At 69.5% G+C, this 53,679-nt stretch carries 52 protein-coding genes and 1 pseudogene; 18 read left to right on the top strand and 35 right to left on the bottom strand.

Features of this window, described 5'->3' with window-relative positions; genetic code table 11:
- The 4 genes from ACWFRU_RS33770 to ACWFRU_RS33755 all read right to left on the bottom strand — a co-directional run.
- Positions 1 to 574, bottom strand: a 574-nt coding sequence (locus tag ACWFRU_RS33770) for an imidazolonepropionase-like domain-containing protein (RefSeq protein WP_453691938.1), incomplete at its 3' end; no start/stop codon positions are given.
- Positions 575 to 581: 7 nt separating this feature from the next.
- The gene (gene mqnC / locus ACWFRU_RS33765; RefSeq protein WP_453691937.1) at positions 582 to 1,781 is read right to left on the bottom strand and encodes a cyclic dehypoxanthinyl futalosine synthase; all 1,200 of its coding nucleotides are present in this window, start codon (positions 1,779 to 1,781) and stop codon (positions 582 to 584) included.
- Positions 1,782 to 1,852: 71 nt separating this feature from the next.
- On the bottom strand, positions 1,853 to 2,575 hold the full coding sequence (locus ACWFRU_RS33760; protein WP_453691936.1) for a prepilin peptidase: 723 nt from the start codon (positions 2,573 to 2,575) through the stop codon (positions 1,853 to 1,855).
- Positions 2,576 to 2,619: 44 nt separating this feature from the next.
- Complete coding sequence (locus ACWFRU_RS33755; protein WP_453691935.1) at positions 2,620 to 5,631, bottom strand: BTAD domain-containing putative transcriptional regulator; 3,012 nt, start codon at positions 5,629 to 5,631, stop codon at positions 2,620 to 2,622.
- A 476-nt stretch (positions 5,632 to 6,107) separates the two neighbouring features.
- Between ACWFRU_RS33755 and ACWFRU_RS33750 the strand changes: the two genes are divergently transcribed.
- Genes ACWFRU_RS33750 through ACWFRU_RS33735 form a run of 4 tightly spaced genes read left to right on the top strand, consistent with a single transcriptional unit; the run spans position 6,108 to position 8,661 of the window.
- Positions 6,108 to 6,752 (top strand): hypothetical protein, encoded by a 645-nt coding sequence (locus tag ACWFRU_RS33750; RefSeq protein WP_453691934.1) that lies wholly within the window; start codon positions 6,108 to 6,110, stop codon positions 6,750 to 6,752.
- Positions 6,752 to 7,837, top strand: a complete 1,086-nt coding sequence (locus tag ACWFRU_RS33745; protein ID WP_453692018.1) for a hypothetical protein — start codon at positions 6,752 to 6,754, stop codon at positions 7,835 to 7,837. Before ACWFRU_RS33750 ends, ACWFRU_RS33745 begins: the two co-directional genes overlap by 1 nt.
- A 20-nt stretch (positions 7,838 to 7,857) precedes the next feature.
- Positions 7,858 to 8,283, top strand: coding sequence for a barstar family protein (locus ACWFRU_RS33740; RefSeq protein WP_453691933.1), 426 nt, complete (start codon positions 7,858 to 7,860; stop codon positions 8,281 to 8,283).
- A 33-nt stretch (positions 8,284 to 8,316) separates the two neighbouring features.
- Positions 8,317 to 8,661 carry a hypothetical protein gene (locus ACWFRU_RS33735; protein ID WP_365823695.1) on the top strand — a complete coding sequence of 115 codons (345 nt, stop codon included), beginning with the start codon at positions 8,317 to 8,319 and terminating at the stop codon, positions 8,659 to 8,661.
- 28 nt (positions 8,662 to 8,689) lie between these two features.
- Here ACWFRU_RS33735 and ACWFRU_RS33730 read toward each other — a convergent pair whose 3' ends face one another.
- The 12 genes from ACWFRU_RS33730 to ACWFRU_RS33675 form a co-directional block, all read right to left on the bottom strand.
- Entirely contained in the window at positions 8,690 to 9,754 is a 1,065-nt protein-coding gene (locus ACWFRU_RS33730; RefSeq protein ID WP_453691932.1) for a hypothetical protein, read from the bottom strand.
- A complete protein-coding gene (locus ACWFRU_RS33725) occupies positions 9,739 to 10,347 on the bottom strand; it encodes a hypothetical protein (protein ID WP_453691931.1) in 609 nt (202 codons plus the stop codon). The genes ACWFRU_RS33730 and ACWFRU_RS33725 overlap by 16 nt, the downstream gene beginning before the upstream one ends.
- 251 nt (positions 10,348 to 10,598) lie before the next feature.
- Positions 10,599 to 11,060, bottom strand: a complete 462-nt coding sequence (locus ACWFRU_RS33720) for a TadE/TadG family type IV pilus assembly protein (RefSeq protein ID WP_453691930.1) — start codon at positions 11,058 to 11,060, stop codon at positions 10,599 to 10,601.
- Positions 11,057 to 11,527, bottom strand: a complete 471-nt coding sequence (locus tag ACWFRU_RS33715) for a TadE/TadG family type IV pilus assembly protein (protein ID WP_453691929.1) — start codon at positions 11,525 to 11,527, stop codon at positions 11,057 to 11,059. Before ACWFRU_RS33715 ends, ACWFRU_RS33720 begins: the two co-directional genes overlap by 4 nt.
- Positions 11,527 to 11,910: a TadE family protein gene (locus ACWFRU_RS33710; protein ID WP_451219878.1), complete on the bottom strand. Its 384-nt coding sequence runs from the start codon at positions 11,908 to 11,910 to the stop codon at positions 11,527 to 11,529. Before ACWFRU_RS33710 ends, ACWFRU_RS33715 begins: the two co-directional genes overlap by 1 nt.
- Positions 11,911 to 12,025: 115 nt before the next feature.
- Complete coding sequence (locus ACWFRU_RS33705; RefSeq protein WP_363212777.1) at positions 12,026 to 12,277, bottom strand: hypothetical protein; 252 nt, start codon at positions 12,275 to 12,277, stop codon at positions 12,026 to 12,028.
- Between the two features lie 79 nt (positions 12,278 to 12,356).
- On the bottom strand, positions 12,357 to 13,289 hold the full coding sequence (locus ACWFRU_RS33700) for a type II secretion system F family protein (RefSeq protein WP_453691928.1): 933 nt from the start codon (positions 13,287 to 13,289) through the stop codon (positions 12,357 to 12,359).
- Complete coding sequence (locus ACWFRU_RS33695) at positions 13,286 to 14,320, bottom strand: type II secretion system F family protein (protein WP_453691927.1); 1,035 nt, start codon at positions 14,318 to 14,320, stop codon at positions 13,286 to 13,288. Before ACWFRU_RS33695 ends, ACWFRU_RS33700 begins: the two co-directional genes overlap by 4 nt.
- Before the next feature lie 7 nt (positions 14,321 to 14,327).
- A complete protein-coding gene (locus ACWFRU_RS33690; protein WP_453691926.1) occupies positions 14,328 to 15,638 on the bottom strand; it encodes a CpaF family protein in 1,311 nt (436 codons plus the stop codon).
- Positions 15,635 to 16,498 (bottom strand): hypothetical protein, encoded by an 864-nt coding sequence (locus tag ACWFRU_RS33685; protein ID WP_453691925.1) that lies wholly within the window; start codon positions 16,496 to 16,498, stop codon positions 15,635 to 15,637. Before ACWFRU_RS33685 ends, ACWFRU_RS33690 begins: the two co-directional genes overlap by 4 nt.
- 17 nt (positions 16,499 to 16,515) lie before the next feature.
- Positions 16,516 to 17,256 (bottom strand): RcpC/CpaB family pilus assembly protein, encoded by a 741-nt coding sequence (locus ACWFRU_RS33680; RefSeq protein ID WP_453691924.1) that lies wholly within the window; start codon positions 17,254 to 17,256, stop codon positions 16,516 to 16,518.
- A 468-nt stretch (positions 17,257 to 17,724) separates the two neighbouring features.
- Positions 17,725 to 18,255, bottom strand: coding sequence for a hypothetical protein (locus ACWFRU_RS33675; protein ID WP_453691923.1), 531 nt, complete (start codon positions 18,253 to 18,255; stop codon positions 17,725 to 17,727).
- A gap of 309 nt (positions 18,256 to 18,564) precedes the next feature.
- On the opposite strand from ACWFRU_RS33675, the gene ACWFRU_RS33670 reads away from it, so the two are divergent.
- The 7 genes from ACWFRU_RS33670 (at position 18,565) to ACWFRU_RS33640 (ending at position 25,076) form a co-directional block, all read left to right on the top strand.
- Positions 18,565 to 19,392 (top strand): S1 family peptidase, encoded by an 828-nt coding sequence (locus ACWFRU_RS33670; protein WP_453691922.1) that lies wholly within the window; start codon positions 18,565 to 18,567, stop codon positions 19,390 to 19,392.
- Between the two features lie 356 nt (positions 19,393 to 19,748).
- Positions 19,749 to 20,408, top strand: a complete 660-nt coding sequence (locus ACWFRU_RS33665; RefSeq protein ID WP_453691921.1) for a hypothetical protein — start codon at positions 19,749 to 19,751, stop codon at positions 20,406 to 20,408.
- Complete coding sequence (locus tag ACWFRU_RS33660) at positions 20,396 to 21,427, top strand: hypothetical protein (RefSeq protein ID WP_453691920.1); 1,032 nt, start codon at positions 20,396 to 20,398, stop codon at positions 21,425 to 21,427. Before ACWFRU_RS33665 ends, ACWFRU_RS33660 begins: the two co-directional genes overlap by 13 nt.
- A 178-nt stretch (positions 21,428 to 21,605) precedes the next feature.
- A complete protein-coding gene (locus tag ACWFRU_RS33655; RefSeq protein WP_453691919.1) occupies positions 21,606 to 21,905 on the top strand; it encodes a hypothetical protein in 300 nt (99 codons plus the stop codon).
- On the top strand, positions 21,902 to 23,098 hold the full coding sequence (locus tag ACWFRU_RS33650) for a putative T7SS-secreted protein (protein WP_453691918.1): 1,197 nt from the start codon (positions 21,902 to 21,904) through the stop codon (positions 23,096 to 23,098). Before ACWFRU_RS33655 ends, ACWFRU_RS33650 begins: the two co-directional genes overlap by 4 nt.
- Positions 23,095 to 23,772, top strand: coding sequence for a hypothetical protein (locus tag ACWFRU_RS33645; RefSeq protein WP_453691917.1), 678 nt, complete (start codon positions 23,095 to 23,097; stop codon positions 23,770 to 23,772). Before ACWFRU_RS33650 ends, ACWFRU_RS33645 begins: the two co-directional genes overlap by 4 nt.
- A complete protein-coding gene (locus ACWFRU_RS33640; protein ID WP_453691916.1) occupies positions 23,769 to 25,076 on the top strand; it encodes a hypothetical protein in 1,308 nt (435 codons plus the stop codon). The genes ACWFRU_RS33645 and ACWFRU_RS33640 overlap by 4 nt, the downstream gene beginning before the upstream one ends.
- A gap of 17 nt (positions 25,077 to 25,093) precedes the next feature.
- Here the strand turns inward: ACWFRU_RS33640 and ACWFRU_RS33635 are convergent, their stop codons facing one another.
- From ACWFRU_RS33635 to ACWFRU_RS33625, 3 genes are all read right to left on the bottom strand, one after another.
- On the bottom strand, positions 25,094 to 25,714 hold the full coding sequence (locus ACWFRU_RS33635; RefSeq protein ID WP_453691915.1) for a hypothetical protein: 621 nt from the start codon (positions 25,712 to 25,714) through the stop codon (positions 25,094 to 25,096).
- A 36-nt stretch (positions 25,715 to 25,750) separates the two neighbouring features.
- A complete protein-coding gene (locus tag ACWFRU_RS33630; RefSeq protein ID WP_453691914.1) occupies positions 25,751 to 26,392 on the bottom strand; it encodes a hypothetical protein in 642 nt (213 codons plus the stop codon).
- A 148-nt stretch (positions 26,393 to 26,540) separates the two neighbouring features.
- Positions 26,541 to 27,098: a hypothetical protein gene (locus ACWFRU_RS33625; protein WP_453691913.1), complete on the bottom strand. Its 558-nt coding sequence runs from the start codon at positions 27,096 to 27,098 to the stop codon at positions 26,541 to 26,543.
- Between the two features lie 169 nt (positions 27,099 to 27,267).
- On the opposite strand from ACWFRU_RS33625, the gene ACWFRU_RS33620 reads away from it, so the two are divergent.
- From ACWFRU_RS33620 to ACWFRU_RS33610, 3 genes are read left to right on the top strand one after another with little or no spacing between them, the layout of a single operon-like run.
- Positions 27,268 to 28,032 carry a hypothetical protein gene (locus ACWFRU_RS33620; RefSeq protein WP_453691912.1) on the top strand — a complete coding sequence of 255 codons (765 nt, stop codon included), beginning with the start codon at positions 27,268 to 27,270 and terminating at the stop codon, positions 28,030 to 28,032.
- 10 nt (positions 28,033 to 28,042) lie between these two features.
- Entirely contained in the window at positions 28,043 to 30,343 is a 2,301-nt protein-coding gene (locus ACWFRU_RS33615; RefSeq protein WP_453691911.1) for a hypothetical protein, read from the top strand.
- Positions 30,333 to 31,760: a hypothetical protein gene (locus ACWFRU_RS33610; protein ID WP_453691910.1), complete on the top strand. Its 1,428-nt coding sequence runs from the start codon at positions 30,333 to 30,335 to the stop codon at positions 31,758 to 31,760. Before ACWFRU_RS33615 ends, ACWFRU_RS33610 begins: the two co-directional genes overlap by 11 nt.
- A gap of 73 nt (positions 31,761 to 31,833) precedes the next feature.
- On the opposite strand, the gene ACWFRU_RS33605 is transcribed toward ACWFRU_RS33610, so the two are convergent.
- The 7 genes from ACWFRU_RS33605 to ACWFRU_RS33575 all read right to left on the bottom strand — a co-directional run bounded on the left by ACWFRU_RS33605 (position 31,834) and on the right by ACWFRU_RS33575 (position 36,548).
- Positions 31,834 to 32,355, bottom strand: a complete 522-nt coding sequence (locus tag ACWFRU_RS33605) for a hypothetical protein (RefSeq protein WP_453691909.1) — start codon at positions 32,353 to 32,355, stop codon at positions 31,834 to 31,836.
- A gap of 44 nt (positions 32,356 to 32,399) precedes the next feature.
- Entirely contained in the window at positions 32,400 to 33,005 is a 606-nt protein-coding gene (locus tag ACWFRU_RS33600) for a hypothetical protein (protein ID WP_453691908.1), read from the bottom strand.
- 2 nt (positions 33,006 to 33,007) lie between these two features.
- Positions 33,008 to 33,634, bottom strand: coding sequence for a hypothetical protein (locus tag ACWFRU_RS33595; protein ID WP_453691907.1), 627 nt, complete (start codon positions 33,632 to 33,634; stop codon positions 33,008 to 33,010).
- Between the two features lie 23 nt (positions 33,635 to 33,657).
- Positions 33,658 to 34,329, bottom strand: coding sequence for a hypothetical protein (locus tag ACWFRU_RS33590; RefSeq protein ID WP_453691906.1), 672 nt, complete (start codon positions 34,327 to 34,329; stop codon positions 33,658 to 33,660).
- A gap of 56 nt (positions 34,330 to 34,385) precedes the next feature.
- On the bottom strand, positions 34,386 to 35,774 hold the full coding sequence (locus ACWFRU_RS33585) for a hypothetical protein (protein ID WP_453691905.1): 1,389 nt from the start codon (positions 35,772 to 35,774) through the stop codon (positions 34,386 to 34,388).
- 3 nt (positions 35,775 to 35,777) lie between these two features.
- On the bottom strand, positions 35,778 to 36,101 hold the full coding sequence (locus ACWFRU_RS33580; protein ID WP_451219820.1) for a hypothetical protein: 324 nt from the start codon (positions 36,099 to 36,101) through the stop codon (positions 35,778 to 35,780).
- Between the two features lie 144 nt (positions 36,102 to 36,245).
- The gene (locus ACWFRU_RS33575) at positions 36,246 to 36,548 is read right to left on the bottom strand and encodes a WXG100 family type VII secretion target (protein ID WP_190085684.1); all 303 of its coding nucleotides are present in this window, start codon (positions 36,546 to 36,548) and stop codon (positions 36,246 to 36,248) included.
- Between the two features lie 333 nt (positions 36,549 to 36,881).
- Here ACWFRU_RS33575 and ACWFRU_RS33570 point away from each other — a divergent pair, with 333 nt between their 5' ends.
- The gene (locus tag ACWFRU_RS33570; RefSeq protein ID WP_453691904.1) at positions 36,882 to 41,591 is read left to right on the top strand and encodes an FtsK/SpoIIIE domain-containing protein; all 4,710 of its coding nucleotides are present in this window, start codon (positions 36,882 to 36,884) and stop codon (positions 41,589 to 41,591) included.
- A 45-nt stretch (positions 41,592 to 41,636) separates the two neighbouring features.
- On the opposite strand, the gene ACWFRU_RS33565 is transcribed toward ACWFRU_RS33570, so the two are convergent.
- Positions 41,637 to 43,325 (bottom strand): serine/threonine-protein kinase, encoded by a 1,689-nt coding sequence (locus tag ACWFRU_RS33565; protein ID WP_453691903.1) that lies wholly within the window; start codon positions 43,323 to 43,325, stop codon positions 41,637 to 41,639.
- 103 nt (positions 43,326 to 43,428) lie between these two features.
- The gene (locus ACWFRU_RS33560) at positions 43,429 to 44,313 is read right to left on the bottom strand and encodes a menaquinone biosynthetic enzyme MqnA/MqnD family protein (RefSeq protein ID WP_453692017.1); all 885 of its coding nucleotides are present in this window, start codon (positions 44,311 to 44,313) and stop codon (positions 43,429 to 43,431) included.
- Positions 44,314 to 44,648: 335 nt separating this feature from the next.
- On the opposite strand from ACWFRU_RS33560, the gene ACWFRU_RS33555 reads away from it, so the two are divergent.
- Entirely contained in the window at positions 44,649 to 44,852 is a 204-nt protein-coding gene (locus ACWFRU_RS33555) for a cold-shock protein (protein WP_006138897.1), read from the top strand.
- Positions 44,853 to 45,076: 224 nt separating this feature from the next.
- Here ACWFRU_RS33555 and ACWFRU_RS33550 read toward each other — a convergent pair whose 3' ends face one another.
- From ACWFRU_RS33550 to ACWFRU_RS33525, 6 genes are read right to left on the bottom strand one after another with little or no spacing between them, the layout of a single operon-like run.
- Complete coding sequence (locus ACWFRU_RS33550) at positions 45,077 to 45,874, bottom strand: ABC transporter ATP-binding protein (RefSeq protein WP_453691902.1); 798 nt, start codon at positions 45,872 to 45,874, stop codon at positions 45,077 to 45,079.
- Positions 45,874 to 46,866 (bottom strand): ABC transporter ATP-binding protein, encoded by a 993-nt coding sequence (locus tag ACWFRU_RS33545; protein WP_453691901.1) that lies wholly within the window; start codon positions 46,864 to 46,866, stop codon positions 45,874 to 45,876. Before ACWFRU_RS33545 ends, ACWFRU_RS33550 begins: the two co-directional genes overlap by 1 nt.
- A 2-nt stretch (positions 46,867 to 46,868) precedes the next feature.
- Positions 46,869 to 47,714, bottom strand: a complete 846-nt coding sequence (locus ACWFRU_RS33540) for an ABC transporter permease (RefSeq protein WP_453691900.1) — start codon at positions 47,712 to 47,714, stop codon at positions 46,869 to 46,871.
- Positions 47,714 to 48,661 carry an ABC transporter permease gene (locus ACWFRU_RS33535; RefSeq protein WP_453692016.1) on the bottom strand — a complete coding sequence of 316 codons (948 nt, stop codon included), beginning with the start codon at positions 48,659 to 48,661 and terminating at the stop codon, positions 47,714 to 47,716. The genes ACWFRU_RS33540 and ACWFRU_RS33535 overlap by 1 nt, the downstream gene beginning before the upstream one ends.
- 9 nt (positions 48,662 to 48,670) lie before the next feature.
- On the bottom strand, positions 48,671 to 50,371 hold the full coding sequence (locus tag ACWFRU_RS33530; RefSeq protein WP_453691899.1) for an ABC transporter substrate-binding protein: 1,701 nt from the start codon (positions 50,369 to 50,371) through the stop codon (positions 48,671 to 48,673).
- A complete protein-coding gene (locus tag ACWFRU_RS33525; RefSeq protein ID WP_453691898.1) occupies positions 50,368 to 51,519 on the bottom strand; it encodes a C45 family autoproteolytic acyltransferase/hydolase in 1,152 nt (383 codons plus the stop codon). Before ACWFRU_RS33525 ends, ACWFRU_RS33530 begins: the two co-directional genes overlap by 4 nt.
- Before the next feature lie 109 nt (positions 51,520 to 51,628).
- Between ACWFRU_RS33525 and ACWFRU_RS33520 the strand changes: the two genes are divergently transcribed.
- Positions 51,629 to 52,537 carry a MurR/RpiR family transcriptional regulator gene (locus tag ACWFRU_RS33520; RefSeq protein WP_453691897.1) on the top strand — a complete coding sequence of 303 codons (909 nt, stop codon included), beginning with the start codon at positions 51,629 to 51,631 and terminating at the stop codon, positions 52,535 to 52,537.
- Positions 52,538 to 52,626: 89 nt separating this feature from the next.
- Here ACWFRU_RS33520 and ACWFRU_RS33515 read toward each other — a convergent pair whose 3' ends face one another.
- Positions 52,627 to 53,208 (bottom strand): helix-turn-helix domain-containing protein, encoded by a 582-nt coding sequence (locus ACWFRU_RS33515; RefSeq protein ID WP_453691896.1) that lies wholly within the window; start codon positions 53,206 to 53,208, stop codon positions 52,627 to 52,629.
- A 114-nt stretch (positions 53,209 to 53,322) separates the two neighbouring features.
- Here ACWFRU_RS33515 and ACWFRU_RS33510 point away from each other — a divergent pair.
- A pseudogene (locus ACWFRU_RS33510) lies at positions 53,323 to 53,568 on the top strand (AzlC family ABC transporter permease); the annotation flags it as partial.
- Between the last annotated feature and the right edge of the window lie 111 nt (positions 53,569 to 53,679).

Below are 53,679 nucleotides of genomic sequence, written 5' to 3'. Positions count from 1 at the left end.
CCTCCACCACCGTCGCCACGCACGTCCCCGCGCCCCGTCGCACCAGTTCCGCGCGGTCCGCCACGTCGAAGACCGCGAAGCGGGCCGGGCCGCCCTGTGTCAAGGGCGGCAGGAGGACGAGTGGGGTAGGCGACAGGGACACCGGGCCCTGCATCCGCTCCGGACGGCGGCCGATCGCCAGGCCCGCCCTGCGGACGGTGTCGATCACGGGCCGGGCCCGCAGCTCGCCCGCGACGGCCACCGTGCCGTGCGCGAAGAGCCGCTGGACGCCCCGGCGCGCGCTGGCACCCAGACGGGACGGGTCCGTGCGGAAGACGGCCCGCGCCCGCTCCCCGCCGATGGGCTCGGTGCCGAGGCGGTCGGCCTCGCGCGGGTCGGGGTGGTAGGTGGCCTCGAGGAGTTCGGGGCCGTACACGTTGAGCAGGCCCGGCGTCATGATGCCCGGCCAGCGCCGGACGCGGGCCTCCGGATGCGCGGCGGCCAGTTCCTCGTAGGGGCCGACGGCGGCGACGCTCGCCCCCTCGACCAGGACCGCCGCCTCCGGTGTCCCCTCGGCGACGTGAAGTGTGCGCACAGCGGCCTCAGTTGCTGGCGAGGAGCTTCAGCTCGGGGTGCGCCGTGCCGCCCTCGATCGCCGTGGACGAGATGTGCGAGGCGACGCGGTCGTCCGTCGGGTCGTTCGCCGGGTCGTCGTGCACGACGAGGTGCTCGTACGTCGTGGCGCGCTGGGCCGGGACGCGGTCCGCGGTGCGGATCATGTCGATCATGTCGCGCAGGTTGTTGCGGTGCTTGGCGCCCGCGGAGGAGACGACGTTCTCCTCCAGCATCACCGAGCCGAGGTCGTCGGCGCCGTAGTGCAGGGTGAGCTGACCCGCCTCCTTGCCGGTGGTCAGCCAGGAACCCTGGATGTGGGCCACGTTGTCGAGGAAGATCCGCGAGATCGCGATCATGCGGATGTACTCGAAGATGCTGGCCTGCGTACGGCCCTTGAGGTGGTTGTTCTCGGGCTGGTACGTGTACGGGATGAAGGCCCGGAAGCCTCCGGTCCGGTCCTGCAGGTCGCGGATCATCCGCAGGTGCTCGATGCGCTCGGCGTTGGTCTCGCCCGTGCCCATGAGCATCGTCGACGTCGACTCGACGCCGAGGTTGTGGGCGATCTCCATGATCTCCAGCCAGCGCTCGCCGCTCTCCTTGAGCGGGGCGATGGCCTTGCGCGGGCGGGCCGGAAGCAGCTCGGCGCCGGCACCGGCGAAGGAGTCGAGCCCGGCGGCGTGGATGCGCTTGATGGCCTCCTCGGCGGAGACCTTCGAGATGCGGGCCATGTGCTCGACCTCGGAGGCGCCGAGGGAGTGGATGACCAGCTGCGGGAAGTTCTTCTTGATCGCCGAGAAGTGCTCTTCGTAGTACTCGACGCCGAAGTCCGGGTGGTGCCCGCCCTGGAACATGACCTGCGTGCCGCCGAGCTCGACGGTCTCGGCGCAGCGCCGCAGGATGTCGTCGAGGTCGCGCGTCCAGCCCTTCTTGGTGTCCTTCGGGGCGGCGTAGAAGGCGCAGAACTTGCACGCCGTCACGCAGACGTTCGTGTAATTGATGTTCCGCTCGATGATGTACGTCGCGATGTGCTCGGTCCCGGCGTACCGGCGGCGGCGGATCGCGTCGGCGGCGGCGCCGAGCGCGTGCAGCGGGGCATCACGGTAGAGGTCGAGCGCCTCTTCGGCGCTGATCCGCCCGCCTTCGGCGGCACGGTCGAGGACGGACTGAAGGTCGGCCTTCTCGGTCACCGGGGCGTCCCTTTCGTAAGGGTTCTGGACGGACTGATTCAGCGTACGCCAGCCCGTCGGGTGGCCCGACGTCAGGCGGCGTACGCCCCGGCGAGCAGCCCCAGGAGCGCCCCGCCGATCAGGAACGGCCCGAACGGAATCGCCGTCCGGCGCCCGGCGCGGCGGACGACGACGAGCCACCCCCCGTACAGCGCGGCCAGCGCGAACCCGGCGAAGGCACCGAGCAGCACGACGCCCCACCCGTACCAGCCGAGGACGGCCCCCAGGCTGAGCGCCAGCTTCACGTCGCCGAAGCCCATGCCGTTCGGGCTGATGAGGAAGAGCACGAAGTACGCGCCGCCGAGCGCGAGCGCCCCGTACAGCGCGTGCGGCCAGGAGCCGCCGTGCTCGGGCAGCAGCGCGGCGCCCCCGAGGAGCACCAGCGCGGCCACGGCGAGCGGCAGGGTCAGCACGTCGGGCAGCCGGTGCACCCCGAAGTCCACGACGGCGAGCAGCACCCCGAAGGGCGCGAGCAGCAGCCAGACGGCCAGCTCGGGCCGCGGGCCCGTGGCGGCGGCGAGGGCGGCGCAGACGAGGGCGGTGGAGAGGGCGAGGGCCGTGGCCCGGCGCCCGTAGCGGGTCCCGTCGTGCCCGCACCGCGCGAGTCCGACCCAGCCGCCGAGGGGATGTCCGTCGGGGCATTCGGCGCGCCAGGCCTCCTCGGGAGCCACGGACAGCCGGTAGGCGGCGCGGGGCACGAAGAGCCCGGCGGCGGCACCCCAGAGGGCGCCGCCGACGACGAGGATCAGCAACAAGAGGTCGACTTCCCGTTCCGGTTCAGCTGGCGTGGGCCGGGGCGTCAGCTCACCGCGGTGAGGCCACTGCGCCAGGCCGGCAGCAGCTCGTCCAGCAGGGCCTCGGTCCGCGGCGGCACGCCCCGCGCCCCGCTCCGGGCGACGAGATCGGCGGCGACGGCCTGAAGCCGCGCGGGGTCGCCCACCGCATGGGTGGCCCGCAGCAGCTCGTTCCAGAGCCGCTCGTCGCCCGGCGCGGAGTTCAGCGAGGCGTTCAGCGCCTCGATGGCCTTCTCCGCGCGCCCCTTCTCCAGGTGGAACTCGGAGAGGGCGAGCCCGATGTCGGCCACGAGCAGCGGCAGCTGCGCGTCGATGATCTCGTGCGTGAGCCACCCGTACCGCCCCTGCGGCCGGTCCGAGAGCAGCGGTCCGCGGACGAGCACCAGCGCGTCGGTGAGCATCCGCCCGCGCACGGCCCGGCTGTTGGCCCCGCGCCCCTGGGTCGCCTCGTGGTACAGCGACCGCAGCACATCCAGGTCGGACACCACGGACTTGGCGAGCGTGAGCCGCCCGCTCCGGTCCGCCTTCAGCCGCGGCGTCCCGTCCGGCTCGGTGCCGAGCCACTCCCGCAGCCGCTCGATGAGCGCGTCCCGTACGTCCTCGGTGGCGCCGCGCGGCCACAGCGCGGAGGAGAGCACGCGCGGGTGCACGCCCTCGCGGTGCAGCAGGAGCAGCGCGAGCGCCTCGTGCATCAGCGGGCTGCGCTCGCCGTCCGGCGTGTCGAGGCCGATGATCTCGTACGTGCCGACGAGGCGCGCGTAGACCGCGGGCCGCCCCTGCTCGGTGACGTCGACGAGGAACGGCGGGGTGGCCGCCGTACGACCGGAGCCGGCACCTGAGGTACCTGAAGTGCCGTCCTCGCCGGGGTCGGCGTCGACGAACAGTTCCACGACGGCGCGCTGCTGGGCCTCGGGGAGCGCCTGCGCCTCCAGCTCAAGGCCGAGCAGCGGGGCGAGGAGCTTGCCCTCGGGGGTGATCTCCATCTCCCAGGCGGCGCCCGGCAGGTCACCGGACTCGGTGCCGACGAGGTAACCGATGCCCAACCGGCTTGCGTCCGCGGCCAGTTCGGCGAGCTTCACCGCGTCGTCCCCTTCGGGCTCGGCGGCGAGCAGCACCAGGTGCGGCGCCCAGCGGGTGTGCTGGGCGGGCCCCGTACGCCCGGTGAGGACCGAGTCGTGACCGGCGGCACCGAGCGCGCCGCGCCGCTGCCGCGTCTCGGCCTCCATCGTCTCGATGAGCGCCTCGATGTCGTCGAGGTGGCGCAGGCGGTTGGGCGCGAGCGGCGTCAGGTCCTGCCCGAAGCCGACGAGGGTGATGGTCATGCGGTCGGACCAGCCGTTGGTGGCGAGCTCGGCGGCCACGGAGGCGAAGACGGCGGCACGGTCGGCCTCGCGTCCGCTCAGCGAGACGACACCGGGCACCGCTTCGAGGTTGAGCAGAAGCCGCGAGTCGTCGAGCGTGCCGAGGCTGACGAGGCCCGGGTAGGGAGCGGCGGTGTCCACGTCCTCGTACCGCTCGGCGTCGGTGCGCGCCAGCATCCAGAACGTCTGGTCCTGCCCCAACTGCCAAGGGGCGGGCGGCCGTCCGGCGGGCTGGGCGAGCTGGAGGTGCAGGTCGCCGTTGCTGAGCCAGGCCGCGTACACGGTGGGCAGTGCCCTGGACTCCTCGGCGAGGGACGCGGCAAGGCCGCGGAGCGACAGATCGAGCAGCCGTACGCCCTCGGGGTCGGCGCCCACGAGCAGCGCGTCCTGCACATCGGCGGCGCCCCCGGTCGGCGTCGGCGGCTCCATGCCGCGCCGCCCGCCGACGGCACCCATGGCCGACTGCCACAGCGCGTGACGGCGACGGCGCCCGAGCGCGCCGAGCAGCCCGGCGGCGAGAAGGGGCGCACCGATGAGGGCCTCGGGCAGCCCGAAGGAGAACCCTTCGGACTCACTCCCGCGGCTGGCGACGGGGACTTCCTGCTTGCCCTTGCCGCTGTCGGAGGGCCGCTGCTCGGGGATGGTGATGTGCGCGGTGTCGCGGTCGCCCTGCTGACCGCCGCCCTGCTGACCGCCGCCTTGCTCCTTGGCGCCGCCACCCTGCTGGCCGCCACCCTGCTGGTGATCCCCGGACTTGGCGTAGTCGGAGATCTGCTCCTTCACGTCCTGCGAGACCTTGGGCGCCTCGTCGGGCATCTCGACGAGCTCGCCGCCGTGCGCGTCCGCGGGCATCTCCATGATCCAGCCGGGCCGGATGAGGCTGGCCTCGGACAGGCGGGACCCGTCGGGCTGCTCACGGTCCTTGTTGAGCTGGTAGATCTCCTTGTAGCGCCGCCCGTCCCCGAGGTGCCGCTCGGCGATCTCCCACATGGAGTCGTGGTGACGGCCCTCGGGCGGCTGGATCCGGTAGTACTTCGTGTCCCCGTCCTTGGCGCTGCTCCCCGCCCGCTCGGCGGCCTGCTCGGCCTGCTCGGCGACGGCACTGGCGGCGCTCCCGGCCTGCTCCTGCCCGAAGAGACCACCTGGGGTCTGCTGGGCGGAGGCGGCGGACGCGGGCTTCTGATTCCCCTCAAGCGACTGCCCGAACTGCGAGAGCCCCGGCGCGAAGCTGGCCGCGGTGGCGCCCACAAGAAGCAGCGCGGCGACGAGCTGACGCGCGAGCAGCTGACTGCCACCGGCACCGGGAACGCGGCCCGGCATCCCCACGCCGGAGAGCGCGGCCTTGACCTCCACCAGGACGCAGGCGGTGAACTGGGCCCAGGCGAGCCAGACGACGACGGTCAGTACGTTGACGAACGTCCCGACCGTGATCTCCTGCTGCAACCAGTCCAGCGAGGGCATACCGCCCGGAAGCGGCCACCCCACGGCGATCGCGAGGGCGCCAGGCACGCCGAAGACGAGCGCGGCCAACGCGACGAAGGCGAGGAACGCCTTGACGAAGTCCCCGAACGTACGACGACGCCGGGGCAGCGGCTGCGGCGTCCGGTTCCGTGGAGCCGACGGGCCGCCTGTCGAACTTGAAGTGGTGCGCGCCATGGCGGGTGTCCTGTTGTCCTCTGAGAGGGAGCGGGTGAAGGTCTGGGATCAGCGGTACGTCTGTGCGCTGAGCGTACTGAGGCGATGGTACGGAAGGGGCCGGAGGTCAGACAGGGGCAACGGCTCTCGCGAGCGCCCCGAGGGGCGACAGCGCCGCCCGTTTGCGCCCGAGTTGAGCAGAAGACCCACCTTCGATTCGCCTCCCCCGCCACCCGCTCAAGGCAGGCGGCACCAGGCATTCACCCCCGGGCGTCACAGTTCCGGCACGGGTTCGCTGCGCCCGCGTAGCACTTGCGGACCCTTCACTTCCGTCACCGCACGGAACGCGAGAGCCTTCACAGGTCCCACCAGTACTGGTAACCCACGCCTGATAACTTCGTCCGGCTCCATTTTCGCCTGCACACATGCCGAACTCCACTTTTCCTGCACATCTGTCGCACTCCGCCGACACAGCCGACCCCTGGGGGACTGCAATCGTGGCCCGTCGCTCTATGCCCGCCCTCGCCGCCCTGGCAGCGACCACGACCTTGCTACTGACTGCTTGCGGGGGCGGCGGGAGCGAGGGCTCGTCGGACGAGATCGAGGGGGCGGGGAAGGGGTCGAGCAAGCCGTCGGCGTCGGCGCCGACCGATGCCCCTGACGTCAGCGTCCCGAAGGACCTGAAGCTCGTCTTCGACTTCTCCAGGCCCTCGGACCCGAAGCAGGCGAAGGCCGTCGACAACGCGGAGAACTACATCCGCGCCCTGAAGCACGGCATCGTCCAGCAGGACGTGAACGACCCGGCCTATCGGTACTACTCGGCCGCGCAGGCGGCTCGGTACGCGAAGACGCAGATCAAGGCATGGGTCGACGGCGGGTGGGTGCCCACGGGGACGGACCGCTACTTCAAGTCCGAGGCCACCGAGCTCGGCGGCGGCAAGGCCGTCCTCGTCACCTTCTGCCGCAACCAGGCGAAGTCCTTCAGCAAGGACATCAAGGGCGGCAAGATCCACTACGGCAAGGAATCGCTCGACAGCTACCAGAAGTTCAGCGTGCTGATGAGCCCGCCGAGCGGCTCGGACAAGATCTGGAAGGCCCAGAAAACCGAGGTCCAGGGGAGGGTGAAGGAATGCCGCGGATGATCAGGGGTCTTGGCGGGGGGCGTTGGCTCGCGGCCGGCGCGGCCGTGCTGGTCGTGGGAGCGACGGGAACGGCGTACGCAGACGACCTCCCCGGCGGCACCACGCAGCCGCCGGCCACCGAGAAGCCGAGCGGCAACGCCGACAACGGCACCCTCTCGGCAGGGGTCTCCTCCATCCAGCTCAGCTACCCCAAGGGCGGTGGCAGTGGTGGCGAGAAGGGGAACCTCGCTCCGATCGACCCCAACTGGGAACCCCCGGCCTGCTGGTACGAGCCCGCGTTCACGTCCGCCGAGCTCAAGAAGTTCGTGGACACGGACGGCGGCGGGGACGTCGGCATCCACGAGTCCTGGTGGGGCAAGGGGCTCTGGACCGACCACTACCGCGACGGCAAACCCGCCGACAACTTCGACATGAACGAGCCGAAGAACAGCGTGGCCGACGGCTATGAGGACTACAACGAGGGCAAGAAGGGCCGCTTCTGGCGAGGCGTGGCACCTGACGACACCGACCCCAAGTCCTGGGACTGCGGCCGCATAATGTTCTGGGTGGACGCCGGGGAGATCCCGGACGACCCGCACGCCCCGACCCCGAAGATGCTCGCCGAGTACGCCTACGACAAGGTGAAGGTCCCCGACACCGAGGTCGAGCTGAAGCCCGAGGCCAAGTCGACCGTAAATCTGCCCACTTGGGTGTGGCTGGACAAGGGCACGTTCAAGGAGGTCTCGGTCCGCGCGGAGCTCCCGAACACCCCACTGTGGGCGGAGACGACGGCGACACCGAAGAGCCTCCACCTGGAGCCGGGCACAGCCGACGCCGAAACCTTCCCGGCATCGGGCGAATGCGAGATCAACGAGGACGGCAGCATCGGCACGCCCTACACCAAGGGCAAGTCGAAGCAGGACCCGCCCTGCGGCATCAACTACCTCCGCGCCACGGACGGAAAGCCGTACGAACTGAAGGCGTCGATCACCTGGGAGATCAGCTGGGAGGGCTCGGACAACGACGGCAAGCACATGCTGCCGGAGGGCACCTTCGAGACGACCCAGGACATGGACGTCCAGGAAATCCAGTCGATCAACCGCTGACCGCCCAGGACCCCCACGCCATGGAAACCGGCGCCACCCTCACCCGGCGACGCGCACCATGGGTCGTCTTCACGCGCCACGACGACCCATGGCTGAGCACGGAGACCGCCGAGCTGCAGAAGCTGGGCGGCCAAGTGATCCACGTGGACGGCAGAGAGCTGCGGGACCCGCCCACCCTGTTCGCCACCTTCGCCCGGGAACTCCGCTTCCCTGCCTACTTCGGCCACAACTGGGACGCGCTCGTGGACTGCCTCCACGACTGGCACGGCCACTGCGGCGAGACCAGGGACGTCGCGGTCCTGATCGACCACGCCGACGACCTGCTGACCGCCGACTTCCTGGGGCTGTTCATCTCAGTCCTCTGCCAGGCGGCCCCCCACCCGCCGCATTCCAGACGTTGCCCCAGACGTATAACCCCGCCCCCGGAACCACGGAACAGGTCATAATCGTCTCCGGAGCCAGACTGAGGGGGACACGGGATGGCAGGCAAAGGGAAGAGCGACCTCGCGCTTCCGCTCAGTGATCTGGAGGACTACGGAAGCCGGTTGCGGTCCGTGAAGGACCGTATGAACCGGACGAAGAAGACCTTCGAGTCCTACAAGGACGACATCGGCGACGGCGGTGTGTACGACGCTCTCGAAGACTTCGAGTCCAACTGGGAAGACGGTCGCGAGGACATCACCCAGCAACTGACCGCGCTGGCCGACATGTCCGACGCCGTCGTCCGCGAATTCAAGAAGCTTGACGACAAGTTGGCGAAGGACGTCTCGGAGGGCGTGAAGGAGAAGGGCGGCAAGGGGAAGGGCAAGGGAGAGGGCGACTAGCAGGTCGCCGCCTCCTCCGCACCCGCCGTCAGCGGTTCACTGACTGGATCTCCTGTACGGGGATCTGTTGCGTCGTGCCGAACGAGCCGGACGGCAGCGTGCCGCCCTCGCCCGTCGTGCTGGACCAGCGGATCTTCCAGGTGAGCGTGGCCCGCAGGGCGTACGTGGTGTGCGGGCCCGGAGAGCGCAAGTACGTGACACCGCACGGCGGTAGCTTGCTCGCCTTGCCTCGCGCGTACGGCTCACCGATGCCGCCTCCTCGCTTGGTGAGGGGGCAGTTCCCCGTTGCCGGTGCGACCTCGGCATCAGCCGTGCCCGGCTCGATGCGCAAGGACTCCGGCTCGGCGGTCGTCGTCGCCGCGAGGCCCGTTCCGGGCAGGCTCGCTGTGACGCTGATCTTCTTGAACCTGGCCTTGTCCAGCCAGACCCAGGTGGGCAGATTCACCGTGGCCCGGCCCCTCGGAGCCGTCTTGATCTCGGTGCCGGGGACAGGGAGTTCGTCGTACGCGTACTGGGCGAGGATCTTCGGTGAGGCCGCCATGGGTTCCGTCGGGGTCCGGCCCTTGGCCACCCAGAAGGGCTGTCGGTCGCAGGACGTCGCCTCGGGGTCGTCCTCGCGGTTGGGGTTGATCACCGACGCCCAGAACATTCCCTTGCCCTGCTGGGAGAGGTTGTAGTTCTTGTACGGGTGGCCGTCCTTGTAGCGGTGCTCGATCGCTTCGCTGATGGCGTGGCCGATGCCCCCTACGAGGGGAGCACTCGCCCCGAAGGCCCGCCACGCCTTGACGATGCGCTGGATCTCTTTCGGCGAGAAGGCGGGCTCGTACCAGCAGGCCGGGGGTTGCCAGTTTCCCTGCGTGGCCGGGGTCAGTGTGCGTGTTCCCGATGCGGCAACGCTGCGGCTGCCACCACTGACTGCCGTGCGGATCCTGGTCTGAGCGTGGATGTTTCCGTCACTCGCGCCTCCCGTGGCGGCGACCTCCTCCTTGCCGGCCCCGCCCGCGCCGACGCCATGGGCGGGCGACGTCCACGCGGTCACCACCAAGACTCCGGCGGTCATCGCGACGTACCGGCGCTTCACCGCGGAAGGCACGTGGCGGCCCCTCGCTTCGAGAAGCCCTCGGTGGTCTGCCAGACGCCCTGCGGGCTCAGTGTCAGCCTCGTGTTGTAGAGCACGTAGTTGTCCTCGCGCTTCGTCTGGCCGGACTTCTTGGTCTTGCCGGTCCGGCGGTCGACGTTGACCGCGTCGCTTTCGTCGGCGCAGTACACGAGCGTCGCCGTGTCCTCGTCGACGAGGGTCACCCGGCGGTCGAAGTAGCGGATCGTGCCCTTGTAGCTGATGCCCGCGTCCACAAAGCTCTGCACGTACTTGACCTCCGACAGCAAGGTGTCGTCCTTGTTGTAGAAGCGCAGAGCGGCGGAAGCCGGTTTGCCCCTGACGATGGCGTCGCTTTCGGCGTCCGTCCCCCGCTCGCTGTCCGCGAGCGCCGCGTCCTTCGCGGCGTCCCCGGTCCGCCGCCCCTCGAAGACGTTCCTCACGTCTTTCGGCAGCGTGACCACCGGTCGGTCGACGGCGACTTCGGACGGGGACGACGAAGGCGCCACCGGCGCCCCGCCGGACGTGTCCGCGCCCGCGATCCTGTCCGGACCGCCCGGCTCGCCCCCACCACACCCCACCACAGCCATCACCACAAAACCCGCCCCCACCCAAGGCAACCCCGCCCACGCACGCACCGAGCCCTACCTCCCGTATCTCCCCGAAGGGGAACAGGCGGTAAAACCCCGCGCAGCTGGTGAAAGTCACCGCAAGAGGAACGGTCGGCGGAGTGAAAGTCGGATGAGTCCGATGACCCTCTGGGTGGACGGTGGACGGTGGACGCTGGGCGAGGCCGGCGTCAGCCAGGCCCCCCGCCCACCTCAGCCCACCTCAGCCCACCTCAGCCCACTTCATTCTCCGCGATCGCACTGCCCCGCACCGTCACGTCACCGCCGTAGAACAGGCCGGTGAAGACGGGGCTGTAGGTCAGTTGGACCTCCACCTCTACCTGGTTCGCGTTGGCCGTCACGCAGTGCGTCGCCGCGATGTCCGCTGCCGTCATGTCCGTCGAGCGGGCGTACTCCTGGGCTCGGGCGCCGCAGTTCTCGTAGTTGATGGGGGCGCCCTTGGCGCCTTCGTAGATGCCCTCGCGGTCGACGTCCTGCGCCGCGTACCGCGCCGCCTGTTCCGCGATGTCCGCGGCTCTCTCCCGCTTGGAGATGGACAGGCCGCCGTCGATGACGAAGGCCGAGAGCGAGAGGAAGACGATCGCGAAGATGATGACCGCGCCCGCGCCCGAGCCACGGTCGTCGAGGCGTTCCCGGCGGGACGAGACCCACGCACGCACGCGAGGGGTACTCACACCGACCTCCGGTACGGGTCCAGCGAGGAGCTGAAGCTGGCCGTCAGCGTCGTCGGCACGTCGAGGCCGATCATGTCCAAGCCCCGCACCTTGCAGCTCACTTCCACCGTGAAGAAGGGGTCGACATCGGCCTGGAAGCCGTCGCTGGTCTTTCTGACGCTGACCGGGCCCGAGCAGATGTCCGCGAGGTCCGCCTCCGCGGCGGCCCTCGCCTCCGCCATCGCCGTGCCCAGATCCTTCTGGATCGATCCGGCGCGCGCCGCGTCCCGCGCCGCTCCGTCGATGGCTCCCCGGCCGTCGACGAGCTGGCCGAAGGCCACCAGGACCAGGATGAAGAGGATCATCACCGGGGCGAGGATGACCACCTCGATCGTGGAGAGGCCCCGGTCCGTCCCGAAGCCCCTGTCCGTCCCGCGGACGATCGCGTCGCGTCGGCGACGAAGGACACCTGCCCATACGTTCCTCATCAGCCGCCCTCCCCCTCCTCCACGAACCGCTCCACCGGCCCCGCCGACTGCGCGTGCACCGTCAGGTCGAGGCCGGGGAAGACCGACGGAACGCTCGCGGTGATCTCCACCCCGACCGTGTTCGCCTTCGGCTCCATCGTCTTCACGTCGGGGCTGATCACCAACTGCGGGCCCAGTTGCTGGATGTAGGCGTCGACGACGTCGCGCGCGTCGCCGCGCCAGCCGCCCGGGTTCTCGTCCGCCGTCGCACGGGCCTTGCGCGCGCCCGCCTGGGCCGCGGCCTGGGCGACATGATCCGCGAAGAAGTACAGCGCGAACTGCACCGTCGCGAAGATCATGAAGAAGAGCACCGGAGTGAGCAGCACGAACTCGATCGCGGTCATGCCGGATTCACCGCGGGTGGAGGCTGCCTCCACCCTGCGGCGTACCCATCGCTTCACGCACCCGCGCACTCGTCCCCGCCCTCGCTCCCCGTCGGCCGATCGATCAGCAGGTCGATCAGCAGGTCTTGCCGGCGTCCGCGCCCTCGATGCAGTCCCCGACCTTGTCGGCCCCGCCCTTGAGCGCGGTGTTGATGATCGCGGCCACCACGCCGACGATCGCCACGACGACCGCAGAGATGATGACCCACTCGACCGCGGACGCACCGCGGTCGAGCTCGCCGGAGCGGGCGCGCTCGACGCGGCCCCGCAGGAAGGTGACCAGGAAGTCGACAGCCGGGATGCCGGTACTGAAGTTCCGTCCGTTCATGGTGAGTTGTCCTCTCAGGAGTGGGGGGAGACTGTCGGGCCGTCCCCGTCGGCCGGCCCGTCCTTCGCCGTAAAGATCGCTAGACCTGGAACACGCGCATCGCCGCCGGGAAGATGAGGAAGACCAGGAAGCCCGCACACAGGAGAAGCTGGGCGACGAGCATCGACTGGGACTTCTCGCCCGCACTGCCCTCGATCTCGGCCATTTCGCGGTGCCGCATCGTCTCCGCGCGGGAGGCGAGCGACTCGCGCACCTTCGCGCCGTCGTCCGCCACGAGCGCGAGCGAGGCCGACAGGTCCTTGAGCTCCTCGATGCCCAGTTCCTCGCCGAGGGCACCGAGTGCCTGCCACTGGCTGATGCCGGTGATCCGGGCATCGGCCAGCGCGTTGCGGATGCGTTGCGTCGCCCATCCCTCCGAGATCTCCGCCGCCGCCATCAGGGCTTCGGGAAGGCCTCGGCCGCCCGCCAGGCTCATCGACACCAGGTCGAGATAGGCGCCGATGACGCGGCGCAGGTCGCGCCGCTTGTCGGCGGCGTCCCTGCGCACCTCGAGGTCGGGCAGGAAGAAGAACAGTGCGCCGAACATCAGGGCCAGCCAGACCGGGATGATCGGGCTGTCGCCGACACCCAGCGTCCAGATGACCGCGAAAAGGAAGGGCCCGAAGAAGACACCCGCGGCCGCGAGCAGCGTCTTCGTCGCCAGGAACTTCTCCCAGCTTCGGTCGAGCACCGCCAGGTCGGCCCGCAGCGAGCGCTGTTCCCAGCCCTGCTGGAGGTAGAAGTCGGCGACCCTCGCACCCACCCGGGCCCGGGCCGAACCCAGTCGGCCCGAGTCGTCCTTGCTGTCGGCGGACGCGCGGTGCGATTCGTACGCCGCGCCCCTGGCCCGCATGGCGTCGATCCGCGCGACCGTGGCGACCGCGCTCCGCTTGGAGGGCATCAGGGCACGTACGAGGGCGTAGATGCCCAGGCCCATGATGGCGCCGATCACTATCGGCATCGTCAGGCTCATCGACGTACCCCCTCGGGATTCGCATGGCCGGTGGCGCCGGGCTGACCCGGCTGCCCGTACGGGCCGGCGTGCCCCGGCAGGGGCGCCTGCTCACCGGCGCCGGGGACCGCGCCCGCACCCCGCGGCCGAACGAACTGCACGCCGGGCTCGTCCCGGACCAGGAAGCGGTCCGGCGTCTCCACCGTCGAGAGCTTGCGCAGCCACCAGAAGCCGAGCGCGAACAGGCCGCAGACACAGGCGAGTACGAGCTGTCCGACCGCGGTGCCGTACGGCGCGACGAAGTCGCGGTTGAAGATCGAGAGGCCGAGCACGAACGCGATCGACACCGCGACCACGATCTGCACCGAGCGCCGCGTCGACGCACGCTGCGACATCACGCGCTGGCGCATGTCGACCTCTTCGCGAGCCGACTTGGCGAGCGCGCCGAGCACCTGGCGCAGGCCCGGACCGCGCAGCTTCGCGTTCAGGATCAGCGCCGCCACGATGATGTCGGCCGAGGCGTCGTCGATCTCGTCGGCCAGGATCTGCAGGGCCTCGGGGAGCGGCGTACGCGCACGCAGCCGGTCCACCAGGGCGTCCAGGTGCGGCCGGAGGACGGGGGCCGCCGCTCGTGCCGATGCCGGGATCGCCTGCTCCAGGCCGACCGCGCCCGCGATGGTGTCGCGCAGGGACTCCGTCCAAGCGGCGAGCGCCTCGACGCGGCGCATCTGCGACCGCTCCTCCGCCGCGCCGCCGAACAGCTTGTCCCAGAAGAAGACGAGGATGCCGGAGGCGATGCCCGCGACCGCCCACCGGGTGAGGAGCAACACCGCGAGGCCCACGCCGATGGCAAGCGAGCCGCGCTGGCCCGCGAACCGGATGAGTTCGCTCATCCGCCTGCTGGCCTTCTGCTTCTCGTGCTCCGGTTTCACCGGCAGACCGCGCAGCGCCATCGCGAGGACCGCGATGCCACCGCCGACGGCGATGCCGCAGCCCAGTGCGTACAGGACGGGCAGCGAGAAAAGGCCGCCCATCGAGCCGAGTGAGTTCATGTCGTGCTCACCCCCATTGCCCGGCGGGGCGGTAGCCGAACGCGGCCAGGTCGTCCATGCAGGCGATCGGCGCGTGCGCGACGACCTGCCCGTTCGCGGCCTCCGCGAAGACCTCGCTGGACAGGACACGGCCGTCGACGCCGTTGACCTCGCGGACCGAGGTCACCATGCGCTGGAGCTTGCCGCCGGTCTGGTAGTTGTTGCGCCGCTGGATGAAGACGACGAAGTTGACGGCTCCGGCCACGAGCATCTGGCTGGCCTCGATGGGCAGCCGCTCGCTGGCCTGGAGGGCGTACGTCGAGATGCGGTTGAAGACCTCACTCGAACTGTTGGCGTGGATCGTGGAGAGCGAGCCGTCGTTACCCTGCGACATCGCGTTCAGCATCGTCACGATCTCGTCGCCGAGGACCTCACCGACGATGACGCGGGAGGGGTTCATACGGAGCGAGCGGCGCACCAGCTCGGCCATCGAAATCATGCCCTGACCCTCGGAGTTGGGCAGGCGCTCCTCGAAGGCGACGACGTTCGGGTGCAGGTCGGCGAACTGGTCGAGGCCGAGCTCCAGGGCGCGTTCCACGGTCACCAGGCGCTCGTGCGGCGGGATCTCGTTGGCGAGGGCCCTCAGCAGCGTGGTCTTTCCGGCGTTCGTCGCGCCCGCGATCATGATGTTCTTGCGGGCCCGCACCGCGCACGCCAGGAAGTGCGCGACCTCGGGCGTCAGCGTGCCGTTGCCCACCAGGTCCGACATGAAGACCTTGCCCATGCGGGCACGTCGGATGGAGAGCGCGGGCCGCCGCGTGACGTCCATGACGGCCGACAGACGTGAGCCGTCGGGCAGCCGGAGGTCGAGCTGCGGGTTGGCGGAGTCGAAGGGGCGCGAGGAGAGACCGGAGTACGCGCCGAGGATCTGGATGAGCTCGATGAGCTCCTCGTCGGTCTCGGCGACCGGATCGGCCTTGGTCTCACGGCCGTTGGCGTATCCGACGAAGACCTGGTCGCACCCGTTGATGTCGATGTTCTCGACCTCGGGGTCGTCGAGCAGCGGCTGGAGCCGTCCGACGCCGAAGAGCGCCGCGTGCACCGCGGCCGCGTACTTCTCCTCGGTCTCGGCGTCCAGCGGGGTCCGCCCGGCGTTGATCTCTATCCGGGCGTACTCCTCCAGGATCTGGGCGATGACGGCGCGGGCGTACTGCCGCTCGTCCTCGCCCGACATGGGGGTGACGCCGGAGACCTGGTCCAGGCGGCGCTGCTCGGCGATGCGGTCACCGGCGTCCTGCCGGAACCGCTTCACCAGCTGGTGATCGACGGGAACGCTCATCGGCCGGCCCCGCGCGTGCCCTGCATGCCCGCGGTGCCGTGCGTGCCCGCGTTCGGGTTGGCCCACGCGGCGCCGTACTGCTGGTAGAGGTCGACGGTCACCTTGCGGGCCGAGCGGATGAGCATGGACTTGTCGAGACGCCCGCGCTTGCGCCCCGCCAACTGCTCGGCGCCCGCCGGGTCTTCGGCGAGGGTGCCGACGACGCGGGCGCCGGTCTGCGCGGCCATCAGCATGTCGTTGACCTGGTGGACGAGCTTGCCGGACGTCGAGGGGTCGGCGATCAGGAGTACGCCGATGAGCGGGGTCGCGAGCGACGCGGCCCCACGCGATCCGCCGTGCAGCTTGGTGGCGAGCGCTGCGGCACGGTCCCGTACACGCGCGATGGCCTCGGGCTCGGTCCGCGAGACGAGCAGCACAAGGGCAGCCTGCGGGAAGAGCTCGACGGCAGGGGAATCCCCACTGATGCGACCGCAATCAGCGATGACATCGGCGGGCGCGTTCGGCGAATCGGCGAGCTGCGAGAAGGCACGGCCGAGGGTCGGCCAGAGTCCGGCGAGCCCGGCGGCCTGCTCGGCGATGCCGAGCCCGACGAGCACCTCGAGACCACCGCTCAACGGCTGCGTGTGATCCCAGAGTTGATCAGGAACAAGCCCACGACGGGCGGTGGCCGCGATGCTGAGCATCCCGGTGTTGGGGTTGAGCGGTCCGCCGTGCGCGGCGGCACTGCGGTAGACGAGGTCGCCGCCCGCGGGGTCGGTCTCCGCGACGAGGACGCGGCGCGGCCAGACGGCCGCGAGCGCGACGGCCGCGGTGGTGACTCCGGGAGATCCCTTGTCCGCGGCGAGAGCAATGAGCGCCATGTCTCTTCTACTCGCCTCTAGTTGCCGTTGGGAGACACTTGGACGAGCGAGACGGCACCGGCGGACGCGGCCCTGGTGACGGCGGCGGCGTCGGCGCTGTCCACCAGGAGCGTGATGCCGAGGGCACCGGTGCTCACGGTGGCGTCGCTCTTGTCCGCGACGGAGCTGACGCGGGCGGCCGAGACGATGGGCGAGTCGCTCGCGCCCGTCCCGGCGGAACCGCCGGTCCCCTTGTCGCCGGAGCTTCCTCCGGAAGCGTCGTCGCCGACCTGGTAGACGTCCACGCTGTCGCCGGCCTTCAGGCCGTCCGCGGGGTACTGCCCCTCCTTGAGGGAGACACCGACGGCCGACTTGCCCGCGGGCAGCCCGCTCTTGCCGGAGAACATCTCGCCGACGGCGACGGCGCCCTTGGGGATGGTGTTGGTGGCCTTGAGCTTCGACAGTTGGCCGAGCTGGGACCACTTGACGTAGTTGACCCCGGAGTCGGCGGAGACCATCACGGACGTGACGTTCTTGTCGCGGACGACGGACTCCCCGGCGGGGATCTCCTCCGTCACCTTCACGACCTCGATCCGGTCCCCGGCGCGCAGCACGAGGACGGTGGCGCCGAGGGCGCCGATGAGGATGAGCAGAACGGCCAGGGCGGCGAGTGCCGGTTTGCGCTCGCGAGGCGGCGCGGGAAGGCGCTCACCGACCGCTGGCTGAACCGGCGCGGCGGAACGGCTGTTGCCCGCCCCCGTACGCTCTTGGATCTTCACGCAACTGCTCCCCGCACGCCCAAGAAGATTCGGTCATTTTCAGACACTCGCGACTCTCTTCGCCCGCCTCGGGCGGGCTATTCAGCCCCAGGCACAGTGTCAAGTCATCGCACCGTATCAGCAGCACATAAGCCCCTCAAGGCGCGTTAAGACTGCCGCGGCCCGCACTCCTCATCGTTATCCACGCGCAATCCGTACTCCATGGTTCCCACGCATTCCGGGATCTCAAGCGGAGAGAGGGATGTGCATACGCGAATATTCATTGTTTGCGCAACGGGCCTCGGTGGGCGCGGTGATGAGGAACACCACGGGCTGCTGGGCGGCTGACGGGGTGCTGGTGGGGCTGATCCATCAGCCGCACGGATGACGCGGGGAGAGGTGGGAGTGGTTCCCGGGGGGATTGGTTGGTCGTGCTTCGGCCATGTGTGGGGCCGTCGGGGGCTGGCCCCAGGGGGGGTGCTGTGGGGCTCAGGCCTGTTGCCGCAGCTGGCCTTCGACGTACGTGAGGAAGGCCTGGAGGTTCGGGGCCAGGACTTCGGTCGGCGTGGAGGTGGAGGGAGCCGGCCGGTAGGTCTGACCGTCAACTCGGCCTACTGGCAGGCGATACACGGTCGCGCCGTCAGCCCGACTGAGCGCGAAGAGCGCGCCGCCGCCGTCGGACCCGAAGACGACGACGGGGGTGCCGAGGGCGTGGCCGACCGCACCTTCGATCCGGGTGGGCAGGTCCCCGCGCAGCCCGGCCACTGTCTGCTGGGCGGAGTGCACGAAGAGCCCGGGGCCTACGTCGGGGAGGCTGAGGTGGCTCAGATGGCAGTAGAGGAGAGCGAGTTCACCGGAGGCCGCCGCGATCTCAAGGCGCTCGGAATCCTCCGACTCAAGGCGCTCGGAATCCTCCGGCTCAAGGCGCTCGGGCTCCTCCAACTTGCGCGCGGGGGCGACCGAGTTGCAGTCGGGCGGATACCCAACCCGGACCTCGAACCCCCGGAGATGAGAATCCACCCCCTCCCGTACGCGGGAAACCCACGCGTCGATCCAAGCCCCGGTCAGAGAGACCCCCGCCTCAGCCGGCTCCGACACACCCACCCCACGCCTCCACTCCTCTCGACCTCAACATGCCCGTCCATGACCCGATGAACCCCCACCCCCGTTCACCCGTCTCACGTGCAGAACAAGCAAGAACTCCTGCTTTGCGCAACACGGAAGAGAAATTCACCCCCCATGAGACTTTCCTTTCACTCAACTCACTCAAGTCACTCGACTCACTCGACGCGCCGGACGAAGTCCGCGCCCAGAACCATTCCTGCGGCCGTGGCAACGGCGGCCGCATCCCTGACCCTGATCGCCACGGCAACGCCGGCGCACGCGATCATCGGCGGCACCGAGGTGTCGAACGACGCCTACCCCTTCATGGCGGCCGTCATGGACAAGGGCTCCGGCAGCGCGCTGGACCGCCAGTTCTGCGGCGGCAGCCTGGTGACGGCGGACACGGTCATGACGGCGGCACACTGCCTGGTGGACGACGCGGGCAAGCCCCTCAAGCCGAAGAAGCTCCAGGTGGCGGTGGGCCGCACGGTGCTCTCCAAGTCCGGCCAGGGCCAGATACGCAACGTGGCCAAGGGAGGCGTGGTGGTACACCCGCGCTACCTCAAGGGCCAGGAGGCGTACGACGTGGCGTTCATCCAGCTCAGCAAGCCGGTGCGGGGCATCTCCCCGATCGCGCTCCCCACCCAGGGCACGGACGCCCTGATCCGCCCGGGTCAGAAGGCGACGGTCGCGGGCTGGGGCAACACGGACACGGAACTCCCCAACACCCCGGACCGCCTCCGCGAGGTAAAGGTCCCGATCCTCTCCCACGCGGAATGCGGCACGAGCTACGCCGAGTACAACTCAAAGGTCAACTTCTGCGCGGGAGTCGAGACGAAGGACTCCTGCCAGGGCGACAGCGGCGGCCCCATCTTCCGTAACGTGCCCGGCCGCAGGGCCCCGATCCAGATAGGCGTCGTCTCCTACGGTGACGGCTGCGGCGCCCAGGGCGCCCCGGGCGTCTACACATCGGTGAGCTCATCAAAGCTGTGGAAAACGCTGGATGAGTCGCCTGCAGGCAAGAAGGTAAAGCGAGCGATGAACCGCCGCTGAGCCACCAGTTGCGCTCGGCCCGGCGGGCCCCCGCCCCGCCGGGCCGAGCCGTGCCCCGCGCCCCAGCTTCAACCACGCATCGGTGGCTGGGGCTTCAGCGTCAGGCCTGCCAGCTCGCAACAGCTGACTTGCATGGCACTGACCCCTGGTAACAGCGGCAAACAGTTCACTTCGCGCCACGATCCCAGCAGCATCGAGACAGCCGAGGCTTTCCGCTGCTGCACTCTTCGCATCACGACACGATGACATTCAGTTGAGATGCCACGACTTGCCCCACTATCCACCCTGGCGGAACCAGCAACCTCACGGATAACGTCGGCCCGTTGCAGACACCCTCGCCCCACCGGGAGCCGACTGTGAACCGCCGCACCATGCCCATCACCGCCGCGCTCGCCGCGACCGCAGCCCTGCTGTTGACGGCCTGCGGGGGTGGTGACGGCGACAACGACAGCAACAAGGACAAGATCGCGGGCGCCGATCAGGGCGGTGCCAAGAAGTCCGCATCACCCAGCGCCTCGCCCGACGCCGACGTAGCCCGTCCGAAGATCACGCTGCCGAAGGACGACATCCTCAAATTCGAGGACGCCAAGACGGGTGACGCGAAGAAGGACGCCGTGCTCGCGGACAACGCGGAGCGCCACCGCGCGATTGACGCCGCCATCATCAAGGGCGATCCGAGCTCCGAAGCGGTCCAGTTCTACTCGGAGGGCGATGCCGCGGCCAGCGCCGTCCAATGGATCAAGACCACGGTGGACGACGGCTACTCCGTCACCGGCACAGTCCGGTTCTACGACCGCAATGTGCAATTCCGGTCCGATGGGTCCGCCCGCCTGACGTACTGCGGTGACGAGAGCAAGTGGTTCGGCAAGGACCGCAAGACGAACAAGGCCGAGAAGACTCCGGTGACGAGCAAGTCCTACGTCTTCTACGACGCGAGCCTCAAGAAGAGCAGTGAGGGCGTGTGGAAGACCACTGCCGTTTCGTCGGAAAGGGGAGCAACTCAGTGCCAGCCGTGAGGACCACCCTGCGGAACTCTGCCCTGCTTCTCGCAGCCGCAGGCATCTCTATTGTGCCCGGCACCGCCTTCGCGGACGGGCCCGGCGGCGGGTCGGAGGGCAACGTCGAGCAGTCCGGCGACCGGAACGCCGAAGAGATCGAGTCCGTGATCCGCTTCGATGTCTCCCGCAACGGCAGTGGCCCGTCCAGCGGTCCGATGACGGTGCAGTCGTCCGACTGGACCCCTCCCCCCTGCTGGTACGAGCCCAAGTACACGCCGGAGCAGCTCAAAGCGGACCACATGAAGACCAAGAACCTCCCTCACGCCAGTGGGCTCGGTGAGGCGGTCGCCGCTTTCGAGAAGCACTACGTCGATGGCCACCCCTACAAGAACTACAACATGGCCAAAAAGGGCAAAGGCATGTTCTGGGACCGTGCCGCCTTGCCTTACGAAGAGGGTGGCGACATCTTCGCCTGTAAGGAGCCCCCTTTCTGGGTGGACAACGGGGAGCCCCCAGAGGTCGAGAACGCGGTGACGCCCGAGATACTCGCCGAACTCGCCTACGCGAAGATCAAGATTCCCGGAACCAAGGTCACGCTCGCCCCCGAGAACGTCACGAAGGTGAATCTCCACACCTGGGCCTGGCTCGACAAGGCAAAGTTCAAGCCCGTGTCCGTGACCGCGTCCCTCAACGCGGGCGGCCAGAACATAGAGGCCACGACCACCGCCGAGCCGCAGTCGCTCAAGATCGAGCCCGGCACGAAGGACGCGCAGAGCCACCCCACGTCCGGCGAGTGCGCCATCAACAAGGACGGAAGCATCGGCGCCCCTTACGCCCGGGGGAAAGCCGACAAGATCCCTCCGTGCGGCGTCACCTACCACCGGTCGTCCGGTGATGGAACATACGAGCTCAAGGCAACCGTCACCTGGAAGGTCAGCTGGACAGGGACGGGCGTTCCGGGTGGAGACCTGCCCGCCGGTACCTTCGGCACCACGCAGGACGTCAAGGTCGAGGAAATCCAGTCCATCAACCGCTGAGAAGCGAGTGCTAGCGAGGCCTGGTGCGGCCCGACCTCCGCGCCAGGCCTCCTTTTCTCCGCGCGACGAGGCGACCGCTGCAGCTTGCGTGCCCGCCTTCGCCACTTGGCCCGCCGAGAGATGTCATCAAGGCAGGGGACGAGACTCGCGCGTCAGTTGAGGCAACAAAGGGGACCCAGTGAGTGACCTGTACATCGACGGGGAAATGTTGGAGCGTGTGCGCGAGAATCTAAAGCATATCGGCGGCCTGTTGGAGAAGCCGGCCAAGGCAATGGACCAGGTCGATGCAAAAGCCATGGGCGTCCCCGAGCTCGAAAAGCGTATGGACACTTTCGGCGACGAATGGACCTACGGCGTCGGCCAGTTGAAGAAGTTCTCGACGAATGCCTCCAAGGCTCTTGGGAAGATCGAGAAGGCTTTCGACGGCTTGGATGACGAGTTGGCCAAGGCCCTTCGCGAGGCGGCGGAGAAGAAGTGAAGACTCCCACCCTCGATGACTTCCCGACCATCGGCTTCATCCCATGCCCCGGAGACCACACCGCACTGACCGATGTCGTCGACCTCGTGAAGCACACGACGGATTCTCTCGCCGAGATCAAGTTGGTGCTCGAAGGCGCCGCAAAAGGTGATTGGCGCGGCAAGGCTGCCACGGGGTTTCGCGAGCTACTCGCCGATGACTTCCGTCCCAAGGTCGTCAAAGCACACGAGTCGTTCGACCTCGCCAGGAGGGCCCTCGACGACTGGGCCGACTACATGAAGGTGCACCAGAGGACCGCCGAGAAGCTGGAGACGGAGGCTCTCGAGGCCGAGCAAACGGCCAAGAAGCAGAAGGACTCCAAGAAGGAGGGCGCCCAGGAGAAGGCCGAGAAGAAGGCAGAGGGCGACGCCGGGGACCCGGTTGAGGCGGTACGCACGCGTGCGCGGACCCTGCATTCCCAGTACAACGAAAAGGGCGGCGAGATTGCGGACCGCCTGAAGCGTGCGGGTGAGATCGCCCCCAACGAACCCGGAATGTGGGACAAGTTCACCGACGCGATCGGCGATGCCCTGAAGACCATCGCGTGGGCGGTCACCAACCCCATGGATGCGTTGAAGGCTCTCGCGCCGCTCCTGAAGGTCATCGGCGACATCGCAGGATTTCTCAGCCCGATCCTCGGACTGCTCGCGATGGTTCCCGGACTGCAGATCCTCGGCGGGATCTCTCTTGCCCTGGCGGGCGTAGCCCTCGTCGCCCACTACCTGTCCGCGGCAGGCAAGAGCGGCAGCTTCGTCAAAGCTCTCACCGACCAGGACGTCATTCTCGACGCAGCCGGGCTCGCCGTAGGTGTCGGCGCCCTCAAGGTGGGCGCGAAGGTCCTCGGCAACGCCCGGGCCGGAAACGGCGTGCGGGAGGTGCCCCAGGCACTCGCCAGGGTTCCAGGGCTTTCTCGAGTCGTACCGGCGACGGAAACACTTCCCAATGGCCTCTTTCAGCTCGGCAAAGCCGGGTCCCCAGCCCATGCCATGTCTGCGACGGAGATGGGGTGGCGCGGAGGGCAGTTCTTCACGACGTGGACCGGTCACGCTCTGACTTCAATGGGCACCGATGGACTGATCGAAGCCGGCAACAACCTCTTCACCGGGGCTTCTTTCGGTCAGCTCATTGACCGCTCAGCGCTGGAGGACAAGTGACCGCTGCACCCCCGCTGGGGACCGTACAACTCTTCGTTCCACAAGACTGGTTCGACCTGCTCGAAGACGGGGCCGATCGTGACGCGACTCGAAAGCGCTGTACAGAGATCGTCCAGAAGACGTACCCGACTGTTCCACGAGAACGTCAGGCGCAGTTCGTGGATGCCCTCATGGCCTGGTACGGGCACCTGCTGAGCAGTGGGACAGTGCTCTACGGCATCGCTTCCGGTCCGCTTCCGGGTGAGGCCAAGACCATCGCCAACTGGCAGGTCATGGCTGGAGTGATCGACGTACCGGCTGTTTCCGAAGAGCTCGACATCGGCGCTCTCCTCGCCACTGTGGCCGAGCCCCAGACCGAAGAACCGAGTTATCAGGAATCCTTCACCACGGACTTGGGCATCGGCTTCGGGTTGATCACACAGTCGACGATCCAGACCCCGCAGGAGGACGGTGACGATGAATCCCTGTCCGCCCAGATTGGCGTTGTGCGCGCCCTCACCTGCCCGCCAGGGGGTGGAAGGGGCATTCTCTTCATCGGGGTGAGCCTCGACCCCAGCCACGTGGGGGAACTGGCGGGCCTCCTTGCCGTGATGGCCCACCGGTCCACCTTCGGGGACCCCGCCCAACCGCTCGAAGCCAAATCTCCCCCCTCTCCTCAGGAAACCGCCCCATGACGACTGCCCCCCACCTCACCGGCCCCCCGCTCATCGATGCGTACCCCGACCGGGACACGCTGCTCCGCGCACGCGCCTCAGCCCTCGACGAGTTGATCAAAGCCGACCGATCGCTGCCCCGGGCGCTGCTGTCCCTCATCTGCGCCCTCATGCTCTCACTGGGCGTGCTGGTGATCACCAGCCTCCTCGTCGGCGCCATCGCTGGGGAGAAGGGTGCACCGAGCGTCGGTTTCGCTCTGCTGATCTCTTTTGGTGCGCTACTCGTGCTGGTAGGGCTGCCCGCGTTCGCTCTCCAGCGACATCACGCACGTGGCGTGCGACTCTGGGCTGCGATCAAGCAGTGGATCGTCCTTGACCGTCACGCGGACGCCTTGGCCCTGGCAGGTGCGGACGGTTCGGACGCTTCGGGTGGTTCGTCGGTCGCGCTGGGTGAGGCGCCGGCGAACTACGGATCCGGTGCGCTCCCGCGCCTCCGCTGGATTCTCGGGCTCACCGGCTGCCTGTCGGCCGCCATCGTGGCTCTCGCCATCGCGGCAACCTCCGGTCTGTCGGACCGTGAGTCAGTCGGTTGGGTATGTGCTTTGCTCACGTTCGCCGTGTACGCCGGTGCGGCGGTACGACGAGCCTCCTCGCGCAGCAACTGGGTGAACGGGGAGAACCGGGTTCGCGGGCTGGGCCGGGCCCGTGCGGAACGGCGCACGCAGCTGGCCGGTGCCACTCCCGGTGGCTCTGCCTCCGAGGGCCGGGTTCCGCCCAGGCGATTCCCTCTCGCGGTCCTCTGGTACGCGCTCCCCCTGGTGGTCACGGTCGTCCTGTACTTCGGCAATGCGCCGGAGTCCGCGACCGGCTATGTGATCGCCGGCGCCGTCTGCGCCATCGTGCTCGTCACCGCGATCGTCTTGGTGGCCCGGTCGTTCGCCCAGGAGCGGAAGGAAGACGCGGCCGTATCCGCCGCCCTCGCCGCGCGGTTTCCCGGCAAGCGGATCCACCCGGTGCGGCACGGTCTCCAGCCGGAGAGCCTCCTCCCGGTCGAGGGCCTGGCGGCATGGGACTTCGGGCCTCAACGCGTCTCTGGGCTGACCATCGACGAGCGTTCCCTGACACTTCTGGGAACAGGCGAGCAGATGCTCGAGGTACCTGTCGCGGAAGTACTCGGAGCCGCGGTGATCAAGCTCCCTCACCACGACATCGAACTGCACCTCGTGGACGGCCAGTGTCTGTTGATGCGTTCCTTCGAGCCTCAGTCCCTGATCGACGCATTTCACTCAGCAGGCCTGAGGGTGACCCGGGTGACGGGGCCGTAGGGCTTGGGCCGTCCCACTCAGAGTTCCCGCAACACCCTGACGCCTGAGCGCGACATGTCCGCCCCAAGTGCAGGCGCTCTCATCGAGCTCACTTCGATGGCCTCACCCGAACGAAGGTGGATGTCGAATCGGTCCGGGGCGAGCCGCCGCCCGGGAGTCAGAACGACTCCCAGTACATCGGTGAAAGGCAGAACGGTCGAGCCCACAGGACTGAGCAGGTGCAGCCCGTGAGGCGTCACAGCGATGGCGCCCTCCTTCTCTGGAGCTGCGTCCCACAGTGACGCATCAGGGGTGTCGTGCGCATGCAGGCCGAAGCGCACAGCATGTGCCCGCTCCGGAAGAGCCCCACCCAATGCCTTGCGTACGCGGCTCATCAGGGACTTGTCACTGACGGCGGCCGCGACGATCACGATCACGGGGCGGACAGCGACAACAGCCGCCAGCGCCGCGATCAGGGCTACGGGCAGCAGTTGCTGCGAACCGAGAAGCAAGCAGACGATCGCCACCACCGCAGGAACTGCGAAGCACACGCTGTAGAAGATCACGATGTTGGTGCTGGGCTGGACTGAGATGCCTGGTTCATCCGAGGCCAGCCGGTCACTCCTGATTCGCCTGGCCTCTTCGATGGTCCGCTCCACGGGCACTTTCCCCTTTCAGGTCTGCTCGATCGTCGCCTATTCCGCGAAGCGGAACGTTGACGTCACCGCGTCGAAGATGTCGAAGAAGGACTCCGCCAGGTCCAGGACCTGGCTGCTGCCCGCCACCAGTGCGACCTTGCCCTCCTGTCCCGGCACCGGAATGAACGTCTGCATCAACACGACGCGGATCGTGCGGTCGTCGCCGGGGACGGAGACGTCCTCGATGCCGTACGTGCGGGCCGCCGGCCCCACGCCCGGTATCTCGACCGTCGTGACCTTGCGATACGTGTCGCCCTCGCGCTTGGCCTCCCGTACGCCGAGTTGCGCCACGATCGCCGCGGGGTCGGTCGGCATCACATCGCCGTTCGACGTACGGGCGCCGACCAGGGAGACCGTCACCGAGCCGGTGACCGGCACGTCCCCGCCGAAGCTTCCCGCCATGCAGCCGCAGTACAGGGCGCCGGACTGCCAGGCCTCCTTGGATGCCTTGCGCAGGAAGCCCTCGAAGGTGCCCCGGTGCGGTTCCAGCTCGGGACGTTCGCGTATGCGGTCGTTGATCATCTGCCGGATGCTGGCGTCACGCGACTCCGGGCGGACGTCGAACTCCCACCAGGTCTCCGGCACCTTGATGCTGAATCCGCCGCGGGCGATGGTCTGCGCTTCGGTGTAGCGGGCCATGCTGTTGTCCCCGTCCCCTGTGTGTTCTCTGTCGACTTCGGCTTGTCAGCGTACGAGGCGGAATGGCGCTCCTGGGTGGGGGTCCCTCTGCCCGTGGGAGGCGGCAGCTTGGTGTGCGATTGCAGGGACATCCCATCAGCGTCGCGCCCTACCCGTATGTGGGCGGGATTTCTGTGCATCCGACCCCCCGGTCCGCCTTCCCGTCACCCGCCCACGTCGCCGTCAGGTCCGCGCAGTGCACCTTGATCGTCGCGTCGGTGAGCTCTATCTCGTGGGTGATGCCGCCGACGGCGCCGTCACCGTCGCCGGACACAGCCCCGTCCTCGGCCTCCTGCGGCAGGATTTCGTCCAGCAGCACGGTGATCGACTCCATCCAGTCGATCGACCTCGCGTAGTCGATGGAGAAGCGCGTGACGCCCGCGTACTCAATACGTAGGCCGGCGGCGTGCTTCCACGGGTTTGGTGCGAATGTGAGTGATGCCGTACCCGGTCCGTCAGCGGTTTTTGTGGGCAGGGCAATGCTCGTGAGCTCTAGGTCCTTTACGCAGCGATCGTTCGCGAAGGCGTAATGCCCGGCGTCGGACGCAAAGGCCCATGACCCGCCAGGCAGGGCGCCTCTAAGCGTGGGGAGAACTGCCAGGTATTCCCGCGCGTCGACCCGGAAACCGTGGTGCTCCGGGTCCCAGTCGGCCTTCACGTATCGCATCTGCTGAAGCATTCCATTCTGGTGTCCGGGGGTCGCGGGGGGGGAGAGATCCAGTCCAACCACCGGTGGCCGCCAGGCGGCGCGACCAGGCGAGTAGCTCGGTGGGCGACGAGGAACGGCATGAGATCAGGGCGAGTTGGAGGGGTTGCCCGGCGGTCCTGTCTACGCCGTGCGGTCACAGGCCTCCCGTGTCGCCCGTACCGGGCTCAAGGCCGGGCTCGCCGTCGCTCTCATCGCTGTCGTCGGAGCCCTCGGGGGTACCGGTGTCGGGGACATCAGCACGCTCGGGCGCTCCGACGATCCGGCGGACGAGGTCGAGGACTTCCCCGTGCTGTGGGCCGCTCCCGGCACCCTTGCGCGCTCCCTGCCCTGGCAGCTCGATCCCGCGCGTCGGCCCGCCACCGACCGCACTCACGCGATCATCACCGATCGGCGTCTCCTCGTCGTGGGACTGCTCGATGACAGCGAGATCATCTGGGACGACGTCCTCTTCGAAGTGCCGCGCTCCGCCGTCGACCGGGTGGAAGCGCGCGACTTCGGCTCCGGCGCGGGCGACGCCAAGGTCGTCTTCACCGATGGTTCGTGGTGCAGGCTGAGCGTCCGCGGGCGAGATGAGTTCGTGCGCTACCTCGATGAAGCCCCCGATGTCGTCGCGCTCGAGTCATTGACCACCGCCCAGCGCGTGACGGTCATGACCTTCGCCGCCGCACATTCCGCTGCCGGTACACCCCTCGTCACGCGCCGCCCCGACGGCGACTTCATCGTCACCATTCGGTCCTCGGACGACGTCAGCCCCTCCCACGGGCTCTGCGAGGGCTTGCGGAGCATGGTCATGGGGGCGGACGGCGAAGAGATCAAGGACCCGCACATGGCCAGCTCCCTGATCCCCTCCCGTCACAGAACCCCCATGGAAACACCCCCGTCGCGACAGTAAAGTGCGGCCAATGAGCAACGGGGTGGGGCGGGTGCGGGCTGGACACGTGGCAGTGGGCGGGGGCGGGGGCGGTGGCGGCTGGGTCGGCGACCGCTGGGCCGCTGACGTTGTTGCCGGTGTGGATGTGGGTGCGGGGACGAGGTGGCGGCCGCGACTCTTCGCCTTGCTCGCCGCTCTCTCCCTGCTCCTCCTTCTCGGCAGGGCCGCACCCGCGCTCGCCGCACCCCCCACCTCCCAGGACGACCCCGCCCCCACCCAAGCCGCCGCCCTCGCCGACCTCCTCCGTTCCGACCCCGTCCACGTCACCGACCAGCTCCCCCGGGACCTTCCCCGTTCCACAGCCCCCGAGTTCAAGAAGCTGGCCAAGCGGACCAAGGTGCCCACCTACGTCCTCGTGCTGCCGAGCCAGAACAGTGGCGGTGACCGGCTGCTCGCGGCCGTGCATGATCGGCTGGGGCGGGACGGGCTCTATGTGCTCGTCGACGACATGGGCGTCGCCGACGCCGCCGCCTTCGGGGTGCGGGCGCCCGCCGATGACGCGTCCACCGTGGCGCTCTATGAACTCCCGTACGACGCCGGGCCCTTGCTCAGCTTCGAGCGGTTCACCGACGTCATCGCGCAGGGCAGCAAGAAGGCCGCCGAGCGCGCGGAGGCCGCCCGCAAGAAGTACGGCGGCGACACCGGTGAAGAAGTCGACAAGATGCACATCGATCCCGTCGACCGCGACAACCAGTCCTTCGCCACGGGCATCGCCCTCACCGGCGTACCGCTGTTGATCCTCACAGTCAGTCCGTATGTACGGCGATACGTACGGCGGTACGTACGTCGACCTCTGCGGCGGCAGCAGCGGCAGAACCCGGCCCCCGGGGGCGACAGCAAGAGCGGGAGCGGGAGCGGGAGCGGAACCGGCAGCGGCAGCGAGCAATCCGCCTCCCCCCGGCCACCCTTCAGCCACCTCACCCCCTTCCGTATCGAAGCCGGCGTAGCCCTCCTCGTCGCCGTGGCCATCGCCCTCACCGCGTTTCTCGTCTTTCGCCAGGACACGGCCGGCTCCTCGCCGACGCCCACCGCATCCGACCTGTCGAGCCGCGTCGAGCGGGTCGCCGCCGGGCTGAGGCAGGGGATGCAGGGCGGCGGGTCCATCTACAGCGATCCCGAGAGCCCGCAGGTGCTCGACGCCCAGCAGCGGCGTGAACTCCGTGACCGTATCGGTGAGTTCGACCGAGGACCCGTGCACGTCGTCCTCGTGCCGCAGCTCAGCGAGGACGAGTCCGGGGGCGAGACCGAGATCTTCGTGGAGGCCGTGCGGCAGAAGATGGGGGCCAAGGGCGACCACGGCGTGTACGTCGTCGCGGATCCCCTCGGCGGGTCCATCGACGTCGTCACCTACGACGTACGCATCGACGCGAATCTTGTCGCCTTCGACATCCCCGACTCCATCCGTTACGGCGACGACGACGACCGTTCCACCGATCACCGTCTCGGCGAGCGGCTCGACGACCTGCTGACCTTCCTCGACAAGGCACCGCGTACCGCCGACCCCGAGACCTCCTCCCTCGGCATGGACGACGCGCCCGAGCCCATCGAGGAGGAGACGCTCTCGCCGCTCTTCTCCGGTGACTTCTGGCCGGGTCTTCTGGTCGGCGCGTTCGCCGCGGCGCTGCTCTTCGGGGTCGTCGCCGCGATGCTCGGACTGTTGCGCCTTGCCGTGCCGGGGCTCAGGCGGGCGCCCGTCAGCACCGTTTCGCCTGACGGCGTCCTCACCTTCACGGCGCCGCCGGCTCCCTCCCTCGGTTACTTGCGGCAAGCTGCCCGCGACGAACTCGACGCGCTCGTGCGCGAGTTCGACGCGGATGGCGAGCTCCGACCCGCCGTCCGCACCCGCGTCTGGGACTGCCTCGACACCGCGACGCTCCTCGCCGACCGCGACCCCGACGGCCACGTCGACGACGACGCCACGCCCGCCGACCTCGCCGCCGCGGTCATCCTCGCGCGGGTCGGCCGAAGCGCGCTCGTCGGTGCGGACAAGCCCTGCTGTGCGCTCAATCCGCTGCACGGCCCGGCCACGGGGTGGCGCGACGGCCGGTACGCGCCGGAGGACCGGCGCCTGCGGACCCTCCCGGTGTGTGCGGAGTGCCGCGTCCTGGTGGAGGCGCAGCCGCACCTCGCCTACACGCTCCGGCTGACGCTGCCGGGGGCGAGCCGCTCGGGGCGTGTGCCGTACGAGGAGGCGGCGGGGCCGCTGCCCGCCATAACCAATGGAATCCCTCAACTCATCCGTCAGGTACGGGAGTACGCCGGTGTTCAGTGACCTGAAGCGTGTCGTCGACCTGAAGCGTGTCGTCGGCCTCAAGCGTCTCGCCGACCTCAAGCGTCTCGCCGCAGCCGGGCTCATCATCCTCGCCGTCCTGCTGGCCACGGCCGCGCCCTCCGCGGCGCAGCCATCCGACACTGCCGCCCCCAGTCCCGGGCAGAAAGTCGCCGACGCGTTGCGCAAGTCCCCGGTGTACGTCGACGCCGCGTACGCCGACTCCGTACCGCCCGCCCGCCAGAAGCAACTCGTCCGGCAGATCGAGAAGACCGGTCTGCCGATCAAGGTGGCCCTGGTGCCGCTGGTGCAGGGCGATGCGTACGATGGGGAGGCCGATGCCTTCGCCGAGGTCGTACGCGACCGCCTCGCGCAGCGCGAGCTCATTCTCGTCACGGGTGGCGACAAGTGGACCGGCGATCTGCACGGTTTCGAGTGGCCGGACGAGAAGCAGCAGGCCGGCGACGCGGTGAGCACTGTCGGCTTCCTGGACGAGATGAAGGACGCGGGGCTCGCGGAGCAGACGCAGAAGGCGATCGAGCTGATCGCGCGGGGCGACGGCACGAAGGCGTACGAGGAGGCCACGGCCGATCTGGGGAAGGCCACGAGCGGCGGGAGCGGGAGCAGCGGGTCCGGCAGCGACCCGGAGGCCGCGAACGAGGAGGGCGGCGGCGGCTCTTCCTTGCTTCTGCCGACCGCCATCGCTCTCGCGGTCGCACTCGCCGCCGCCGGGCTCTTCTTCGTGGGCGTACGCCGCCGAGGGCGCGGCAGGTCGAACCGGTACCCGAGTTGGTACCCGAGCGCGACCGGCTCCCCCTTCGCCTTCCCCCAGGCGGTGTTCGCGGCGGCGCGTACGGCGGACGAGGGGGCGTTGCGCCGCCAGACGGAGGCGGAGGTCACCGCACTGGGCGAGGCAGCGGCCGAGGCCGACCCGGCCTCAACTCCCGCTCTACAGCGCGGACTTGATGCCTACGCCGCTGCGGGCAAGGTCCTGGATTCGGCGCGTGGCCTGCCGGACCTGGCGGGCGTACTCGCTCTGGTCGCGGAGGGCCGTGACGCTCTGGTCGCGGAGGGCCGTGACGCGCTGGCCCCCGCGAACGGCACACCCTCGCCGCTCCCCCTCTGTTTCTTCAACCCCCTGCACGGCCGCGCGGACCTCCGCATCCGGTGGCGCCCCCTGGGCCGCCGCGATCAACTGCACGTGGCGACATGCGAGGAATGCGGGGCGGCGGTGCGCGCCCGCCGCGCCCCGGAGGTACTGACGGCCGACTACGAGGGCCGCATGATCCCGTACTTCGAGGTCCCGGCCACCGAGAGCGTATGGGCGGCCACGGGCTACGGCTCCCTGCTCAGGGCCACGGAGGGAGACCCGGGCGGGCTCGCGGCGCGGGTGGGGTGGGGGGACTTTTCACGGGGGTAGGGGTGGAGGTGGGGGGTGGAGTTTGGGGCAACCCCCGCTGCCGACCGCCAGCCACCACCCCGGCGCCCAGCCCTCAGCCCACCGGCCCCCAGTCCCGCCGTGGGCGCGGCGGCTCAGGTGGGGTGGGGGTCGGCCGGCCGCTTCGGCCGGGGGCGCCTCGCCGTGGTGAGCGCAGCACCGACCACAGCCCCGTCGCTCCGGCCACGAAAACCGGCATCCCGAGCAGCGTCGCGAACCCGAGCATGAACCAGCCTCCGCTGTCGCCCCTGGCCAGCATGCGCACCCCGTTGACGATCATCACCACGAGGAGGAACCCGTAAGGCAGCGCCCAAGGCCAGAAGTTGGGCTGCGGCGCCGGTTCCGCGCGGCGGCCCTGGGTGAAGGCGGCGTACCAGTAGCGGACGCACCACCAGGCCACCGTGAACACCGACAGCGCCCCCACCGCGAACGTGACCCGCCAGAGCGTCCCGGCCCCGTCCCTCACCACCTCGCCCGTCATCCCCGCTCCCAGCACGAGCATGAGGAGAAACAGCAGGGTGCCGACGGCCATCCGGTGACGGCGGCTTCCTTCGAGGCCATGGGGGGAGATGTACATGCCGGTCACTCTAGGAGACGGTGCCGCCAGGGCGTCCAGTCCGTCTACCGCGCCGACCGGCTCTTCCCTCTGCCCCTTTTCCGCAGCTTCCGCAGCCGCGCCTGGTGTGCGGCACGGCGTTGTTCCTCGCGGGCCGAGCGGACGCGGAAGGCGGACCAGGCGAGGGCGGCGACGGTGATGACGTAGGCGAGGAGAGCCGGGAACGCGCCGTCGATCGGGCGGCAAGTCGGGCTGGAGGAGTCGCAGTTGCGGCCCGGGAGCGCCGAGATGATGTACGCCGTCACGATCACCGGCAGTGCCCAGCACACGCCCTTCGCCACGCGGCGTGCGATACGCCTCGGGGGCTCGTCACCCTGCAGCGCGTCGGCCGCCCACAAGCCGCCGCACGCTCCGGCCACCGCCAGTACCCCGGCCATGATTCCGAAGACCCACGCGCCACCCGGCCAGTCCGCGATCAGGCCCGGGGACTCGCGGATCACCGTGCGCCAGGCGCCCTTGGCCCAAAGGAAGCCGACCACCAGGGCCGCGAGCACCAGCACGGCGGCCGCGATGCCGAAGCCGTCTCGGGCGCGGAAGCGGGAGGTGCCTTGTGTCTGTGTCTGTGTCTGTGTCTGCGTCTGTGTCTGTGTCTGCGTACGCCTCTGCGTCATCTTCAGTCCCAGTGCAGCGTGCCTGCCACCACGTCGAACAGCTCCACCATCTGGTCCGCGAGCGGGTCCACGGGGGTGGAGAAGTTCAGGAGCAGCCAGCTCTTGGTGGCGGGGATCGGGACGTAGTACGTGACGAGCGTGTTCGGCAGGGTGCTGCCGAGCTGGGCGGACGCGTCCGACAGCTCCCTGCGGCGCTGCCGCACGGCGCGGCCCGCAGCCGCGAGGGTCACCACTCCCAGCTCTGCGGTCTCGTCCTCCGGCTCGTCGGAACCGTCCTTGCTCGCCAGGTGCTCCGCCAGCTCCTCGGGAGACGAAATCTTCGGCCACTCGTCCGGGCCCGGGATGCTGATCAGGAGCGAGGAGGCCAGCGGGAGCTGGCCGACCGCCAGGGTGGAGATGTAGAGCTCGGTGCCGCCGATGCCGTAGGCACCCTTGGCCTTGCGCTGCATCTCCCGCATGAACTGCTTCTTGATGTGCGGGGCGTTGTCCACACCCCGGAACTGCTGTTCCGCCAGCGCCATGATGCCCTGGTCGCGGTGCTCGGGCGCGAGCGGCAGCTGGAACCAGCCGTCGGGGACGATGACGTTGTAGTCGGAGGGCGGCGAAGTGAATTCGCTGGCGTTCTTCATCGGATTCTGGCTCTCGAATTCACTCAGGTCCGTCCGGGTTCCGGCTTCGGGTCGATCTCGTTTCCGTCCTCGTCCACCAGGTCCAGCCTCAGCGTCGGGACGATCTCGTCCACGCGAGCCGCGTTCTCCTCCGTCAGCTGGATCTTCTCCCACGTCGCCGTGACGACCACCAGGCTCTGCATGCCGGGCGGGAACACCGCGTACTTCACGAACTCGGTGATGCGCCGGCCGAGGCCCAGCATCCGCTTGATCTTCAGCGTCGCCTGGACCCGCATCGCGGGGCCCGCCGCCAGCTCCAGGCGGGTCACCTCCGGCTCCCCGACGACCTCGCCGTTCTCCCACTCCAGGAGCAGCGGCAGCACCTCGTCGGCCGTGGGACGCGGCACTCCCTCGTCCCCGTACGAGTCGACCACGAGGCTGATCAGGCCCTCGCCGCTCTCGGAGTAGTACGCCGCCGCGAGCGCCGGAGCGTCCTCGTTGAGGTTGAGTGCCCGCTCGGCCATGTCGTCGAAGACCGCGCTCTTCTCGATCTCCAGGGAGAGCGGGTTGAGCTCGTTGACGGTCTTCGTGGCGAGCGCCTTCGCCTCCGCCTTCGAGGCCTCGCGCAGCGTCAGGTCGACCCAGCCGGGCTGGAGGTCGATGCGGACCGCGAAATCCTCGGACAGCGCCGGGACGTCGTCGTCAGGTGTGTTCACTGCGTTCCTTCTTCGGTGCGGTGGGGAGGACTCAGGCCGTCACGATCGGTGTGGGCTCAGGCCACGAGCGGGTTGAGGTTACCGTCAAGGCCGAGGCCGGCCAGCGTGATGCCCGCTCCGGTGACCCCCAGGCGCGTCGCCGTCTTCGAGATCTGGCTCACGGCGTTGACGTCGAAGTTTCCGAGTCCGGCCGCTCCCGACTTGATCGCCTTCAGGTCGGACGCGACGCCGGGGTCGGCCATGGAGAACGACTTCCCGATGCCCTTGAAGGCGCTTCCGCCGCCCCGCTCCGCCAGTTCGTTCCTGGCGGCCGCGAAGTTTCCGCTGCCGGGCTTGAGGGTCTTGAGATTCTTGCTCCAGGCCGCCTTGGAGAACGGCTCGGTGAAAGGCTCCTTGAGGGACTTCCAGCCCTCGCCCTTCTCCAGCTTGAACTTCTTGCCGGAGAGCTTGCGCAGGTTCTTGTTCGCCCTGGTGACCTGCTTCGTGGTCCGCGCCTTTCCGGCCCGGCCCATCTTGCCGAGTGCGTTCTTGGCGAACTTCCCCGCCACCTTCGAGAAGGCCTTTCCCACGCCCATCAGCAGGAAGCCGACCGCCGCAAGACCCACGTCCATCCAGTCGGCGTTGCCCTGGAAGACCTGGATGATGGTGCAGATCGTGGTGATCAACGTGGCGATCATGGCTATCGCGCCCAGGACACCCGCCAGCGCCTGGCCGATCACCGGAATCCAGCCGACCACCAGGGAAAGGATTCCGCAGACGGTGGAGATCAGCTCCGTCACCGACTTGATGTCGTCGACGAGGGTCTCCCAGAAACCGTCCTTCAGGGAGTCGTCCGCGATGACGTCCTCGATCGCGTCACGCGCCCGCTTCGCCGCGTCGTCCCGGACCTTCCTGGCCTGGTCGATCTTCTTCCTGGCGGCCTCGATCTCGTCGCCCGCGGCGTCCCGCGCCTCCTCCAGCTTCTTCTTGTCGTCCTTCCCGTCCCCGCCGCCCTTGTCCTTGTCCTTGTCGGAAAGGCCGTCCAGGCTCTTCTGGCTCGCGCTCTTGCGCTCGTCCGCGTCCTGCGCCTCCTTGAGTGCCAGGTCCGCCATCTCCTGGGCCCGGTTCAGGTCCGACGCGTAGTTCTTCGGCTTGGCGTGCAGCTTGTCGTCGAACCTGCCGCCGACCTCCGTGACCTCGCTGCCGAAGGCGTCCGCCGCGGTGTCGTAGCGCTTGAAGGCGGCTTCCAGCTTCTTTACGTTGCCCTGGGCCTTCTCGCGGAACTCTTTGCCCGCCTTGCTGTCCCAGGCCTCCACCTCGGAGACCGCCTTGATGTTCCTGATCTGCTTCTCGAGCTCGTCGGCGGTCTTGCGGAGCTTCTTCCCCAGGTTCGCGACCCGGTCGGCGTCACCGGGGATGGGGTCGCTGTCCGCGACCGGGTGCCAATCGCGTGGGCGTCCGGCCATGGGTCAGCCCTTCTTCTTCGACTTGGGGTCGTCCGCACCGCGGATCGCCTCGGCCAGCTGATGGTCGATGTCCTCGTACGCCTCGGCGGCGGCCTTGGCGATCTGCGCGAGCGCGTCGACCTCGTCCGTCAGCCTTTTGCGGCTCAACTTCCAGTTGTCGGCGAAATCACCGAACTTGTCGGCGAGATCACCGTTCCCGAAGTCGTCCTCGTACTGACCGCCGAGGTCTTCCAGGCCGTCGAAGGCCTTCTTCACATTGTTGAGCCCGGTGCCCATGCCCTTGATCACGTCAAGGTCCAGTTTGGCCCGGTCGCCACCGCCACCCACAGCGCCCCCATGCATCGCACTACCGACATACGACCGGTGCGATGGGCCGCCGCGTAACGCGGCGGCCCATCGCACCGGGTTGCTCACCTGCCCGAGGGCCGGATCGCTCGCCCTGGGACCGGATCACCGGCCCCAGGGGCAGGATCACTTGCCCTTGACGCCCTTGGCGAGGTCGTCGTCCAGGTCCTCGTACGCCTTCGCGGCGCTGGTCAGGAACTTGCCCATGCCCGTGAGGCCCTCGATGGTGTCCTTGGCGCCCTTCTTGAACTCCTTGAAGGAGTCCTCGAAGGCCTGCGAACCCTTGCGAGTCGTGTAGCCGTTCTTCACCAGGTTCTCGACGTAACGCTCGAGAGCGTCGAGCTTCTCGTCGATCTTGTCCTTGGCGTCGTTCAGCTTGCCCGCCGCGGTCCGCATCTCCTCATAGGTGATATCGGCGTCTTTGGCCATGTGGCTTCACATCCAATCCAACTCGCCGCAGGGCCATCCCCCTTGGCTCCTCCGTGCGGGCCGCGCGAAGGCCGTCCGGCCGTTCATGCGATCTTCCGCTCTTGGGTCAGCAGCTTACGGGTGGGGCAGAAGTGAGCACACCCCGGTTGAGTCACAGCTCTGCTATGAGCCGGTGCACAGCCCGTTGCCTGCGAGAAGGGTGGAGCGGCTATCGTCACAGGCACTGTGGACAGCCTCACAGACACCGTGGACCAGCCGCTGTGACCGCACCTCGGTAGCAACTGCGAAAGCAACTCCGGAAGCGGTCAAAAGGGGCTCAAGGGGAGGACGATCGTGCGCCTGACTCTGACCGTCGTCGATCCGCTCGGCGGCGCGAACGCCGACGTCGTGCTCGACGCCGATCCTGAGTCCTCCGTGGGGGACATCGCCAAGGAGCTGGCCGCACAGGTGGGGTACGGCGGCGGCGACGCCCAGATCATCCCCATCGGCGGGCATCAACTCCAGCCCGGCACCGGCCAGGGCGGGGCGCCGATCGTCTTCGTGGACGGCTATCCCATCGACGCCGCCGCGACCATCGGGACCTCCCCGCTGCGCGAGGGCGCCGTCGTCAGCCTGCACGATCCGGCGGGCTGCCTGCCCGGCGAACCCACCGGTCTGGTCGAACTGCGCGTCGCGGGCGGCCCCTCGGCCGGCGCGGTGCACCGCCTCGGGATCGGGCGCTACGACATCGGCAGCGGGCCCGCCTCGTACATCCGCGTCGATGACCCGGAACTGCCCTCGCGCGCCCTGACGTTGTCAGTTGCAACCGATGGCACCTGCCAAGTCGCCGTACATGGTGACAAAGGCGGCGTGACCCTCGACGGCAAGAAGTACGACGAACTCGAAGAAGAGGCCGAGAAGAACGAGAAGAGCAACAAGCCGGGCAAGAAGAAGAAAAAGCGCGACTCCGCCGACAGCGAAGACGGCGGCGACGAGAGTAATTCGGCAGGGAATACGTGGAAGAAAGGGGAATGGCCGCTCGGTGCGCAGATCGCGGTCGGCAACACCCTTTTCGAACTCGACCGCTATACGCCGCCCAATGCCGCTCTGAAGTGGTCCGAGGACGGCGCCGGACTTGATTACAACCGGCCGCCCCGACTCCGTCCCCCCGAGCGTCAGACGAAATTCAGGCTGCCCAGTCCGGTACGCGATTTCGAGGCGCGCCCGCTGCCCTGGCTGATGGCGCTCACGCCGCTCGTCGGTGCCGTCGTATCCGTGATGATCTTCGGGCGCTGGTACTACCTGATCATGGCGCTGCTCAGCCCGCTGATCCTGTTCGGCAACTACTTCATGGACAAGAAGCACGGGCGCAAGTCCCATGCCAAGCAGGTCAAGGAGTACAACGAACACAAGGCGCGGATCGAGAAGGACGCCCAGGACGCCCTCGTCGCCGAGCGGCTCGACAAGCGGCAGGCCATCCTCAGCCCGGCGGGCATCCTCTCCCTCAGCACCGGCCCCCGTACGCGGCTGTGGGAGCGGCGGCGGACCGACGGGGACCATCTGCTGATCCGCGTCGGCACCGGGCGGATCGACTCCGAGGTCGTCCTCGACGACCCCGAGCAGGACGACCACAAGCGTGAGGTCACCTGGAAGATCGAGGACGCGCCCGTCGCGCTCTCGCTGCGCGACCTCGGCGTGATCGGCATGGCCGGACCCGGCGACTCCGCGCAGGCGCTCGGCCGCTGGGCCGTCGCGCAGACCGCGGTCCTGCACAGCCCGCTCGACGTCCAGTTCTACGTCCTGACCGAGAACTCGGCGCGCGAGACCTGGGACTGGACGCGCTGGCTGCCGCACGCGCGGCCCGGCGGCGCGCAGGACGCCAACGTACTGATCGGGACGGACGCCGAGACCGTCGGCTCCCGCATCGGTGAGCTGACCCAGATACTCGCCGCCCGCCAGAAGGCCGCCAAGGAGAACAACCGGGGCGGCGCGGCCTCCTTCGGTGACCCCGACATCGTCGTGGTGTGGGACGGCTCCCGGCGGCTGCGGTCCATGCCCGGTGTGGTGAAGCTGCTGCGCGAGGGCCCCGCCGTGTCGATGTACGCGCTCTGCCTCGACGACGAGGAGCGGTTCCTGCCCGGCGAGTGCCAGGCCGTCGTGGTCGCCGAGCCGCGGCCGGAGGAGATCAGCCTGCCGGCCAGGCCCACCGCGTCGGCCCCGGAGCCCGTCCCGGCGACTCCCGGCGGTTTCCCCTCCTTCCAGGCCTGGCACCAGAGTGCCGACGACGGCGAGCAGGGCGCCGACAAGCCCCTCGAACTGCGGCTGCGCGTCGAGCGGACCGACGCCGCCCGCATCCGTTTTGTACGCCCCGACTTCGTGTCCCCCGCCTGGTGCGGGCGGCTCGCCCGGGCGCTCTCGCCGCTGCGCGACATCAGCGGCGAGACCGAGGACTCGGCGCTCCCGGCGTCGAGCCGGCTGCTCGACGTGCTCCAGCTGGAGCCGCCGACGGCCGAGCAGATCACCGCGCGCTGGCAGGTGAGCGGCCAGTCGACGATGGCCGTCATCGGTGAGTCGTACGACGGGCCCTTCGGCATCGACATGCGGCGTGACGGGCCGCACGGCCTGATCGCCGGTACGACCGGTTCCGGTAAGTCGGAGCTGCTTCAGACCATCGTGGCGGCGCTCGCGGTGGCCAACACCCCCGAGAACATGACCTTCGTCCTCGTGGACTACAAGGGTGGCTCCGCGTTCAAGGACTGCGTGAAGCTGCCGCACACGGTGGGCATGGTCACCGACCTCGACGCGCACCTCGTGGAGCGCGCCCTGGAGTCGCTGGGCGCCGAGCTCAAGCGGCGCGAGCACATCCTGGCGGCGGCCGACGCGAAGGACATCGAGGACTACCAGGACCTGGTGCGCCGCGATCCCTCGCACCCGCCCGTGCCCCGGCTCCTCATCGTCATCGACGAGTTCGCCTCCATGGTGCGTGACCTGCCCGACTTCGTGACGGGTCTGGTCAACATCGCCCAGCGTGGCCGTTCGCTCGGCATCCACCTGCTGCTCGCCACGCAGCGGCCCTCCGGTGTCGTGTCGCCCGAGATCCGCGCCAACACCAACCTCCGTATCGCCCTGCGTGTGACGGACGGCGCCGAGTCCGCCGACGTCATCGACGACCCGGCGGCAGGACACATCGCCAAGAGCACGCCCGGCCGCGCCTACGTCCGCCTCGGTCACGCCTCGCTCGTCCCCTTCCAGTCGGGGCGCGTCGGTGGCCGCAGGCCCGGCGCCACCGACCCGGCGCTGCTCGCGCCGTGGGCGGGCCGGCTCGGGTGGGAGGACCTCGGCCGTGCCGCGCTCGTGAAGCCCAAGGCGGAGGCGCGCGAGGAGGAGGAGATCACCGACCTCAAGGTCCTCGTGGACGCCGTGCGGGACGCGAACGCGACGATGGGGATTCCCGCGCAGCACAGCCCGTGGCTGCCCGCGCTCTCCGAGACGCTCCAGCTCGACGAGATCCCGCGGCCCGCCGCGAGCGACAAGCCGGGCGCGCTCGCGCCCGCGCCGTTCGGTCTGGAGGACATCCCCTCCGACCAGGCGCGCCGCCCGGTGGCCGTGGACTTCCAGTCCTTCGGGCATCTGCTCATCGGCGGCGCCCCGCGCAGTGGCCGCTCGCAGATCCTCCGTACGATCGCGGGCTCCATCGCCCGCACGCACTCGTCCGCCGACGTCCACCTCTACGGCATTGACTGCGGCAACGGCGCGCTCAACGCGCTGACCCGGCTTCCGCACTGCGGCGCCGTCGTCAGCCGTAACCAGACCGAGCGCGCGGTGCGCCTCATCACCCGCCTCAAGGGTGAGGTGACGCGCCGCCAGGACCTCCTTGCCGACAAGGGCTTCGCCGACATCGGCGAGCAGCGGGCGGCCGTGCCCGAGGAGGAGCGGCTCGCGCACATCGTCGTGCTGCTCGACCGCTGGGAGGGCTGGCTGCCGACCCTCGGTGAGTACGACCACGGTGAGCTGACCGACGAGCTGCAGGCGATGATGCGCGAGGGCGCGAGCGTCGGCATCCACCTGGTCATCACCGGTGACCGCCAGGTCCTCATCGGCCGCATGGCCTCGCTCACCGAGGACAAGTACGGCCTGCGGCTCGCCGACCGCTCCGACTTCTCGATGCTCGGCATGAACGCGCGCAAGGTGCCGGAAGAGATTCCGCCGGGCCGCGGCTTCAAGAACGAGCACGGCACGGAGACGCAGTTCGCCCTCCTCGCCGAGGATTCCACGGGCCAGGGCCAGGCCGCGGCGCTCACCGCGATCGGCGAGGCGGCGGCCGTCCGGGACGCGGACGTGCCGCGCGCCCGCAAGCCGTTCCGCGTCGACAGCCTGCCCAGCCGCATCAACTTCGCCGACGCGTGGGAGATGCGGGACCCGGAGGCCTCGCGCTCCAAGCTCTGGGCGCTCGCGGGCATCGGCGGCGACGACATCATGGGCTTCGGCCCCGACCTCGCACAGGGCGTGCCGACCTTCGTCGTGGCGGGCCCGGCCAAGTCGGGCCGCAGCACGACACTGATGAACCTGGCCCGCTCCTACATGACCCAGGGCGTACGCCTGGTCATCGCCGCCCCGCGCCCGTCACCACTGCGCGAACTCGAAGGCCAGGAAGGCATCCTGAAGGTCTTCACGGACGACGACATCGAGAGCGACGACTTCAAGGAGGTCGTGGAGTCCGCGACGCCCGAGGACCCGATCATCTGGATCATCGACGACGGCGAGGTCCTGGAGGACTGCGACGCCGAACGCGAGTTCAAGCGCCTGGTCCAGCGCGGCTCCGAGCGAGGCCTCGGCCTCATCATCGGCGGCGACGAGGAGGAGGTCTGCGGCGGCTTCTCCGGCTGGCAGGTGGAGGCGAAGAAGGGCCGCCGAGGCATCCTGCTCTCCCCCCAGGACTCATCGAGCGGCGAACTCATCGGCATCCGCACGACCCGAAGCATGGTCGGCGGCCCCATCGCCCCGGGCAAGGGCCTCCTCCACACGGGCAGCGGGGAGCCGGTCACTGTTACTACGCCGATGTGACGGCAGCAGGACTGACGGGCGGCGGCCCGCGTGGACGGCCGCCCGTCAGTCCTGGCGGGTGAGGGTGGCCTCGGGGTTGCCCGACTTCTCGTTCTCGGAGAGGTAGAGGAGGGTGGTGCCCTTGGGGCGTAGGCGGACCGTGTGGGGGTTCTTCGTGCACTGGGCTGCGCTCTTCGCCTGGCCCTGGCCCTCGGCCACGAGCTCCTTGGCCGTCACCGACTTCAGGGTCAGGTCCACTGCGCACTTCCCGCCCAGCTGGTCCGTCTGCGTCATGACGGCGAAGCGCTCGCCGACCTTGCCTCGTTCCACCTTCAGGCTGAACGTGCCCATCGGGACGGCGCCGTTCGCCGCCACCGCCTGGCCTTCCCAGGTGCCGCGGTAGGACGCGGGGACCTCGTCGGCCCCTTGGTCCGCGCTGCCGTCGCCGGGCTGCTCGCTCGCGGTCGCGGCCGGGGGCTGGCCTCCCGCGTCGCTGGATCTGTCGTTGTCGCCGCCCGGGAGCAGGCCGAAGACGAAGACCGAACCGACCGTCACCGCGGCGAGCGCGCCCGCCACACCCAGGACCAGCGTGCAACTGACCTTGCGGCCCCGCCCGTCGGCACCGTTCGGCGTGGACGTCGCGGCGACCGAGACGGTCACCCTGCCCGGCGGCCCCGAGGGCGTTGGGGTGGACGTCTCCGTGGGGACGTATGGGGGTGGGGTCGGGGATGGGGGTGGGGATGGGGATGGGAAATTTCCGTAACTCGGGTCCGGGGGGCCGAAACCGTGTGTCGGCGCCGGTGTGCTCGGGGGGCCGAACGGCACCGGGCCCGACTGCTGTTCCGCGACCCCGGCGCCCTCCGTCTCCAGGTCGAGGAGCCGCACCGCACTCCTGCTGACCCGCTCGACCAGCGGGCCCGGCAGCCAGCCGGCCGCCACCAGACCCGCCACACCCGAAGGCGCGAGCCGCCGTGCGATCTCCTCCGGCGCGGGGCGCGCCCCCGGGTCCTTGGCCAGGCACTGGCGGGCGATGTCCCGCAGCTCCCCTGTCAGCGGGCCGAGTTCCGGCTCCTCGTGCACGACCTTGTAGAGCAGCGAGGCGGACGAGTCACCCGGGAACGGTGACGCCCCCGTCGCCGCGAACACCAGGACCGCCCCCAGCGAGAAGACGTCCGCCGCCCCGGCCACCCCCTTGCCGAGGATCTGCTCCGGCGACATGTAACCGGGCGAACCGACGGAGACCCCCGTCGACGTGAGCGAGGCCGTGCCGTCCGTCGCCCGTGCGATGCCGAAGTCGATGAGCCGGGGCCCGTCCATCGTGAGCATGACGTTCGACGGCTTCACGTCACGGTGGACCAGACCCAGACCGTGTACGTGGGCGAGCGCCTCGGCCAACCCCGCCACCAGTACGCGTACGGAATGGTCCGGGAGCGCGGACTGGTCGCGTACGGCCTCCGCGAGCGAGGGACCCGCCGCGTAGCCCGTGGCCACCCACGGCACCGCCCCCTCCGGATCCGCGTCCAGGACCGGCGCGGTCCAGTCGCCGCCCACCCGCCGCGCCGCCGCCACCTCGCGCCGGAAGCGGGCGCGGAACTCCTCGTCGAGCGCGAAGTGCGGATGGACGACCTTCACCGCGACCGTACGGCCGCCCGAGCTGCGACCCAGGTAGACCCGGCCCATGCCGCCCGAGCCGAGGCGGCCGAGCAGTCGGTAGGGCCCGATGACGGTCGGTTCACCGGGATCGAGCGGGTGCATGACGAAGGCCTCCCCCGGACGCGCCGCACGGCCGCGGCCACCGAGCCGCGCGCATTGTCTGCAGCTCAGGGTAGTCCGCGGGCCCGCCCGTGGAACCCGCCCGCTATTGCTGGGCGCCCAGCAGCTCCACCCGTACGTCCGCGGGGAACCCGGTCGTGTCGCCCACCCGGCGCGCGAACTCCGCGACGCCCTCCAACTGCTCGCTGCCGAACCGGAAGTCGAGCGTCGTGAAGTACTTCTCCAGGACCCCCGCGTCGAAGGCCTCCCAGCGCGCGGCCTGCTCGGAGACCTTGCCGACCTCCTCGAGTGAGAGATCACGCGAGGACAGGAACGCCTTGTGCACCGCACGCACCACGTCCGGCTCGCGCTCCGCGTAGTCCTTGCGCGCCGCCCACACCGCGAAGACGAACGGCAGCCCCGTCCAGTCCTTCCACATCTGACCCAGGTCGTATACGTCGAGACCGAGCCGCGGGCCGTCGATCAGGTTGGCCCGCAGCGCCGCGTCCCCGATGAGCACGGCCGCGTCCGCCTCCTGCATCATCACGCCGAGGTCGGGCGGACACGTGTAGTAGTCGGGGCGCACGCCGTGCTGCTCGGCGAGCAGCAGCTGCGCCAGGCGCACGGAGGTGCGCGAGGTCGAGCCGAGCGCGACCCTCGCCCCGTCCAGCTGGTCCAGCGGTACCTGCGAGACGATCACGCACGACATCACCGGGCCGTCGCAGCCGACCGCGAGATCGGGGAAAGCGACGAGGTCGTCGGCGTTCTTGAGGAACTCGACGAGGGTCACGGGCGCGATATCGAGATCGCCCCGCACCAACTGCTCGCTGAGCTTCTCGGGGGTGTCCTTCGTGAGCTCGAAGTCGAGCAGTGTGCCGGTCCGCGCGAGCCCCCAGTACAGAGGCATGCAGTTCAGGAACTGAATGTGACCGACGCGCGGCCGGGGGGTGCGGCGGTGACCGGGGAGCTGATCTGAGCCCTCCCCGGCGATGGCGTCAACGGGAGAATTGTCCACATCGGGGAGGCTAGCCCCCTTGCGGTACGGTGCAGAAAGCGGGGCCCCGATCCCGTTCTTGTCAAGAGCTTTCGACCTGGCCCGTCAACCCCTCTGGGGGGTCCGTCAAACATCCGGGTGACGTGATCTTGCCCCCTATTGCTTTCGGCTGCCTGCGTGCTAAGCTCGCCGCAAGTTGCAGTTTGGTTTCCCTTGCAGTACAGAGCCTGCGGAGCATGTGACCCGCGGGCTCTTGTCTTTTCAGACTTATGCAGTTGTTTCAACAATCGCAGGTTCTGGAGCAGGGCAACCCTTTGGCCCAAGGAGGGCTTATGGCTACCGGAACCGTGAAGTGGTTCAACGCCGAAAAGGGCTTTGGATTCATCGCCCAGGAAGGCGGAGGCCCCGACGTCTTCGTCCACTACTCCGCGATCAACGCAAACGGCTTCCGCTCCCTTGAGGAGAACCAGGCCGTGAGCTTCGACGTCACGCAGGGCCCGAAGGGTCCGCAGGCGGAGAACGTCACCCCCATGTAGTGGGGCGCCCCATTCGCGTGGGGCGTGTGACAGTTCCGGTGACTTGATCCGGACATGGATAGCAGTACCCAAGGAGCCCTGCCTCCCGCGAAAGCGGAAGGCGGGGCTCCTGCCTTTTTCTGGCCCCTGGGCCCTGGGCTCTGGTTCCTTGGCTGGGGCTTCTTTTCTCCTGCCGGCCCGGGTGGCTGGGCGCGCAGTTCCCCGCGCCCCTGGCGGGGCGCTCCTTACGTCAGCGCCGTCGCGTCCGACGGGTTCCAGCCCTCCCTGGGGACTGAGGCCAGGAGGCGTTCCGTGTAGGGGGCCTCTGGTGCCGTGAGGACTCGCGTCGTGGGACCCTGTTCCACCACCTTGCCTCTGCGCATCACCAGGACCTCGTCCGTGATGTGCTGGACCACTGCCAGGTCGTGGCTGACGAAGACCAGGGCCACCCCGGTGTCCCGGCGGATGTCGGCGAGGAGCTGGAGGATCTGGGCCTGGATCGACACGTCCAGTGCTGCCACCGCCTCGTCCAGGACGAGCACCTGCGGGTCCACCGCCAGCGCCCGCGCGATGGCCAGGCGTTGGCGCTGGCCGCCGGAGAGTTCGCGGGGGCGGGCGCCGGCCTCGCGGGTGCCGAGGCCCACCTGGTCCAGGAGGCCTGCCGCCAGGGTTTCGTCCCTGCCGTGCAGACGCAGGGCCGTGCGGAGGCACTGGGCGGAGGTGAGGCGGGGGTCCAGGGAGAGGTAGGGGTCCTGGAAGACCATCTGGATCTCCCTGGCCCTGGCCAGGCGTGCGGCTCGCTTCCGGGGCGTACGGGGCTCGCGGGGGCGGCCTTCCACCGTCACCGTGCCGGAGTCCTGGCGGGCCAGGCCCACCAGCATGCGGGCGACCGTTGTCTTGCCTGAGCCTGATTCGCCCACGATTCCTGTGGAGCCGCCCTTCTCCACCGTGAACGTCACGTTCTCGGCCGCCTGGTGGCGGCCGCCGCCCGGCAGCGGATAGCTCTTGCTGAGGCTGTCCACCGTCAGCAGATTGTGTGGCATCAGTGGCTCACCTCGGTCGAATCGGTACTCGGCATCTTGGGTTGTGCCCACCCGTTCCGCCCTGCGGAACGCCTGCCCACAACGGAACAAGCCACCGTTCCCCCGTCCTCCAGCCCGAACTGCTCCGGCGACCACGTCTCGCACCCCTCCTCCACGTCCCCGCAGCGCGACACGAACGGGCAGCCCGGGAAGGTGTCCGAGAGGGAGGGTGGGCGGCCCGGGATCGGGTGGAGGGTGTGGGACGTGTCGCCCAGGGTGGGCGAGCAGGAGAGCAGGCCCCGCGTGTAGGGGTGGGCCGGGGTGTCGAACAGGGCCTTCGCAGAGCGCTGTTCCACCACGCGGCCCGCGTACATGACGTACACGCGGTCGCAGTACGCGGCCGCCAGGTGCAGGTCGTGGGTGATGAAGAGGAGGCCCAGGTCCCGGGTGGCCCGCAGTTGGCGCAGGAGGGCGAGGATCTCCGCCTGCGTCGTGACGTCCAAGGCGCTGGTCGCCTCGTCCGCGAGGAGCAGGCTCGGCTCCGCGGCGAGCGCGCCCGCGATGACCACGCGTTGCAGCATGCCGCCGGAGAGTTCGTGCGGGCGCTGGCGTACGCGGTGGGCGGGGTCCGACAGGCCGACCGTGGCGAGGAGTTCGACCGCCTGTTCCCGGGTCGCGCCCCGCTCGGTCAGGAAGTCGCCGATGCGTCGCACCGGGTTGAGTGCGGCACGGGGGTCCTGGTGGACCATGGCCACGGTCCGCGCGCGGTGGGTCCGCAGGGCCTCGCCCTTGAGGGTGAGGACTTCAGTGCCGTTCACCCGGACGGAGCCCGAGGTCGTCGCGTCCGCCGGAAGGAGGCCGAGCGCCGCCTTCGCCGTGGTCGACTTGCCCGAGCCCGACTCGCCGACCAGGCCGACGACTTCGCCGGGCCGGACGGTGAGGGACACCGATTCGAGGAGCGGTCTGGCCGCTCCGGGCACCCGCAGGGTGAGATCTTCGACATCGAGCAGCATGGTCACTGCCTTCCTAGCCGGTCGGCGGCCCAGACCCCGACCACGTTGAAGGACACGACGACCAGGGCGACGGCCGTGCCGGGGACGAGTGCCGGGAGCAGCGCGCCCTGGACCACGGCCGCCTGTCCCTCCTGCACCATCAAGCCCCAGTCCGATGACGGCGGTTGGGCGCCGAAGCCGAGGTAGGAGAGGGTCGCGAGGGACATGAGTGCCTCGCCGAAGAGGACGACCAGGTAGCCGAGGATCGCGCGGCCCAGGTTCGGGACCAGGTGCGCGACGCAGATGCGCGCGCCGCCCATTCCCTGCACCCGGTAGGCGTCGACGTACGGCTTGCGGGACTCCGAAAGGGCCAGTGAGCGCACGTACTTGGCGATCGTCGGGGTGAAGGCGAGGCCGAGGGCCAGTACGGACGTCGTCATCCCGGCGCCGAAGACCGCGATGATCAGGACGGTGAACAGCAGGCCCGGGAACGCGTACATCACGTCCGTGATCCGTGAGACCAGCGCGTCCACCCAGCCCCCGCGCCATGCGGCGAGCACGCCGAGCGTGACGCCGAGCACGGCTGCGACGGCCAGGAGCAGGATCGGCGCGATCAGGCTCGTGCGGGCTCCGTACAGGGCACGTGACAGCAGGTCCTGGCCCGACGAGTCGGTGCCGAGGAGGTGGTCCCCCGATGTTCCGGCCAGGGACGCCGAGAGGTCGATCGCGTCCGGGGCGTAGGGTGCGAGGAGCGGTGCGAACAGTGCCGCCAGGACGACGAGGACGAGGAGGCCGGCGGCCACCATCACCCCTATGGGGCGTCGGCGGCGTACGGCCAAGGGCGCGAGAGCAACTGCGGCGGCAGCCATCAGGAACGGGCCTCCTTCACGCGTGGGTCGAGCAGTGGGTGCACCACGTCCACCAGCGTCGTCACCACGATGTAGCCGGTGACCATGAGCAGCAGGACCGCCTGTGCCACCGGGAAGTCATGGGTGTTGATGGCGCCCACGAGGAGCGAGCCGATGCCGCTGATGCCGAACGCCGTCTCCACGACCACCGTGCCCGCGAGCATGCCCGCCATGACGAGGCCGCACATCGTGATGATCGGCCCGAGCGCGTTGCGCAGGACGTGGCGCCGGATGATGTCCCGTTCCGGGACGCCGGACGCGCGCGCCGCCTCCACGTAGTCGGACGCGGAGGCGTCCGCCATCGCCTGCCGGGTGACCCGGCTGATGATGGCGAGGGCCCCGAGCGCCAGGGACAGGGCCGGCAGCGTCAGGTGGTTCAGGGTGCCGCCGAAGCCCTCTCCCGAGCCCGAGACCGGGAACCACCCCAGCTGCACGCCGAACAGCGAGACCAGGGCGATGGCCGCCACGAACGAGGGGACCGAGGCCGCGAGTGTCGTACCGCCCACGACCGCGGAGTCCACCCACGTGGAGCGCTTGACCGCGGCCAGGATTCCGGCCCCGACGCCGAGGACGACGAACAACACCGTCGCGTAGGCGACCAGTTGGAGCGTGGTAGGGAAGCGGGCCGTCACCAGGTCGGCCACCTGGTCGCTGTACTTGAAGGAGCGCCCCAGGTCGAAGTGGACGCAGTCCCACAGCCAGCGGCCGTACTGGACGACCAGCGGTTCGTCCAGGTGGTACTGCGCGCGCACCTGGGCCAGGCGTTCCGGCGTGAGCTTGTCCCGGCCGCCCGCGAGGAAGACCGCGGGGTCGCCCGGCGCCGCGTACACGGCGGCGAAGATGACGAACGAGGCGGCGAAGAGGGTCGCGACGAGACCCGCGAGCCGACGTGAGATCCGAGCGAGCACGACGCTCACCTAGCCCTTCTTCAGGCCGAGTTCGGCGGCCCACGGGTAGTAGAGGTAGGCCTGCGACGCCGGGGGGCCCGTCAGCTTGTCGGAGACGACGAGCGCCGTCGGGACCTGCGCGACCGAGATCCAGACGCCCGCGTCCACGAACCGCTGCTGCACGTCGATCGCGAGCTCGGCCCGCTTCGCGTCGTCCAGGGTGCTCAGCGCCTGGTGGACCTTCTTGTCGTACGTCGCGTCCTTGAAGCCGACCCAGTTGTTGGAGGAGTCGGAGAGGCCGTTGTCGTAGAAGCCCATGGGGTCGGCCTTGGAGATGTACCAGTCGCCGACCAGCACGTCGATGTCGGCCCGTGCGGACGGATCGCTGTAGAACTCCTCGAACTGGGCCGTCGGCACGGTCTTGATCTGCCCCTTGAGCCCGATGCGCTGGAGCGCGGAACGCACCGCGTTCGCGACGACCGTCCGGCCCTGGCTGCTGTCGGTGCCGATCACGATGGGTCCTGCCGGAGCTCCCGCCTCCTTCACCAGCTCCTTGGCCTCGGCGAGGTCCTCGGCGGTGGGGGTGGCGGGGGCCGCGGCCGCCAGCTTCTTCTGCGCGGCCTCGAACGCGGGCTTCTCATACCCCCAGGCGCCGGAGCCGACCGGGGTGGCCCACGGCTGGACGAGGCCGCCGTATCCGGACTTCGCGATGCCCGTCCGGTCGATCGCGAGGGACAGGGCCCGCCGGATCTGCGGGTCCTTCAGGCCGCCCCGGGCCGTCGGGATGAGCACGAGGGACGCGGTGGAAGGGCCGTAGTGCTGGTCGAGGCCCTTGGTGGTGCGCAGGGCGGACGCGGTGTTCGGGGATTCGGCGTACGTCCCGTCGGCGGCGCCCGTCTTCAGGGCGTTGACCAGCGCGCTGTCGGAGGCCCAGCGGAAGGTGACCTGCCGGGTGAGCGGCTTCGTGCCCCAGTAGCCGTCGTACGCCTCGATGGTGATCGAGTCGCCGGACTTCCAGCCCTTGAGCTTGTACGGGCCGCTGCACGCGTCGCCCTGGCCCGGCGTGCCGAAGTCCTCGCCCGCGTCGGTCACTTGCTCCTTGTTCCAGACGATTCCCGCGTCGCCCGCGAGCGCCTTGGTGAAGAGCGCGTCGGGTTCCTTGAACCGAATGGTGATCTCGCGGTCGCCGGTCTTCTTCATCGACTTGACGTTGCCGAACTCGTCGGCCTGCTCCATGTCCGGATCGGCGTGCCGCTTCAGCGACCACAGCACGTCGTCGGCGGTCAGCTTCGAGCCGTCGTGGAAGGTGACGCCGTCGCGCACGCTCAGGACGAGCGTCTTGTCGTCGGGCGTACGGACCTTCTCGGCGAGGAAGGGCTTCGTCGTCATGTCGGGCTGCAGTTGGTAGAGCCGCTCGCAGACGTTGGTGAGGACGACGCGGCCCGCGCTCGTGCCCTGGGTGTCGAGGTCGAGCGAGTCCGGCTCGTCCTCGAGGAGCCAATTCGCCTTGTCCAGAGTCCCCTTGGCGGCGGCGGTCGTCGCGCTCAGCTTCAGCTTGGCGGCGTCGGCGGGCTTGCCTCCGGTGGCGGCCGTGTCGGCGCCGCTGCAACCGGCGACCGCGAGGAGCGTGGCGGTGGCGAGACCGGCGACCAGCGGACGCTTCGGGGTGGTCCTGGTCGCACGGGTCGCACTGTTCGTCGTGATCGTCCTGGTCGTCCTGGTCGTCGTCATCTGTTGTCTCCGTACGGGCCGTCGTAGAGGTTCCAGGGCATGTGCTGGTAGTCGCGGTCGCAGGGGGTGCCGGCGGTGACGTGGTAGTCGCCGACTGTCAGGTCGACACAGGAGGAGACGAGCGTGGCCCAGTGCTTGACCTCGGGACTGCGCGGGTCGGGGTGGGTGCAGAGCGACTCGGGGTGGCCGAGGTGGTCGGACATGGCCTGCTTGATGATCTTGCGGGACTCGTCGGCGCCGGTGGAGGAGCGCAGGGCGCCGAGGCCCTGTTCGGCGCGGGGGACGCGGACCAGCGAATCCGATGACATGGGGCGGTAGTGCGCGGCGATGGCGGCGGGGACGCCCGCCTGGTAGTGGTTGCCGTGCACGAGGAGTCCGTCGGTGGGATACATCCAGCCGTGCCCGGCCGGGGTCGTCTCCAGGTCGACGGCGAAACCCTCGCGGCAGGTCAGCAGGGCGTTGGACGCGATGTGCGCGCGGGTGCGGCAGAGCACGTCGATTGCGTCGGTGATGGTGTGCTGGTCCAGGACACTGCGGCGTACGACGGTCTGCGGGAGGCCGATGGCGTCGTTGAAGCGCCCGCCGAGGCCGTTCGCGTTCAGGGCGATGCCCGCCGAGTTGGCGCCCTGGCGCCCGATCTGGCCCGCCTCGACCTGCATGATCAGGGTGGGGTGCGGGGGCTGGACGATGCGCAGCATGACGACGGTGTCGGCGACCCCGGCCCGCCAGTCCCAGTTCTGCCCGGCCCATACGTGGCCGTCGCCGCTGGCCTCTCCGTAGGCGGCGAAGGAGGTGCAGCCGTCGGCGGGTTCCTCGTCGGCCTCCGTCTCCTTGGCCCGCATGTCGGCGAACGAGCGGTCGTAGATGACCTCGCCTCGGGCGTTGAGCGCGAGGATGTCGGGGAGGGTCACTCCGGCGCCCTCGGCGATCCCGCTCATCTCCTCCAGGAGGTGGGGAGCGTAGTCGCGGACCGGCTCCAGCCAGCGGGTGGCGCGGGCGGTGACCTGGTCCCAGGTCAGGCCGGACGACTGGCCGAACGCCTCCTCGTAGTAGGCGAGGGCGGCGTGCAGTTGCGGGCGGACGGCTTCGCCGTACTGACGGCCGCGGCCGGCCGGGGTGCCGGATATCTCGATGAGGGGCAGTGCCATTGTTCTCCTCGCGACGGAGAGCTCCTGTAACGTTGGTTACGAGATGCTCTCCCTTTGGAATGCGTTGCCCAGGAGAGTAACGGCCATCACACGAGAGTCAATAGCTGTAATGGAAATTTCAGAGGATCAGGCGGGGTCCGGCGCGGGACTCGCGCGGCTGCGGGCGGCCGTGCGCGACCAGTGGGAGACCCTCTCGACGTCCGAGCGGGCCGTCGCCCAGTACGTGGTGAGCGCGCCCGCCGAGTCGCTGCTCTTCGCGAGCGCGCAGGAGCTGGGCGCGGCGAGCGGGACCAGCAACGCGACGGTGGTCCGCGCCATGCAGCGCCTCGGATACGCGGGGCTGCCCGCGCTCAAGCGGGAACTGGCATCGGACTTCACCTCGGCGGTGCCGCCGGAGGTGCGGCTGCGGCAGCGCATCGCGCACGTGGGGCGGGACCTGGACGACATCTGGGGCGATGTCTTCGACGAGGCCCAGGAGCGCATCGAGCACGCGCGGCGCCTGACGCCGGGCGAGGCGCTGCGGGACGCGGTGGGCTTCCTCGCCGAGGCACCGGAGATCCACTGCTACGGCATCGCGGCGTCCGAACTGGCCGCGCGGCACCTGGCGTTGGCGCTCGGCAGGATCGGCCGCCGGGCCCGCTACTTCGGGGACACGGGCTTCGCCCTCGCCGACCATCTGCTCGCCGTGCGGCAGGGCGACGCCGTGGTGATCTTCCAGCCGGGGCGTGCGTTGGCCGAGCTGACGGTGCTGATAGAGCGGGCGCGGGCGGTGGGGGCGCGGGTCGTCCTGGTCACGGATGAGTTGGCCGAGCTGTACGGGTCGCGGGTGGACGCGGTGCTGACGGCGCCGCATACGCCTACCGGCATCACTACGGAGGCGTTGACCGCGTTGGTGGTGGCCGATGCGTTGTTGCTGGCGCTGGCCACGTTGGATGAGGGGCTTGCTGTGGAGACCTCGCATCAACTGACGGCCTTGCGCGAGCAGTTGCTGACCTCTAGGCCTCGGAAGGGGGCCTAGGGGCGGGTTTTCGACTGCGGCGCCGTCGTGGCTGGTCGCGCCGTTCCCCGCGCCCCTATGGGGCGCCCCCCTTGGGGCGCGGTCGAGGTTTACGTGTGTTGCATGATCAGGACGAACGTCGTGCCTGGTTCCAAGGCCTCGTACGCGTGGGGGACGTCCCCCCGGTAGGACATGTAGTCGCCCGCCGACAGCTCCACCTGTTCGTCGCGGGGGCCCGCCAAGAGGCGGCCCGTGCTGATCACCAGGTGTTCCATGGAGCCGGGGATGTGCGGGTCGGACTCCCGGGCGGAACCCGGTTCCATCGCCCCGTGGTAGATGTCGCGCCGCATACCCGCCGGGCCCGCCGACAGCAGCGTCCCCGTGTACGAGGCGCGCTCGGCGTGCATCGTCGGGCCCTGCCCCGCCCTGATCACCGTCACCTCCGGCGCGGGCGACTCCACCAGCACGCTGAAGGGCACCCCGAGCGCCACCGCCAGGGCCCACAGCGTCTCGATGCCGGGGTTGCCCGTGGCCGCCTCCAGCTGCGACAGCGTCGACTTCGCGACCCCCGCGCGCTTGGCCAGCTCGGAGAGAGAGAGCCCCGCCTTGGCCCGCTCCCGGCGCAACGCGGCCGCCACCCACTCGCGGGGCAGCCGGGAACGGGGTGTTCCGCCGCCCTTGCCGTCAGTCATGCCGTACCCGCCATGTCGTGCCGCTCCCTCGTCTTTGGGTCCGCGCGTCGTTCGCTTTGGCGGACCTATCGTTCGCCTTGACGAACATATTCCGCTGTGGCCATCCTACGACGTATGCGTTCGCCACACCGAACAGATGACCCACCCGACCGAACGAGCGACGGTTTCGTACGGCTCTCCCACCTTCCCCGCGGCGTCCTGCGCGACATCGCCCTCGTCTGGCTGGCCGACGCCGTCGTCGGCGTCTCCTTCGGCGCGATCGCCGTCGCGGGCGGCCTGCCGGTCTGGGTGCCGGTGCTGATGTCGCTGCTCGTGTACGCGGGCTCCGCCCAGTTCAGCGCGGTCGGCATTCTCGCGGCGGGGGGGGGGCCCGGGGGCCCCCCCCCCCCCCCCCCGCGGGGCCCCCCCCCCCCCCCGCCCCGGAGGCCGGCCGGGCCCCCCCCCCCGGGGCGGGGGCGTATAAAAAAAAAA

This window comes from Streptomyces sp. NPDC055099, from assembly GCF_053607685.1.
This window is presented reverse-complemented; position numbering and strand designations above follow the sequence as displayed.

Coding starts and splice junctions, on each gene's coding strand:
- ACWFRU_RS33545 (WP_453691901.1), bottom strand. CDS start 46,866: ATGCTGCTCGATGTCGAAGATCTCACCCTGCGGGTGCCCGGAGCGGCC.
- ACWFRU_RS33515 (WP_453691896.1), bottom strand. CDS start 53,208: ATGACTGACGGCAAGGGCGGCGGAACACCCCGTTCCCGGCTGCCCCGC.
- ACWFRU_RS33640 (WP_453691916.1), top strand. CDS start 23,769: ATGACGACTGCCCCCCACCTCACCGGCCCCCCGCTCATCGATGCGTAC.
- ACWFRU_RS33705 (WP_363212777.1), bottom strand. CDS start 12,277: ATGAACGGACGGAACTTCAGTACCGGCATCCCGGCTGTCGACTTCCTG.
- ACWFRU_RS33700 (WP_453691928.1), bottom strand. CDS start 13,289: ATGAGCCTGACGATGCCGATAGTGATCGGCGCCATCATGGGCCTGGGC.
- ACWFRU_RS33615 (WP_453691911.1), top strand. CDS start 28,043: ATGAGCAACGGGGTGGGGCGGGTGCGGGCTGGACACGTGGCAGTGGGC.
- ACWFRU_RS33520 (WP_453691897.1), top strand. CDS start 51,629: ATGGAAATTTCAGAGGATCAGGCGGGGTCCGGCGCGGGACTCGCGCGG.
- ACWFRU_RS33735 (WP_365823695.1), top strand. CDS start 8,317: ATGGCAGGCAAAGGGAAGAGCGACCTCGCGCTTCCGCTCAGTGATCTG.
- ACWFRU_RS33740 (WP_453691933.1), top strand. CDS start 7,858: ATGGAAACCGGCGCCACCCTCACCCGGCGACGCGCACCATGGGTCGTC.
- ACWFRU_RS33540 (WP_453691900.1), bottom strand. CDS start 47,714: ATGGCTGCCGCCGCAGTTGCTCTCGCGCCCTTGGCCGTACGCCGCCGA.
- ACWFRU_RS33585 (WP_453691905.1), bottom strand. CDS start 35,774: ATGGCCGGACGCCCACGCGATTGGCACCCGGTCGCGGACAGCGACCCC.
- ACWFRU_RS33755 (WP_453691935.1), bottom strand. CDS start 5,631: ATGGCGCGCACCACTTCAAGTTCGACAGGCGGCCCGTCGGCTCCACGG.
- ACWFRU_RS33525 (WP_453691898.1), bottom strand. CDS start 51,519: ATGGCACTGCCCCTCATCGAGATATCCGGCACCCCGGCCGGCCGCGGC.
- ACWFRU_RS33690 (WP_453691926.1), bottom strand. CDS start 15,638: ATGAGCGTTCCCGTCGATCACCAGCTGGTGAAGCGGTTCCGGCAGGAC.
- ACWFRU_RS33595 (WP_453691907.1), bottom strand. CDS start 33,634: ATGAAGAACGCCAGCGAATTCACTTCGCCGCCCTCCGACTACAACGTC.
- ACWFRU_RS33685 (WP_453691925.1), bottom strand. CDS start 16,498: ATGGCGCTCATTGCTCTCGCCGCGGACAAGGGATCTCCCGGAGTCACC.
- ACWFRU_RS33725 (WP_453691931.1), bottom strand. CDS start 10,347: ATGGCTGTGGTGGGGTGTGGTGGGGGCGAGCCGGGCGGTCCGGACAGG.
- ACWFRU_RS33695 (WP_453691927.1), bottom strand. CDS start 14,320: ATGAACTCACTCGGCTCGATGGGCGGCCTTTTCTCGCTGCCCGTCCTG.
- ACWFRU_RS33600 (WP_453691908.1), bottom strand. CDS start 33,005: ATGACGCAGAGGCGTACGCAGACACAGACACAGACGCAGACACAGACA.
- ACWFRU_RS33710 (WP_451219878.1), bottom strand. CDS start 11,910: ATGACCGCGATCGAGTTCGTGCTGCTCACTCCGGTGCTCTTCTTCATG.
- ACWFRU_RS33575 (WP_190085684.1), bottom strand. CDS start 36,548: ATGGCCAAAGACGCCGATATCACCTATGAGGAGATGCGGACCGCGGCG.
- ACWFRU_RS33530 (WP_453691899.1), bottom strand. CDS start 50,371: ATGACGACGACCAGGACGACCAGGACGATCACGACGAACAGTGCGACC.
- ACWFRU_RS33715 (WP_453691929.1), bottom strand. CDS start 11,527: ATGAGGAACGTATGGGCAGGTGTCCTTCGTCGCCGACGCGACGCGATC.
- ACWFRU_RS33630 (WP_453691914.1), bottom strand. CDS start 26,392: ATGGCCCGCTACACCGAAGCGCAGACCATCGCCCGCGGCGGATTCAGC.
- ACWFRU_RS33605 (WP_453691909.1), bottom strand. CDS start 32,355: ATGTACATCTCCCCCCATGGCCTCGAAGGAAGCCGCCGTCACCGGATG.
- ACWFRU_RS33565 (WP_453691903.1), bottom strand. CDS start 43,325: ATGCACCCGCTCGATCCCGGTGAACCGACCGTCATCGGGCCCTACCGA.
- ACWFRU_RS33625 (WP_453691913.1), bottom strand. CDS start 27,098: ATGCGATACGTGAAGGCCGACTGGGACCCGGAGCACCACGGTTTCCGG.
- ACWFRU_RS33550 (WP_453691902.1), bottom strand. CDS start 45,874: ATGCCACACAATCTGCTGACGGTGGACAGCCTCAGCAAGAGCTATCCG.
- ACWFRU_RS33555 (WP_006138897.1), top strand. CDS start 44,649: ATGGCTACCGGAACCGTGAAGTGGTTCAACGCCGAAAAGGGCTTTGGA.